Source organism: Rosenbergiella nectarea, assembly GCF_900111105.1.
Taxonomy (GTDB): Bacteria; Pseudomonadota; Gammaproteobacteria; order Enterobacterales; family Enterobacteriaceae; genus Rosenbergiella; species Rosenbergiella nectarea.
Genome location: NZ_FOGC01000001.1, coordinates 230,687 through 288,357, shown reverse-complemented (window position 1 = coordinate 288,357; position 57,671 = coordinate 230,687). Strand labels below are relative to the sequence as shown.

The following is a 57,671-nucleotide window of genomic DNA, read 5'->3' as shown; positions in this document are numbered from 1 at the left end:
CAGAACCGGGGATTTTCTTCTGCCGTGATGACACCATTTCCTGCGGAGTTTGTGCAGCTGATAACCGGGCTTCTATCAGCGCAACGCGTGAATGCCGGTGACGCATACGGGTATCGGATTTGATATCATGCAAAACGGCCAGCGCCGTCAGGCGTATTGTTTTATTGGTGTGTCGGCAGGCATCGGCAACAGCATCAAGCCAGCCAGGATCGAAGTACTCCGCGTCAAACAGCCCCAGCGGCTCATCATGCTGGGCATAGATATTACCGCGAATACGCCCGGATTTATCTCTGACACGTTTGCACAGACTCAGCCACCCGGTCAGACGCAGCATTAACAGTGCCCTGCTGACCGTCTCCCGGGAAGCTTTATCCGAATGAGGTAACGCCAGCTGGCACTGCAATTCGTCGTAGGTTGGAAAAACTGCGCCCTCATTCTGCTGGGCATATAGTCGAATCATTACCCAGGCCATCTTATCCAGCGGCGATAACCGACTATCCAGAAATAAACGCCGGGGAACGGCGTCATGCGCGTTCCCCAGAAAGAGTAATCCGCTCTGCTCATTACTCTGCTCGCCGGACTGCGTCTTTTGCTCAATCCGGTGTTGCATCTTCGCCAGCGTACGTTGGATAACATCATCGACGGGAACAATAGCCATCAGGCGGCACTCCATCCTTTGGTTAACGTCCAGACTGCGGTTAACGAAATATTCTGCTGCTCAGCAATTAACATCATGGCTTCCAGCGCATCCAGTGATTCCATGTTGTCAACGTTCGATGCCTTCCACTGCTGCCACACCGCCACTTCCTGCTCTTCTGTGGGGATCTGGCTGCGCCCCTGCTTGGTCACAACGCCAACTAGGCGTCGCCGGGAACTGACTTCCGTCGCCGTCAGGCCGAAAAAATGCTGCATCAGCTCGATAGAGCCACCCAGTGTTAACGCTCTGTCGATACGCTGTGTCCGGGTCTGCTCACGACGGGCCTGCGCCAGCAAGGTGTTCAGGTTGGTATGGTTGATGCGGAAGGTCAGAAGCGATACCTGTGTATTTACCAGATAATGCAGATCCTCAACGGTCAGGCTGTTTAGTTCTTGGATCTCTTCCAGAGTTAACCCCATTGCCTCACAACGTCGGATATTGCCCGACTTCAGTTCCATAACTATCTGCGTTAACAGTGCATTCATTGCGCACGCCCTCCATAAATAATCGCAATATCAACAGCCCATGCCAGAAAACAAAGCAGAATAACGATCCATGATGTGGCTTCAGCTTTCATCGTATCCTCCATATCCAACACGCCGCCGAAACTCAGCAATAGTCTGGCATTCAACGCACAGCCTGACGCCCGGAACAGCTCTGCGACGGGCCTCCGGGATCTCATGTCCACAGAGTTCGCATTCAGCAGACGATATCGCCGGTGATATCAACGAAGAGCGAATCCGCTCGACCTGGCTATCGACCATCAGTTGGGTCACTTCCTGCGCCTCATCAACCCAGTCAGCTTTCATGCTGCGCCCTCCCTGAATGTCTGACGTTGCAGTTCGCGCAACCGGCGCACTACCCTGATTAAACGCAAGAATTTCACCGCATACACATCATTGAGCAAGGGTTCATCAAAGGGACTGGACGCACCGAGAAGAAACCCGCTTAGTGTCGATAACGGGGTATAAGATCCACCACCGCACAATGCGGCCAGCAGCTCACCGTTCGCATTTGGCGGGAGAGAATAGCCTACGCCCAGGAGAGATTTATCTTCCTGAATAATAGATTCAATCCCCATCACCTCCGCCAGTTCGAACGCTAGACGAAACGCGATGTCCTGTAGATGTTCAACATCATCCTGTAACGCCGGGATATGCCAGATATCGGTGACCGGCTCCAGCCCGTTCGCGGCACAAGTGATGGTATTTGCAGGCGGTTCCAGAAGCGGATCGTCACCATCAGCAGGCTCTGGCTCAGCGCCCGGAAGAATGTCGGGTAAGTCAGGTGTTGAATCAAGGGAGATATTCCCATCATAAAGATCCAACTGTTCTTCATCAGGCTGTTGGGCAACATGCTCAGAGGAGTCGCCCCCGATAGTGACTGGCTTTTTCCTCGTTGATCCGGAATCAGTGGCAACAGAGGGTGACTCCGCAACCGGTGGTGGTGAAGGTTCATCATGGGTTTTGTCTGCATCCAGAATATGCCGGGGAAGCGGCTCCGGCTCGCCAAACAGTTTGCGGCGGTTTTGTTCCTGCGGATCAAGCTCAATCAACCAGCTATCGTAGGTCAGTTGCGGATCGGGCATTGCCTTCAGCAGGGCCGCAATCAGCTCTTCTTTAAGGACGTCGGCTGAGTAGTGTTCCGGGTCGTCAAAAACTCGACAAACACCGCCAAAGACATCATTAAATTCCTGTTCCGGAGGTAATGCGACATTCTGGCTGAAGGCTTGCCAGGCTTTTTCCGCCGCAGTTCGTAGCGCGATAAGCTGGGTTATCTGGGGCCGTCCCAGCCCCGAATTAAGCAGGTTGGGCATCCACGGCCAGAGGTATTCGATTGTTGCCACCATACGGCTGATATTCGAATGATGAACCGGATAACCCGCCTCTTTCAGCAGATCGGCCAGCTCTCGCTGGCTAACTTCTCGCCCCAGTTGTTCCTCATAAATAGCTCGCGCCTTCTCAATACCAAAGGCTTTCTCAATAAATGACAGCTCGCCACGCACATCATTCTCGGCCAGATGACCGATAACACACTGCAAACGTCCAGGCCACGGTTTCACGATGCACTGAACACGGCGAAAACGCTCATCGCCTGTTTCTGCATACAGTTCCGCTAGGATGGAATAGCGAGTATTGCCGCCGTCACTGAAAATATAAACATCCTCGGTGCTTTCCGGATCTCTGGTGACTTTTGGCACCGAATCCAGCCCCCGGGCACGGATCGACGCTTTGATATCTTCATATTTCGGATTGCGGGACGTTCGGGGGTTATCCGGATTGGGACGCAGTTGCTCCAGCGCCAGAACCATCGGTATTTCATTCACCGGCAGCACTACGGCAGGGCTTTCATTATTCGGGGTACGGCCCCGCTGAAGTAGCTTTTCGCCCAGTTGGCTGGGTTTCTTAGAAGTCATAGCGACCTCCTTTAAAATCCTCAAAACGGGTAATTTCCGCCTGATACTGTACTTTTACGGTGCCAATTGGGCCGTTACGCTGCTTGCCAAGAATAATTTCAGCCACGCCCGGTTCATGCGTATCGGCGTCATACACTTCATCCCGGTAGACGAACATAATCAGATCGGCATCCTGCTCCAGCGCCCCGGAGTCACGCAGATCGCCATTATTCGGACGCTTATCCGACCTACTTTCCAGCGACCGGTTAAGCTGTGACAGCGCCACCACCGGACAACCAATTTCTTTCGCCAGCGCTTTGAGTGAACGGGATATTTCCGCAATCTCCTGCGTCCGGTTCTCATGCCCCGGGCAGCACATCAGTTGCAGGTAATCCAGCAGAATCAGGGATGGATGACCGTATTTACGGATGTTTTTTCTTACCCGGGAGCGCAGGATCGCCGGTGTCATATAGCTGGAATCATCAATCACCAGCCGACCTTGCCAGTCTTCAAGCAGGACTTTCATGGCTGCACTGACCCGCACCCAGTCTTCATCCTGCATATCCCCATTGCGCAGGTGTTGCAGAGGAACACGCCCTAACATGGAGGTAAAGCGCATCAGTAGCTGCTCGGTAGGCATTTCCAGGCTGTAGACCTGCACTGCCATATCCGGACGCTCATTCAACGCTCCATCGCAAAATGCCAACCCTAGCGCCGTTTTCCCCATAGATGGGCGACCAGCCAGCAGAATCAGATCACTGGACTGGAAGCCGCTGGTCATCGTATTTAGATGAGCAAAGCCTGTAGGCGTACCGGTAATGAGATCTTCGCTGCCGCAACGCTGCTCTAGCCGGTTAAGGAAGGTTTTCAGTGAAGCAGGCAAATCAACATCCCCATCCGGGGATGGCTGTTCGGCAATGGCGAAGATACGGCGCTCAGCTTCGTCCAGTAATACCATCAGGTCACTTCTGGCATCACTGGCCTGCCTGACCAGATCGTGCCCCAGTTCCAGCAACTGGCGCTTCTGGCCATAGCTGGCAACATACTCAGCATAAGCAACGATGTTGGCCGCACTGGGCGTATTTTTGGAGAGTTCCGCGAGATAGGCAAAACCGCCACATTGTTCCAGCGTTCCTTGCTGCTCCATTGATTCGGCGAGCGTGATCAGATCGATGGGCTTGTTCTGAAGTAGCAGTGTCTGCATCGCAGAGAGAATCACGCCATGCGGCCGCGAATAAAAGAGGTCAGCAGAAATAATCGTTGCAATATCATCCCAGCGATCGTTATCAAGCATCAAACCGCCAAGGACTGCTTGTTCGGCGCTGATTGAATGCGGAGGCGATATCTGTTTGGTGTTATTCATGCTGGCCTCCGGTACTACGACATTCGACCAGAGCTGTGTTCAAACGGGCCAGCCAGGACAGGGAGGCAAGAAACAATGACCAGCCATTACGTTTGACATCAAGATAAACGGTGGAACCAGCGGAGTAACCGACCTCAAAGAAACGCCACTCCCGGGGAGAATCAATCTCCATATCCATGCTGAGATCAACAAGCTGGTTATCTGGCACCAGATTCCATACTTTGAGCTGGGACTCGCAACAATCCCACATTGCCATCAGTAATCCTGGTATTTTTTCCAGCGCGTCAGAGTAGGTTTCGGCTTCAAAAAAGACCCACTGCTCATCAACGGTTACCCGACCATCGCGAGTTAAGAGGCTATACGTCGCACGATAGAGTTTCATTCTTTATCCCCCTTCGGCTGATTTTGCAGTACCGCATCAAAACGGTCGCGCCATTCGGGGAACAACTCACAGGCCAGATCGTGCATGGTCTGCGCGGCTGGCAGACTCTTGCGATCGGTCTGGTATTCAAGGCGATGAGCGGGTTGCCCCCGCGTATGGCCTAGCTTGTAGACTTCAAGATCGTAGATTTGGGTTTCAAGTAGAGTGACGGGTGGAATATCCGCTTTGCTATACGTTCCATCAGCAATAATCGTGGTTAATGCATTCAGCGCTTCTTCGGCCAGCAGGGTGTAATCCATGCAGTTAACCAGAACTTTCATCGGTGGCAGCGTAAGGCCGAACCCACGATAAGGAAGGAGTTCTTCCATCAGTGTTACCGTTCCTCGTAGGAACTCCCGGACATCCGGCACCACCGGCTTCACCATCGCTACTGCCGTATGCGACGTTGCCAGCAGCACCAGTTCCAGCATGATGGAACGAGCGCCCTGTGAATCAATGATGATGACATCGTAAGCAGCAAACAACGGATGCTGGAGTAAGTTACGCAGACGAATGCGGCCATCCGGTGCGTGCATCATGGACGTCTTGAGCTGCTCATGGGGATCATTAGAGATAATCAGATCAAGGTTATCAATACAGGTCTGGGAAATCAGTTGCTCGGGATGGTTGAGATCTACGGTCTGCATCAGCATCTCGTAAAGACCGCATGGTGCCTCATAGCGTAAGGAATAGTAACTGGAGGCGGTTGGCTGGGCATAGTCGCCGTCAATCAGGAGGGTTTTGAGACCAGCGTCGGCACAGAAGCCAGCCAGGTTGGCGGAGTGAGTAGATTTACCTTCACCGCCTTTGGTAGAAATTACTGAAATTACATGCATATAAATCACCTGTGTACTATTTACAGGTAACAAACGTTCTACACGTGTTTAAATCAGGGATTGAAAATCCCCGTGTCCTTGGTTCGATTCCGAGTCCGGGCACCAACATTCCAAACCCTCGCTTTATGCGGGGGTTTTTGCTTTCTTCTCAATAATTTGTTGATTTGTCAGTAGTTACCTCCTCATTTTCTCCATCGGCCTCGCTTCCCGGTGGTACAGAAAGGTGGTACAAAATGGGCATTATGATACAACCGACAAAGAACCGATTCGGCGTTTACCACGTTCGTAAAGCCGTACCCAAACACCTGATTGGCATCCTCGATAAACGTGAAATCAAGTTCACTCTTGATACGAAAGACGTGAATGAGGCCAGAACGCGTGCGCCCGCCAAAATCATCCAAATCGACATGATACTCCGACTAGCTGAAAAACAGCTTGAAGCAGAGCAATCGTTAACCGATGCGGATATCGAGCTGATTGCTGGCGTATGGGCCTCAAAGACAATGCAGCGTGACGAACTAATCCGGGAGCGGTACGTTGTTGAAGAGCAGTACGATGGTAAAACGGGGTTAACTCACTCGCCAGAAAATGGGCTGATTCACGACTGGCTGGAAGACCGCCAACGTAAGCCCGGCTATAAGTCACAGACATGGCAGGAAGAACGTAACGTATCCATCGGCAAACTGATGGCCGTTGAGCTGGAGGAAGCTCTCGAATACACGCCTACCGTCCTAACTCCACTCTGGAGAGACCGTCTGGCCTGGCGACTAGCTGAACGCCGTTGCGATCTGACGAATGCTTATCTTCTGAGTTTTCGCCCCCGGCTGTACGCTAAAAGTAAAGGCTTGGATTCATTGCCTGATGAAAAGCCTCAAAGCCTCACCTTCGCGGACCTGTTCTCACGCTATAAAGATCACGTTCAGCGTCATGAGCCATTGCGTGCAGAAAGGCGAATTATCGCCTATACGACATCGGCTAACCGCTTCATCGAGTTTATCGGCCAGAGGGCTGTCAAAGACATCACCGTAACAGACCTCGCAGACTTTCGTTCTCTGATTGAAAAGCTCCCTTCCCGTCCATCGAAGGCTATTCGCCAAATGCCACTGCATAGGCAGGTCAATGCCGAAGGTAGGAAAATCAGTCCCACCCGTGTCGAGAACATTCTGAAGGAGTTGTCGTCGATCTTCAGGGTCGCGGTTGAGGATGGCAAGCTCGCCGAGAACCCCCTTACTAACTTGAAAAAACGCAAAGTCGTCGCTGGCCCGGCGGTTGTCAGGTCTTTCAGTCAGAATGAAATTCACCGTATCTTCTCCCTGCCCGTCTTTAACGGAGAAGCGACACCGCACGGTGCAATGGCGTACTGGATACCGATAATTCTTTATTACAGCGGAGCACGCGTTGAAGAGATCGCTCAGCTTCGTAGGGGCGATATCGTGGAAGAGGACGGAATTCCCTGCTTCAGGCTGGCGATGGGTGAAGGTCAGTCGATCAAGATGGGTAACTTGCGACAATTCCCGATACACAGCCACCTGATTGAGATGGGCTTCCTTGATTTCGTCCAATCTCAAACATACCAATTGTTTGTCGATAAGTCGGAAGTGAACGGGAAATATTCATACAACTACGCCCGTTGGTGGGGTAACTACATCCGTGAACATGCCCTGACCAGAGAGGGTATCAAACCGACCCACAGCTTCCGTCACTCACTCGTTACCCTGTTCCGCGATCTGAACATCCGTGAAGAAATCCAAGACAGTATTCTCGGACATAACGAAAACTCACCCGATAGGGCAAAGGCGAGCCACGGCTACGGAGAGAAGTCTGTCGAGGCCCAACGTAATGCTATTGAACAAATCCCCAGATTGAACCTTGAGCGGCTGGAAAAGCGTTTCCCAGCGGTATAAGGCAAATAATTTAACTGGAGATCATCAATATGAAGCTTCCCGATTCTGCTTTTCGCATCGTCGCTGGAATCCCTCAGGTTTCTGTCGCTTTTTTGAGAAAAAAAGTGCCTGCATCTAAACGCTTTAGCCAGTGGATGCAACGTACTCATGCAAAGCTAAGCAAAGCACCGCCCGAAATCCTTAAGTGTTGCTCTGACGAGTTTATTAGTGGGCAGTTCCCCACATCAACCGGCTGGCTTTACGCAGGTGACGCTCTCGCTTTACTGACTTACAGCATATACAGCAGCCGAAACACGCATCTTGTCGCAGCTATTGAGGAAAAATCGGGGATAGCTTTACCCGTTGCCACTCATGAAAGCACTTTTGCTGGTCAATTTTTTGATGCATTAAAACCTGTGTTAACAAACTTCTGGATACATACACATAAGTATTATGAGATTGAGCGTGAGAAAATTATTGGCCCCTACAGAGTTGATTCATACATTCTGGAAAAATTCTCAGCTAAGGGCGGTTCAACGATAACTCGCCAGTACGTTATCGAATTTGACGAGAAAGCCCATAAACTAGAAAGGTATCGCATTAACGACCTGAAGAGAGACCGCTGGTTTCGTAAAAACTGCCCAGACATTAAGCTAATCAGAGTAAGGCATGAAGAGCAGGAACTTTGGTTTGAGGCTTTAGATCAGCTCAAGCGACTGATAAGTTTGGAGGATTGTTACGCTCATTGCCTGAGAACAGCGTGCGAATCACTCCAAGCATCAGAGCTTGAGATTACCAGCCAGTCGTCCCATTCTGCCTATGGGCGTGATCATAATATCTGCTGGTTTATGATGAGGCGTCCAAAGCAGCGGTTGAGAGAACTAAAGGTACTGCTGGAGCGACTTAGAATTCCTTGCCAAGACGGCAGAACTCTCAGATTTAGGCGTGCTTTTCTCCGACGATAAGTCTTATAAGCAGTCACGTATCAAAAACGTTCCAACAATATCAGCGTCGTAACAACGATAATGGCATTTTGGAACGTTTAAACGTCAAATACGTCCCCCAACACACCCTCTTATAGTCTATCTATACCTATACATACTTTTATACTCAAATTCATCTATGAAATTGCATGTTGGCTTACAAGATGGTTTAGATGACAGCGAATAATCCAAATCCCTTCATCCAGTGAAATTGCAAAAAAAACACATGCCTCCCGTAAGGAAAACCCAATAAATCAACAATATCAGCCCCGGCGGTATAAGGAAGTTGAATTAATCACAACGGAGGTAAACATGCAGTGCAAGTCATTCCCTTTCCAATTCAAAAAAATCGCTTACAGAGGCTCTGAGAACGTCTATGAGGCACTCGCTAAAGTACATTCAACACTTCGCAACTCTGGTTTGGGGGGACGGAAGGAATGAGCTACTGGCGAATGTTGAAAAAAGCGCTATTCACAGCATTCAGTGCCTTTCTGGATGCAATCATAGAAGAAATGGCATCCGCTTATTCAAAGGCTGGGGCTGCTTAAGCTAAGCCTTTACTTCACTATCCACCTCAATTGCCCCCTGCCAACAAGCATGCCCTAAAGATCTGCCACCAGTACAACGATGGAATGCCCGTTCAGGTCATGCCACAGGGTTGTTTTGGGGTTTTGGCAGGTCTTTGCAGCATAGCATGGTCTATTGGCAGGCTTAAGGAGTCCAAATGGCAACTGTCGGCTACGCCCGCGTATCCACTACCGGGCAAAGTCTTGATACGCAGTTCGATGCATTGTCCGACTGCGAGAAGATATTCAGGGAGAAAATCAGCGGGGCTAAAGATGACCGACCCGAGTTGCAAGCCATGCTTGAATTTGTTCGTGAAGGCGACTTTGTGCAGGTTACGAAACTTGACCGGCTCGCCCGTAACACTCGCCATCTGCTGGAGATATCTGAATATCTCCACAGCAAAGGCGTGGCACTTAACATTCTCAACATCGGCATAAACACCGCTACCCCGACAGGTAAGCTTATGCTCACTATGATAGGTGCGATTGCTACGTTTGAACGCGAGATGATGTTGGAGCGTCAAGCTGAAGGTATCGCACTGGCAAAGCTCAAAGGAAAATACAAAGGCAGAAAGGCAACCGCTCGAAGCAAATCTCAAGAGGTTATCGAACTGATTGAGCAAGGCATGACTAAACCGGAAGTTTCCCGACAGCTGGGGATTGGTATAACTAGCATTTATCGAATCATACGGGCAAATCGCCCGGATTTACTGGAGATAAAACAGTGCAGTATCTAAAAGGATGTTTACTTCTCGCTCTTCTCTACAACGCCAATAGTTTTGCAGAAACCGTCAACGTGCTACTACGATGTGAAAATGGCGTCCACGCAATGATGAAAGATCATAAGTTATCGGTCGAAGGAATGTTCAACCTGCCGTTTGAGCATGTTGAAAGCAATACTAGTGAGCAGACAACATTAGTGTTTGCGGATGCTCACGTTGAAGCAAAAATACTACTTCGCCATGCCGATACAAAATTCTTTCTACAAGATAGCGATGGCCGTTGGATTCACTGCAAAGCTAACCGCATTACCCCCTAAAAGAACGATCAATTCAGCAAAGGAAAAATAGGAATGACCACTAGCATAAAAATGCTGGCGTTTTCGGCGTGCTTGACAATAGTTTCACTTGCAGTCTCGTTAAGTCGTAGCAACCTGCTTTGGGTTAGTGATATCAACTATAGCTTCCTATTGCAGGTTGCTCTGCCGCACCTGGGCATAGCGGTTAGCAGTGTCATCGGCGGTTTTGGAGGAGCATTGCTACTGAATAGAGCTAGGGATAAAAGCTTGTATGAGGTGGCACTACCTTTGAGTTTCGTAGCATTGGGACTACTTATCGGTGGCTTATTTATCATCAACGGTCCATACGTTTTGATGTACACATTGGTATGTCCGCCACTTATCGGCTTTGGTGCAATAAGGCTATCAGAACTCCTGCCATTCATTAGAAAACGGGGCATTAACCTAACATTGATTGTGTTACTGCTGCTCCCCAACATCGCACTGTTTTGCGTTGGTATGACCTCGACAGATTGGGTGATGGTTATCGACTTTGGCACAGGGTTTAGAGTGCTATTTGGTGCTTTGACTGGAGGACTAGCAGTTAACATTATGCAGAAGCCTAGATAGGGATCAAAGGCCGACTTGTAAACCATGTTACCTTCAGTTTCCCCTCGCCGTAATCACCACTTTCAAAGGCTCTACGAATAATCTGGAGCCGCCTCGCAAATCAATAAATACTGGGTATCCATACATATAAATATACTTGCCATAAAGCCCATGGCTGGTATCCTTCTGTCTATCGAAATAAGGATCATAAAACATGTACACTTCACTTGAACTTTGTGCTGGCGCTGGCGGGCAAGCACTCGGTTTACATCAAGCGGGCTTCAAGCACATAGCATTGATTGATAATGATGCTCCTGCATGTGCGACTCTTCGTCTGAACAATTCAGAACATTGTTTGGGATGGGGAGATATTGTTGAAGATGACTTGAATTCCTTTGCGGTAAAAGATGCCTCTAACTATGCAGGACTGATTGATTTAGTGGCTGGAGGTGTACCTTGTCCACCATTCTCAAAAGCGGGTAAACAGCTAGGACAGGATGACGAGCGAGACTTGTTCCCGGCAGCTCTTGAAATTGTATCAAAAACAAAGCCAAAAGCAGTATTAATTGAAAACGTGTCAGGCCTGCTCGATGCCAAATTTGCAGAATATCGTAAGTCGATAGACCAGCACTTCAACGAACTTGGTTATAAGACAACGTGGAATTTGTTGAATGCCAGTGATTATGGAGTTCCCCAGCTTCGTCCACGAGTCAATCTTGTTGCTCTACTACCAGAGTATTTTGATGAATTTAAATGGCCGCAACCAAGCCAAACGCCGGCACCAACAGTCGGTGAGGTCTTGTATGACTTAATGGCTGCTGATGGATGGGAGGGGGCAGATGAATGGAAAGATAAAGCGAACAGCATTGCACCAACATTGGTCGGTGGTTCAAAGAAACATGGCGGACCAGATCTCGGCCCCACAAGAGCAAAACGCCAGTGGCAAGCACTATATGTAAATGGGCACCTTATCGGCAATGCACCTCCTTCGAGAGGGTTTGCAGGGGTAAGAGATGGGTACGAAAATATGCCCCACCTTACAGTGAGAATGGCAGCTCGTATTCAAGGATTTCCAGACTGGTGGCAGTTCTCAGGTAAGAAAACTTCGTCCTATCGTCAGGTAGGAAATGCCTTCCCTCCACCGGTGGCAAAAGCCGTGGGTGAGCAAATCTATAAAGCTTTGTTAACTGTTGATCAGATGAAAGACACTTCAAAGGTAGCGTAACGCTGCCTTTTTTTATATTGTTATCCACAAAAAGAGGATGGCAATGTGAATTTTGAAGAATTTCGTATAATTGTTAATGCACGGCAAGCTGAATTAAAAGCAAAGGGGCTGCGTTCAAACATTAGCCCAGCTCAATGGGAAATGTTGAAGTTCCTTTTTAATCAAGGTGATACCTTCCCAAGAAATTGGGTCCCTCGTGAAACCTTACATAATCTTGTACAGCAAAGTGATTATCGTAGACGCCTGACCGAATTAGGTGATGAGATCGGTTTAAACATCGAACGGCAAGCAGGCAGTAATGCATACAGGTTAAGCTCACTTAATCTTAAAGTTGCAAACCCTCGGACTTACCTCACTAAGACACAAAAAGACTCACTCCTTTTCAATCATCATTACACTTGCCAGGTATGTTCACTGCAAGACTTTGGCAACAGCACCGGCACTTTGCAAGCAGACCATAAAATACCATTGGCACGCGGTGGTGGTCATAACTCGGATAACTGGCAGACACTTTGCCATGTGTGCAATGTTGGAAAACGTAATGCTTGCCAAGACTGCACAAGAGATTGCCTGCAATGCCCTTGGGCCTTCCCAGAACTCCACGGAATCAGAGTGATGATTTCCCTCACACCTGCCGATTTTCACAAGGACATTGCCCTAGGTGTGAATAAAGAGTATATCTCCGATTGGTTTGTTAATCTCGCTCGTAGCAAGTTTGATAAAGAGTAACAATAGTGGTTGGATGGTGGTACTGGACAATGGTACATTAGGAATTGAAGCGAATAACTAACTGCCTAACAATCATCAAGTTAGCAAGCTAGGAATCGTGTCCTTGGTTCGATTCCGAGTTCGGGCACCAAATTCATATCAACGGACCTCCACGGAGGTCCGTTTTTGTTTAGTTCCCCCTCTAGAATCAACGAATCTCCTCTAACTCAATTCCACCGAACTCAATCAATATCTACCCACATCAAGCCGCTAGTGCGGGTACAACTGAGGGTATAGTCTGATTCGATAATATTTATACCCCTTTATACTATCAGGAGACCTCTCCGTGGCACTCACTGACGCTAAAATCCGTGCAGCTAAACCGGATGAAAAACCATATAAACTTGCCGACTCCGGCAACATGTTTTTGCTCGTTCACCCGAATGGCTCCCGTTACTGGCGACTCCGCTATCGATTTCTGGGTAGGGAGAAAACTTTCGCTCTGGGTGTCTACCCCGAGGTTTCATTATCTGAAGCACGTGAAAAGCGTGATGAAGCCAGAAAGCTGATTGCAACAAGCGTTGATCCCTGCGAACAAAAACGGGTTAAGAAATCCGTATCAGATGTCGCTCATACTTTTGAAGCGATAGCTCGACAATGGCACGGCAACAATAAAAAGTGGTCTGAGTCACATAGCGAGAAAACCCTCAAAAGTCTTGAAACCCACGTATTTCCATTTATTGGCTCACGAGATATCACCACGCTGAAAACACCCGATCTTTTGGTTCCTGTTAAAGCGGCCGAAGCAAAAGAGATTTACGAAATTGCCTCCCGCCTGCAACAACGTATCACGGCAATCATGCGATATGCAGCCCAGTCAGGTATCATCAGCTCCAACCCGGCGATTAATATGGTTGGTGCATTAACAACCGTTAAAAGACAACACCGCCCTGCCCTTGCCCTTAACCGCACCACTGAGCTTATCACCCGCATTGACTCCTACAAAGGTCAGCTCATGACCAGACTAGCCACAAAACTAACGCTGCTGATTTTTATTCGCTCCAGTGAACTACGTTTTGCAAGGTGGTCTGAAATTGATTTTGAAAAATTAATGTGGACCATCCCTCCTGAACGCGAACCTCTCACTGGTGTTAAACACTCACACAGGGGATCTAAAATGCGTACCCCTCATCTTGTCCCTCTGTCCAGGCAGGCGCTGGATATTTTGCAGCAAATACGCAGTATCAGTGGCGAGCATACGTTGATCTTTACGGGTGACCATAATCCCTGGAAACCGATGAGTGAAAATACTGTCAATAACGCCCTGCGTCTCATGGGGTACGATACGAAAGTGGACGTTTGCGGTCACGGCTTCAGGGCAATGGCCTGCAGCTCATTGATTGAGTCAGGCCTATGGTCGAGGGATGCGGTTGAACGTCAGATGAGTCATCAGGTGCGGAACGGTGTACGGGCAGCTTAGATCCATAAAGCGGAATTTCTGGATGAGCGCAGGCTGATGCTGCAATGGTGGGCTGATTTTCTGGATGCAAATGGGAAGAAGTCAGTGAGCCCGTTTGATTTTGCAAAACTCCGGTCCGGGTAGCAGTTCGCACCAAAACCAATCAGGATAGTTAACGTTAAGCACCTCCATTTCGGAGGTGCTTAACAGAGGGAGTTTTTATTTTTTTGCCCTAAGATTGGATTCATAATTTGTTCAGTCATGTAGCCTCTTCTACAACGGATTAGAAAGGTCCGCTTAGTGCCAGAAGCGGACGTTCCGATTTTTCACAATGCTTCCTTAGCACGCCATTTTGCACTTAGATTACAAAAATGTTTTACCTGAATACAAAAAAATGAATTTTTTCCTGCATTGACATCAGACTGGCAGGGCACGATCTTTTACCACCGTTTTCATTATCAGCGTTGAAGTAAGCCGCTGCACTCCCGCCAGACCAGAAAGTTTTTCATCGTAAAGCCTCTGAAAAGCTGGCAGATCATGTGTGATCACATAAAGCAGATAATCCGGATCGCCAAACAAACGCTGCGCCTGAATAATTTGCGGTATTTCTTTTATTGCTGTCTCGAAGGAATTGACTGCCTGCCGATCTCCCTCGCGCAGAGTGACGAAAACTATGGCTGAAAAGTTTAGCCCGAATTTGGACGGATCGAGATTCGCCCGGTAGCCGCTGATCACACCTTCCTGTTCAAGCGCTCTGACACGACGCTGGCAGGATGACAGGCTGATCCCAACCCGTTCTGCCAAGTCAGTGAGCGAAATTCTCCCGTCCTGCTGGAGCTCCGCAAGAATATTGCAGTCTGCCCTATCCATTACTTAAAACCTCCCGTCTTTTTACGTTTATGAATTGAATATGAAAGCATATCCCGCATAAAAAGCGATATTATTTCTTTAATTTCAAACAAATATGCAGGTAAAGGTTTCTCTAAATGCAGGTATCAGACGTTTATAAAGGGTCGGTCAGAGATCGGGTCAACAAGGATAACTGCGCATGTCACTGAGTATGTTCGCCGCGTTCTGGGCTGTTTCCGCGCTTTTTGTTATCACGCCCGGTGCTGACTGGGCTTACGCCATTTCAGCTGGCATCAAGGGACGCCGTGTTGTACCAGCAGTTGCCGGTATGCTGAGCGGCCATCTTGTTGCAACACTCATAGTGGCAGCGGGAGTCGGCTCGGTCATTGCGGGAGCGCCGAGCGTGCTGACCGTTCTGACCGTGGCCGGGGCTGGCTATCTGCTCTTGCTCGGCATAGGCATGCTCCGCCACCCGTCCGCGCCGGCGGCTGGGCAGAGTGACGATGCCGGTTCGCGACTGAAGTGGGCGCTCAAGGGCTTTTGCATCAGCGGGCTTAATCCAAAGGTCTTTCTGCTGTTTCTGGCTCTGCTGCCACAGTTCACCGACGTCCACGCCGCCTGGCCGCTTTCGCTGCAGATGATAGCGCTGGGGCTGGTACATATGATCAGTTGCGGCGTGGTCTACCTGCTTGTGGGCTATGGCTCCGGCACGGTGCTTCGGACGCGCCCGCGCGCGGCGCAGAATGTCAGCCGGATTTCGGGCGGCCTTATGATTCTCATTGCAGTTCTGCTACTAGCAGATCAGTTTATCTGAGACGTAGCCCATTGGTATGCGGACTTACAGGCTGGCTGAATTATTGTCCCTAATATTCTTGATTAACATAACTATTTATCTGAGAACACCATGCCCTCAATCACTTTGTCTCACCTGAAAAACCTCAAGCAGCGCGGTGAAAAGATCACCATGCTTACCTGCTACGACGCCACGTTTGCCCACGAGCTGAGCACGGCGGGTGTTGAGATGCTCCTCATCGGCGATACGTTAGGGATGATTTTGCAGGGCCATGACAGCACCCTGCCGGTCAGACTGGAAGATATGGTTTATCACACGACCTGCGTAAAGCGTGGAAACAACGGTGGCTTCATCATCGCCGACCTTTCTTTCATGACCTGCTCCTCACCAGAGCAAGCCCTGCACAGCTCGGCGCAACTGATGCAGGCAGGTGCGCAGATGGTCAAGATTGAGGGCGGGGAGTGGTTGTGTGACACGGTGCATCAACTGACGCGCAACGGCATACCTGTGTGTGCTCACATCGGACTCACTCCGCAGTCGGTTAACGTCTTTGGTGGATTTAAGGTTCAGGGTCGTGACAGCAAGCAAGCAGAAGCGTTGATCGAAACCGCGAAAAAGTTTGAGCAGTCGGGTGCGGCGATGGTTCTGGTCGAGGCAGTACCTGCTTCGCTGGGAAAAGCGCTGAGCGAGGCGGTTTCAATACCGGTCATCGGCATCGGCGCCGGCCCGGACACCGACGGGCAGGTACTGGTTCTTCACGATATGCTTGGCCTGAGCATTACCGGCAAGGCACCAAAATTCGTGAAAAATTTCATGAGGGGAGAGGAAAACATCCAGGGCGCGGTTAAAAGCTACATTGCCGCTGTCAAAGGCGGTAGCTTCCCGGCACAGGAACACTGCTACTCTGAATGATTTATATCAAAAAGCCGCTTATTATTAGCGGCTTTTTTAACGCTGCTAAACCAACTCATCAAAAAATAATGTCCGCAGATCGCTCACAGCGGACCTTCGTGTCAGAAGCGGACGTAACTTTATAATTCCAAGAACATTGTTATCCAGATGATTTCATTAAAATGTGGTCTGTTCCTTAGTAAGTTGGTAAACATCATACTTGGATGAACTTTTCATCGGTTTAACCGCCCAATGAAAACGCACCCCTTTGCCAATCATGATAGCACTACGAATCTCGCGAGTTGGCTGAAACTCGTGATTCGACTTCTGGAATTCCATTTGCCTATTGCGCAATGGTGCCGCACCGTAAATGTCTCGAAACTCATGAATTAGCATCGCTTCGAATTCAGAATAAACCTTTGAGGCGTTTTTCGCCCGAGGGAAACAGTAACCAATGAGGAACTCATACTCGCCTTGCAGCTCCGCGAGATCCATCAGCCAGTTCTTATGCTGAGTAATGCGTTGTTCAAAGTTTCCTTCGCCGATGTAGACCGTGGGAGAAATGCCCCGTGGATACTCAATAGCGAACAGACCATTGAGCCTGATGACATACACACACCTTTTAAAGTCCTCCTGACTAACACCTCTGCTTTGCAATACTGAAAGGACATCTTTTTTCCAAGTCTGACGGCAGTTCCACTGCAGCCAGTCCTACTTAATTTGTACAACTGCCACTCACTCACTCCTTATCAGGGTTGTTATGCTCGCGTTGCATCGGCCAGTTGAATTTACGGCTTAGATTTATCTGGCAATAGTCAGAGAAGTTGCAAATGGATTACCAGGTGAATGCAAATGCTCATTTTTCACCCTGAATAAATATCCATGCTATATCGGCAAAAAAACTACTTTCATGAGCAGTTTTTTAAGCTATGTGGGGCGCCTAATCAGATTTCCGGCATAAGGTTTTGCCATCCGCACCCACAGATAGAGGTAGCCCGGCTCTGCGTCTTCACGGCTGAAATCCAGCTTCACCCGGTAACGCCCCAGCCGGTCCAGATGGGCGTAGGTGTCGTGCGGCTCGCGGCTTTCAATGCGCGCCGGCAGCGAGCCGTATATGACGGGGCGGGAAATGTCCGGCGGCCGGAAACAGAACTGTTCGCTGTACGGCATGCCCCACACCGACACCTGCAGGCGCGAATCACGTGATGCCCGGTAAGTGGTCAGCGTAATGAGCATCCCCTCTTTGAGCGCCGTCAGTGGGCTGTCCGGCGTTTCCAGCACCTGACCGGGGGAAAGGTGTGACGCATTGCTAAACAGGTGCAGGCGGACCGACTTATTCAGTTCGCGCTCATGGTGAAGCCGGGCATAAAATGCCCCGCTTTCGGTTTCAGGTTCTGAGGTGGTGTCATCCCCCGCGTCAAGGTACGGGCCGATATAACGGTAATGCTCACCCGTGGTGACGGCGTTAATACGGCATTTATACTCTCACACTTCAAAATTTCTAAAAGTTAACTAAAATAGAAAGATCGTTTGGTTCTCTCAGGATATCTATCAAAGAGCACCTTATCTTTTTTATAATCTCTATTTTTAATCTCAATAAATGCAACATCACCATTTTGATCATAAAGAACATGAAGACCTTCCTCGATATAATTCCCTTTTACATAAACATAATTAATCTCTTCACTAAGGCGGCCTTTCTCGATACCTGATTCATAGTATCTTCGGCATTGCATAGTCTTACCATCAAGCGAGCACACTCCAAATTTAGCAAATGTAAAGCCATACTTTTCAAATGTATAAATGGTGGTTACATCTCCTTTATAGAAGAAAAATTTATTTTCTAAACGTGGTGTGTCATCATAATCCAAATATAATTTATTGCCTTTATCACCATCTATATTTTCTGGAGGTATACCTTGACCAGTCCGACCAATTTCTGAAACATAAGTTCTACCTATCTCTTTCTGCCTTGAACACACTTTCTCATTTACAAATTCAATTCTTGTTATCCCGCGAATATATTCTTCATTCTCAGATTTATAAGACATACATGCACATGAATATTTTTTCGACATTAACCGCTGATCTTTCTTTTTCGTTTCAAACTCTTTGACACCATTCTTATCGTAAAATAAAAATGTATCACCTCCCTAGTTGATCAGTACTCCGCATGATTTTTTCAACGAGCTTGCTGCATAAGTTGGCAAAGAAATAACCACGAAAAAAAGTAAGATTAATTTTTTAAAATTCACCCCCCCAGGAAGACCATTAAAAACACTCCAACTCAGACAGTTATGGATTGTAAGTGCTAGTTAATCAATCAGGAAATTGTTCAAATATTTATGTTGTACATTGGATTTTTTCAGAGAATAGAGATTGATAATCCATAGCTTACACCTCATGAAAAAGTAAGATTAGGATCAATTACTGATGACTCACAATAAAATTGATGCGCTGATAATAAATTGCCATTTGAAATTATCATTTCATATTGATAAGCTCCCCACCCAACTCATCAAGTGTTTTATCACCCGAAAAAAGCTTTTTGCATTTACTGTCAATCACAGCATCATCTTTATCTTCTGGGAATACAACCTTCATTTTCTTTGCTACATCCCACACACCTGGAAATGAATCATCCGCACAATCCAAATCGTTCGGTGCAACATATTCTCCATTGACAGATATTTTCCCTAGATATATTGAACCACCAGGGTAAAACAAGCTATTTTCATCTGGCTCAGATGGGGAATTACTCCAAAAACCCTTGCCAGACAAAAGGTTTTCATTCCCATTAAACCTAGAGACTATCGCCTGATATGATCTAAAGTGAGCATCAATCACAACCAATGCTAGAACTAATTTTTTCTCAAAATTCACATCTATAACAGAAGAAATTGCATTGTTAAAGAATGGAATCGAATGAATGCTGATCGACTGCCCTTTACAATCTATAAGCTCCTTAACATCAAGATATTTATTTCCTGATGCTATAAGCACGCCTACATGGTCACTAGTTAGAGAAATACCTCCAGCACCAGAGAGTAAAGAATCATTCCAATTCTCTAATTTGCATGAGTAATCCGTATTTAATTTTTCATCGTGAACACTTACCGATCCAGCTTTATCCATATCAAAATGAATACTCATACCATCAATATCAATTTGGTTGTAATAGCCCGCCCAAGAACTAAAAGCAGTAGTGCCAAGCATCATAAACAAAAATAAATTGATTTCTAACTTCATCATCAATCACCTCTTTAGCTTTTTTAGTAGCTATTTTCCTTTCTGCAATCCCTTTATCTCCGCCATTTATACCTTTAGTTACTTTTAAAATAATGCTGTCATCATCAGATTTCCCAAATTTGTCCTCATCCATAATTTTGAGAACTTTAGATTTGAAACCGGCTATAAAAAAACCACCCGTATCAATACAGTTATATGCACTCTCTGTCACTTTCTGAGGGTTCTCTATTTTTGGTGGCTTTTTCTTCATGCCGGCTGCATTTTTTTCTTGTACTCCGGGTCATCCCACCAATATTTATCGAAGTCAGTTTTTGACAACCAACCTCGATATACCCAATAGCTTGAATATGTGTCAAGGCCAGTTAGCATTTTAAACCCTCTACCTCTGAATTTTTGTGTATCAACATCTCCACAGTTACCGTTAATCCAGCTATAGGAACCTCAGGGACTTTCTTTAGCGACCTGAGTTTCATTATTTTCTTAAAAAAGGCGATTATAACTCTACGCTAGTTGATGATTTCAGCATGCTTGACCTACTCCCTGACATATTAAAACAGCCAGAAAAAAAAGTTATTTTTATTCATATGATAGGATCTCACCCAGATCCTTGTAGGAGATTAATGGGGTATCCACAGCGTTTTATCTTTTCCGAAAAAGAACCTATTAATTGCTATGTGTCGTCTATCAATAAATTAGATGACTTTCTTCATCGCACTTACAATATATCGAAAGAAAATAAAAAGTCTTTTGTAATGATGTATTTTTCTGATCATGGAATGACTGTTGACAACAGTGATAGACCCGTAAGACACGGGAATACAGAAAAACAGAATTATCATGTGCCATTTTTTGTTCTGGCAGATGACTTAACAGAACACACACAAATTGACACGCCGATCAGTGCTTTTCAGTTTATAAATATATTCGGATACTATGCAGGAATTACCTCTCAACAGATTAATCCAATCAATGTATTGGATACAAAACCAAAAAACATTCAAGTGTTCAACGGTACAGAGATGGTAGATTATCAAGGCTTATCGAATAGCACGCCTTTATATTGATTTTTATAAGGCAATGATGGATTTTTATTCTTTCAGGAACCTCCCGAAAGGTAAACCATTATTGCCGCCTTCCCGTGCAGTAAGTCCATTTCAGAGAGTACTTCTCGCTGGCATAGCGTGAAACCCTCGTGGAATTAATGGAAAGGTATAACGAGGATCGTTTAGAAGTCAATTTTCGATTTCCAACTTAAAAAATAGTTAAAGTAAGTGTACAGAAATTGTCTGCGATCCCTCGCGCCCTTCTTTGATACGATGACTCAAGAGTACCACTCCCCAACATCTGCGTCTCGCTACCTTGCCCCTAGTAGGCCAGCCATCATCATTCGACTGGAAATTTGGCCACACACAGTGACCGACATCATAAATAACAACCGATTGCCGTAAAATTTCTAGCCTCACGCTATATTAACTTCTTACGATATTGTGTATTACTCACCGCCATCGAGTAAAGGCTAAACTTATAATGAGGTTTTTATGAAATTTGTCCTAGCCCCCGACTCCTTCAAAGAGAGCATGACAGCATTACACGTTGCAAACAGCATGGAGAGAGGTCTAAGACGTGTCTTTCCCGATTGCGAAATTGTAAAAGTTCCAATGGCAGATGGCGGTGAAGGCACGGTTCAATCTTTAGTCGATGCCACTGGCGGTAGAATTATCAATGTTGAGGTGATGGGCCCCCTCCAGACTAGCGTTCAAGCAGAATTCGGCCTGCTCGGTGATGGGAAAACAGCCGTCATAGAGATGGCATCAGCCAGTGGCATTGCGCACACTTCGTTGAAAAATCGTAACCCACTGTTCACCACCACTTACGGGACGGGTGAACTGATCAAGCACGCTCTCGACCTAGGGGTGTTGAAGATTATCATTGGCTTGGGCGGGAGTGCGACCAATGATGGTGGACAAGGGATGGCCTGTGCATTGGGCGTTAAATTTACGGATCCAAACGGCGATATGGTGGGTTTAGGGGGAGGACATTTACATACGATCGCCGATATCGATACGAGGGGTATCGACCCACGCATAGCCAAAACCGAATTTATTGTTGCCTGTGATGTGACCAATCCACTGATTGGTCCTGATGGCGCGTCGACTGTGTTTGGGCCACAAAAAGGGGCCACTCCTGAGATGGTAGAAATGCTAGACCGCAATCTTAATATTTATGCGGAAAAAATTAATGCCTGTTTAGGGATTTCAGTTGCAGCTGTTCCTGGTGCAGGTGCCGCGGGGGGTTTAGGTGCAGGTCTGTTAGCCTTCACATCGGCACAATTACAAAGAGGGATTGATATCGTTATCAACTTTACAGGGTTATCTGAGAAGATCATCGGTGCCGATGCGGTATTTACTGGGGAAGGCGGTATCGATTATCAGACAAAGTTTGGTAAGACGCCCTATGGAGTGGCCCAGGTGACAAAAAAAGTCTCTCCGCATATTCCTGTGATTGCCTTAGCCGGTGCTATAGGCGAAGGTATAGAGAGCCTTTATGATGAGAATTTTACTGCCATATTCGGTATTATGCGTCAAGCCTGTCCCCTCAATCAGGCCCTGAAAGAGGGAGAAAACAACGTCGCGTTTACGATAGAGAATATTGCTCGCCTATTCGCTCTCGGTATCAATAATACCTGACAAGGTAAATAGCGCTGAGGGGGGGCGATGTTATTCCGTGTGGGTTATGCAACCTATAGTGAACTTGACAATAGCGAGCAATATTACCTAATAACGGTTTAAAAAAGGGTGAAAGGTGCGCTCACGATAAATTTCACATCTCGTTCGTCTTGGAAAATATTCCCGTACCCTCCTCCCCAGCTAGGAATATCGGAATGATTTTCGTAACGAGTAAAATGTAATGAAAGCGTAGTTCCTTTAGCTCGCCCTTCTTGTACCGTATAACGTGCGTCAAGGCTGTAGGCTGACTCTTTCAAACGATTGCTCGGATTATAATAGGCATCGGGCGAAGACATCCTGCCAGGTTTGGCATCCCAAGCATAAACGTAGGAAGCGCCAACAGACCAACCGGGTAGATTCCAATTTTTCAGATCATACATGGTACCAATAAATAGCGCTTTCTCACCGTTCGCATTGAAATCAGAACGATTATCCCACCAGATATCCAAGCGACCGTTAGAAGTGGCATAAGTTGGGGTCATACGTTGTAAAAAATAGCCCTGCTGCCCTTCGGCCTTCACCCAAGTCCCTTCCAAACGCAGATCGAGCACGTCTGCAACCTTGTAGCCAAAGGTTAACGCCTGCAACCACGCGGTACCGTCATAAATATCGTTAACACCCCCTCGCTCTGCTTTATCCCGTGCCCCATAGAGCTGATAACTGGTGCGCAGGGGGGAAGACGCGATATCGAATTGATAGCTAGCTTTCGCAAAATATTGGTCGATATATCCTTCGGCCTGCCCTATCGCAGCTTCTAAAACAAGGCCATTTTTAACATCATATTTAGCGCCTACAGAGTGCAGATACTTCACCTTAGATTGCTTATCATTTTGGTAAAAATGATCCATTTTAAGGTGCCATGGCGACTTATACTCATTTGCCCAGAAATAAGAGAAACTCAGGGCCCCAGCCTCACCATAATCGATATTTGCCCCTGCTTCGGCGCCCTGATAGGTACCTGGCAACAAACTCCAATTAGGGGCCAATAACGTTTGACCGGCAGGTTGAATATAGCCGGCTTGTGCCCAAACTGGCCCATATTTAAACTTCGCGGCCGCCTTATAGAGATCTACACCACTTTTATCACCACTATAATCTTCATTATAAGCTTTGTTACTCGATGAAAAAGCGATTTCATTGGGGTGACCACTGTCAGAATTCTCTGCCATTTCTATTGCGGTAAAAGCAGCAATATCAATCCCAAAGAAACCGCCCGCATAGCCGGATTGAAAATCTAAATGACCATTCCACGTGGAATGTGAAAGATCCGTTTTATACTTCCTATTATCATTTACATCCTTACGAACACGTTCACGCTGCCAATAATAGATCCCTCCGGTTAATTCTGAATCGTCAATAAATCCTGCTGCGCTCACTTCCGATGAGATTATGCCCCCTGAAAAAATAGTGCCGCTTGATAAACATAAACATAACGTACGAGATAATCCTTTAAATGTACGCATAAATAGCACTCCTAATAGAGTAATAATTTTTAACTGCCTTTATATCCAGGCATACAAAATGAAACTGATCGTTGAGTGAATATCAAAACAAGGATTTAAAAGCAGCAATAAGTAAAAGTAAACTTAGCTAAATTGAGATCTCATTTTTTATTGCTTAGATCATTCTAAAATTAGTAAGGCGATAACCGCGTTTAGCCACCTCCTGCTGTAACGAAGAAGAGGTTAAAATCTCTAATTCCAGTAGTCGAGGATAACAGTAGGCGCTCTTTCTAATCGTGTTATCAACAAAGGCTGGGTGACACATCACTTCTAAGGACGACTCCCCTCGTTGCAGAGAATCATCGAGTATTTGTAAAAAAAGATCCTCAGAGATTGACTCACCATAGAATGCATTCGAGAACCCCTCACAACGACGAGTCTTACTCTGCTCTACCTCTCCCCGCTGTGCTCCTGGTCGATCGATACGTAGAGGAATACCTTCTTTACAGGCGAAATCTTCTACGATGGTGTAAATATCCGGGATCAGATGCACATGATGGTGGCTATCGATATGTGTCGGTGGGTAACCAAATAGCTCAATGAAACGCTGATATTGGCTAGTGAGTTCCTGAGTGATTTCGTGAAGAGGCAGTCGGCCTTCTTCGGCCATCTGCCACACCCACTTACCTAGCTGCCCCCCTCTAGTGAGGGTCGGCATTGCCGATAATGGCTCACCCAAGGTCAGTACAAAATGCATACCGACCCCAAGTTCAGGCATACGTCGACTTAACTCAGCAGCGTGGGCGATAGCCTCCCCATTAACCATTGCAGTGGTTGAGGTCACTATGCCATGTTGATGCGCCTCAATAATCCCGTAATTCTGCCCCTTACTCAGCCCAAAATCATCAGCATTGACAATTAATAAAGGCGCCATTTATTTCTCCCCTGATACATTGAGATCCTTAAGGGTGGCAGCAAAATTTGGTAACCACTTTTCATGGGCTAGAAGCATTTCACGAGCGAGCAGCTCAGCATCGTTATCGGAGTGAATGAGAGGACTAAGATTTAGCGCTAGCTGCACATCATTGAAATTACCACTGATTGCGGCTTGACTCGCCGCCACCTCGAAACCTTTTATAGTATAAATGAGCCCGAGTACTTGCTCATCGAAATGGGTGATACGTGGTGTAGGCTGTGCGCCGTCATGACCTAAAGTACAGGTTATCTCAATACACCAATCAGAAGGGATATTATCGATATGACCGGTATGAGGAATGTTAACGTAATGCTCGGTGTGCTTATTATTATGAATGGCGTTGATTACCTCGCAGGCCGCATCCGAATAATAAGCCCCGCCACGTAATTCTAATTCTTTTGGCTTTACATTGAGATCTGGATTCTTATAGAGCTCGAAAAGCTGCTGCTCAACTTTTTGAACCACTTGGGCACGGGTCCCTCCTTTATAGTATTCACCCATTTCAATCGCCAGCATCTCTTTAGGCTTGAAGTAATAAAGGAGATAAGAACAGGGTATTAAGCGTAATGACCGTATGAGTCCTTCGTTGAAAGCTAAGTCAGTAATATTTCTGACAGAGTTAGCGCTTAACGTCCCTGAAGCGATCCCCTCTAACAACTCATCAAAGCGCGACTCACCGTTCACCACAACATCACGGATAAACACCAGGTGGTTGAGCCCGAAGAGGTCAACCTTTAATTCATCTTGTGGTGTGAGCTGTAATACATCAGTAATGAACATCTTCATACCGATAGGAATATTACAGACACCGATAAAGCGTTTAAAATTGGTATGACGATAGATGGCTTCTGTCACCATTCCCGCGGGATTAGTGAAGTTGATAATCCAGGCATTTGGGCAGATTTCTTGCACATCGTTGACGATATCAAGAATAACAGGAATAGTACGTAACCCTTTAAATAATCCACCCGCCCCATTGGTCTCTTGGCCTAAATAGCCATGGCTAAGAGGAATACGTTCATCTTTTTCACGCGCTTTCAACTGCCCGACACGCAATTGGGTGGTAACAAAATCCGCTCCTTGTAACGCGGCACGACGATCCAAGGTCTTAAACACCTGCATCGGTACACCTGCTTTTTTTATCATCCTTTCGCACAATGCATGGATAATATCGAGCTTTTCTTGACCCTCCTCTACGTCAACTAACCAAAGTTCGGTGACAGGCAGTTCACGATAACGCTTCAGAAATCCTTCCAGTAATTCTGGGGTATAGCTGCTTCCGCCCCCGATGGTGACAATTTTTAATTTTGAACCCATTTTCTTCTCCTTATTTATCAATTTTTTTATGACTCTCTTGTGCTGAAAATATAACCTCCCTCAAAAATGCTTATTAACTGACTAATCATCACAACTATTTATCATTTTCCGATAATGACTCGGTGTAAAAGAAGTTAACTTTTTAAATGTCTTAATAAATAAACTTGGACTACTGTATCCAGATTCGTATGCAATATCAGTCACCGAGCAATTAGTGATCTCAAGCTGTTTTTTTGCAAAATTAATCCGGATATTATTTATAATTTGCATCGGTGTTTTACTATAATAACGCTGAGTTGCCCGGGTTAAGTATTCCTGACTTTTTCCTGAGATTTGTACCATACGTTCCAGCGCCGCATCGCCGAATTTCAGCTTATCGTGCATCGCTTCAACCGTATTTCTCAGCCAGAGTGGGACGCTATCTTTGATCGGTTCATCGCGGTAATGTCGCAAGCGATTGCTGATATAAAAACAGACTAACTCAATAAATTCATCAAACTGATTTTCACGAAAATGGTGCGAAGTGATAATCGACTCAATATAAGCAAGAAAGCTATTTTCTATGGCATATGCTCGCGATGCAGCGAAGTCTATGGGAAGCAGCGGTAAAAAATGTTTATCAAAAAAACGTTTACTAATCCCAACATTAAGAATACGCGTCGCCCCGGCTATATAGAAACTTTGATGCTGTGAGCCTACTGGAATAAAGACAAAATCCCCACGTTCTAAAAGCACCCGTTGCCCATCAATCTCTTGATAATAACGTCCCGTTAGAACGAGTGTGAACTCGTAATAATCATGTTGATGAAGTCCACTCACGCTCTCCGTTTTAGTGTAAATAAAGACATGAAAATTGTGTCCATTGAAAAGCTGATGCTCTCGAGCTGTAGGGATCGTTGTCATGATCATTTTCGATTACCTAATCGAGGGTGAACGAGTTCATGTTTTCATACAGTTCAATCATTTCAGTAATGAGTTCACGAGCCAGCATTGCGTTCATTAAATGGTCCTGAGCATGAACTAATACCAGGCTTACTTTCACTTTTCCTTCCCCTGCATCGCTTTCAATCAACTGAGTTTGTACACGATGTGCTTCGCTCAACGCTTGCCGGGAATTCTCCATCATCTCTTTTGCGACGATAAACTTTCCTTGTTTCGCTTCTTTTAACGCTGCATAAGCAAGGCTCCGTGCCTGACCGGCATTAATAATTAACCCCATAACAATTTCTTCAAGATCATTAACGTCTGTGTTGTCAGGTTCTACCGCATTCAAATCAAACATAATCTTTCCTCATCACTTTGGAGCGAACAACAGTCGGCGTCCTATCGGTATTAAAATTTTAAAGAGCTCGCGATATCTTCTTCGGTTTCTTCTTGTTCAAGGGCGGCTTGTGCTTTGTTAGAAATCATCACAAAGGGCAGATAAACCAGCGTTGCAAACCCTAAGTTAACGATGGCTAATAGAAAGGCAGCCACACTCCCATTAGTATTGAAGAAGGCGCTTAAACCGGTCGGCATCGTCCAAGGTGCTATATTGGTCATCGGAGGGATAATGCCAAAGTAGTAGGCTGTCACAGTAATACCCGCTAACAGCGGTGAGATCAGGATAAAAGGAATAAACATAATCGGGTTCATAATAATCGGTAAGCCAAAAAGGATTGGCTCGTTTATCTGAAATATCCCTGAAGGTAATGCTAATTTAGCCATCTGGCGGTGATCCGCACGACGTGAGGCAATAAAAATAGCGAGAATCAACCCCAGTGTTGCCCCGGATCCCCCTAAAAAAATGTAGGAGTCCAGCATGGGTTTAGCCCAAAGATGAAAGGTTTTACCTGCTTCGAGCGCTGCTTCGACAGAACCGTATTGCTGATAAGTGGCGACATTTTCTAAGGCCCAAGGGGTCATAATTGCACTATCCAGCGCCGATAGTGCGAGCGCACCGTGAACACCAAAAAACCATAAAAGCGGGACCAGTAAGACATAGGCCCAACCGACTACAGCCCCCAGCGATGCCAGCGGAGTAGAAATCATGTCCATAATAATCTGATGAAAATTAGTTCCCAAGTGGGTTAACCCAAAAGAAATTATTCCCATTATCGATAAAATAATAAACCCTGGAATAACGGCAGAAAAAGAACGCGAAACAGAGGTGGGAACACTCTCCGGTAACCGTATCACCCAATTACGCCGCACAATAAAAGTAAACATCTCAGCCACGACTATCCCAATAATCATTCCCGAGATAACGTTAGCACCACCTAACCAGTTAGCGCCCACCGCGTAAGCTTCCCCTACGCTATACGGCGTAGCAGTCATAAAGGCCGCTATTGCCAGTAATCCTGCCGCCATTGTGTCGACTTTACGTTCTTCCGCTAAAGCTGCCCCAATAAAAAAGGGAGCCATTAACGACATAATACCTAACGTGCCATTGTAAACACTGCCGCCAATGGCCTTAACACTCTCTAATATTTCAATGGTAGTCGGTTCTAACCGTATCCCGAGTGAATAAAAAAAGGAGCCCTCCCCAAAACTAAGAAACACGTTATTAATTAGTACAAACATAGCCCCAGCAAGGGTGAGTGGCATTAATTTAATAAACCCATTTTTGATGGCATTAATATGGGGTTGCCGACCTATCTTCACAGCGAAAGGAAGCAGTATCGTTTCAAGACAATTGATGATCTTACTCATAACTCACACCCTTAAAAAATACTTTTATCGTTTTATAGTTAATGGTCGACTAGGGGAAATTAATTTAAATAGATAACTATAATTAACCATATTATTATTTTTAATATTTTATGAGGTTTTTTATGCAATTTGCTGCAACGATTTCTTTATCAATCCTACAGCCACTTTTAATACACCCAACCCATCGACTTTTCCATAGAGAATTGAATCGATAACTTCAATAGGCTTTTCGGGAAATGTCGTTTTAAATTCAGGTAACATGTAGGCGATTTGAGGTCCTAACAAAATGATATCAGCTTGTTCACCTTTTTCTGCCAAGAGGGTTTCTGGGAAGGCCTCAATAATAACGGGAACATTATATTTGTTGGCTTGCTCACGCATTTTGGTGACAAGCAGTGAGGTAGACATACCAGCAGAGCAAAAAAGAAAGATAAATTTATTTTCCATAATTGTAGCCTCGTTTTAAGGTATTTGATTATTTGCAATAGCTGAATAGAATCAACAATAACATTTCAATACATTATATTAGATCAACCCAAATCAAAATAATCGAGCACTGATAAAATAGTCTCTCATTGACCTATCAAGTGTATTAAGGATAATATTACATGAAATTTAATATCATCCAAACATTACAAATCCATAATTAATACCACTATTTTGTAAATTAGTGGGTTATTATGCTAACTTTAGGGTCATTATTGGATATTAATGCATAAGCAGATTTTGTGACGTGGGTTGTAAGATATAAATATTACAGGCCGCCCTCTCCCCTCTATTACTGAAAAAATTACAGCTATTATTAAAAAATATCACCTCAATCGATTAAATAAATCGTTCATTAGGGTTCTATTAAAATAGTTAAGTTTTTTTAATTTTTTATTTCTCACCAAACACTACTACGTGCTTGAAGAGAAACGTTGTATCGTCTTTTATTTATCGAGGAGAGTAGTAGAGGGATTTAATGCATCGTACCACCAGTAATTTGCTCATCAAATTCGACTCTTAAGGCAGTACGAATAGCAATTTCCAGTCCTTGCTTAACGGTTTCCGCCGCCATACTGGCGCTACCTGGATGCTTCGCGGCTTGCTGAGGTAGGTAAGGAATATGCATAAAACCCGCTTTAACCTCAGGTTTGTCGCCTAAAGCATGCAGTAAGCCATACATAACATGATTACATACATAGGTTCCGGCAGTCTGGGAGACCGAGGCGGGTATTCCCTCTTGTTGCAGTGCGTTAACTATCGCTTTAATAGGGAGCGTGCTAAACCATGCTGCAGGGCCATTCTCGACCACTGGTTTATCAATAGGTTGATAGCCCTGATTGTCGGGGATCCGCGCATCGTCGATATTGATTGCGATACGCTCGAGTGAGATATCCGTTCGTCCTCCTGCTTGCCCTACGGCGATAACCAAAGTAGGGGAATAGCGAGCGATCGCCGCCAATAATACCTGTAGCGATTCGCCAAACACGCACGGGAGCTGAACACAAACAATACACTCCTCTGCATCAGTCACGCCCTCAAGACGGGATACGACTTCCCACGAAGGATTAATCGACTCATCACCAAAGGGTTCAAATCCGGTTAATAGGACGGTTTTCATCAAGACTCCTTTATAAAAACATCAGGTAATAGAGCAGAATGATATTAATCCCCAACAATATGACCCCCGTTGGGATCTGCGCTTTAATCACAGCATTTTTATCAGGCAAGCCCAATAAGGCGGCAGGGACAATATTAAAATTGGCAGCCATCGGTGTCATTAAGGTACCGCAGTAACCGGAAAACATCCCAATTGCCGCCATCACGGCCGGATTTCCCCCCTGTTGTAACACTAGAATAGGGATCCCGACACCCGCAGTCACGATTGGGAATGCAGCAAAAGCATTACCCATAATCATCGTTAATAATGCCATGCCCATTACATAAACTATTACGGCTACCAGTCTGTTATCGACAGCTAAATACTGCTCGGTTAGCCAAGAAAGGCTATTGCCCACGCCAGCAGCTGTAAAGAGTAAGCCGAGCATGGCCAATATTTGCGGTAATAAAAAAGCGCAGCCTACCGAATCGAGCAAACGCCGGGCTTCTTGAAGTGGCTGGGAAATCCTCTCCCCCGTAAGTGTCAATGCCAAAATTAAGGCGAAGAGCATCCCAAAGGTCATGGAAAAGAGCGTCACTAAGGTTGCATGATTACCCGCCCCAAACAACTGCTGCTGGATCGGTGGATTGAAAGTGAAAAAGGCGACGCCGATGACGGTGACTAGTGGTATAGCCAACGCCGGAATAAAAAGGCGGCTTGCCAGACGTTTTGCGCTAGCTTCTCGTTGTTGCGGAGTACGTTGTGAGTAGTGACCTAACCTTACCCCGCCAAATCCGGCTAATAAGGCCATGCCGACCACCGCAATACCTACGCAGATATTTACTAGACGGTGGTCACCAACGAGTTGATAACTCCAATCACCAATAAAAAAGAGTAGCCCGTAAATACCCCAGAACAAGCCGGTGGTCACTCGTCGCGGGTTATACTTATCTCGCCACGACATCACCGCGATGATTAATAATGTTGCCCCCGCCAGCCAATAGAGCATCTCTTGCTTAACTATCATTGCACACCTCCTTGGTGATCCCTCGCGGTATTCGCCAACTCACGGCGCAAGTGGTGATCAAGTCGTGCAAGGCGAACGCTGTGAACGATAAAGGCAAAACAGGCAGTCGGTATTCCCCATAACGCAATATGCAAGGGTTCAGTTTGTAGTCCAGCAGACTCAACCATAAAGTTATGCATGAAAAGTACGGCTCCGAATGCGACAAAGATATCTTCGCCAAAGAAGAGTCCGACATTATCTGTTGCAGCGGCCATCGCTTGGATTCGGTAACGTACGGCTGGAGGTAAAGGTCCGTAATTCTTTTCAGCGCTGCCTTCAGCCATAGGCGCTAGTAATGGACGCACCATTTGTGGATGGCCCCCTAAGCTAGTTAGTCCTAGTGCGGCAGTTAATTCGCGAATAAGCAAGTATACCATCAGCAAACGGCCGGTAGTGGAACGCTCTATTTTGGTAATCCACTTTTGTGCGGCTTCTTTCAAACCATTGCGTTCGAGCAGTCCAATGACCGCCAAGGGTAACAATAAAATAAAGGGTAAGTTTCGTGTACTGAGAAATCCGGCGCCCATTTTCTCAAGAATAGTCAGTAACGGCATTTGCGCGGCTAAGCCCGTAACAATACCGGCACAGATAACTACCAGTACAGGATTAAAGCGTAGGATAAAACCTAGCACGATCACGGCTATCCCTATTAATGGCCACAAGCTGATACTCTCTGTCATACCGAACGGCCCTCACTGTTAATATCGTTATCGTTATCGTTAAGCGACAACCTGAATGTTGCGCGCTGCAAATTCCTGCCGTAATCGGCGGGCAAAAGCCAGGGCGTGCTTCCCATCACCATGCAGACACAAGGTTTGTGCGGTGACGTTAACCCGCTCCCCCGTGATGGCTTGCACCTCACCCGACTCAATCATTAGCAAACTCTGTGCCAAAGCCTGCTCTTCATCGTCGATCATCGCCCCTATTTGCGCGCGGGGAACCAGCGTTCCATCCGCTTGGTAGCCGCGATCAGCGAAGACTTCTTGACGCGTTGATAAGCCATGATATTCTGCTGCACGGATCAGTTCGCTCCCTGCCAATCCCACGAGAATTAGCGCCGGGTCCAACGCAAAAACCGCTTTAGCAATAGCATCGGCCATTAGGGGATCGCGGGCGGCTTGGTTATAGAGCATGCCGTGCGGTTTTACATGATGCAGCAGCACCCCATGTGCCTGAGTCATCGCCCTTAAGGCCCCCACCTGATAGAGCGTTTGGGCGTAAAGAGTTTCAGGGGGCAGCGTCATGGCAGTGCGACCAAAATTTTCACGGTCTGGAAAACTAGGATGGGCACCGACGGCAACCTTGTTACGTATTGCCTCACGTACACTGGCCAGCATGGTGTCTGCGTCCCCGGCATGGTATCCACACGCAATATTCGCGGAGGATACTAACGTTAATAATTCAGCGTCGTGAGGGCTTCCTTCTCCTAAATCTGCATTCAAATCAATGTGTCGCATTTTGCTTCCTCGGTTTTTCTATTCTTAATGATTTACCATAAAGAGTCGTCCCACGCCTTAAAGAATTTCGACGTATGTTGTAAGACGGTGCTCCCTGTAACGAGGTAGACTCTGCTAATATTCAAAGGCTCTCACATATCTGGTAACACAATTTGTTAACAGCGAAAACAGTGATCACTGCGAGGTTTTAGCGTCCCCGCGACTGCTAGGTTATCACTCATCCTTTTGCTATTACGCGTTCCGGGGTCACCATGTCCAACACTCTACAGAAACTTAGTCAACGCCGGTGGTGGTATTTAATGCCGATCATTTTTATCACTTATAGCCTCGCCTACTTAGATCGAGCCAATTATGGTTTTGCGGCAGCCTCCGGTATTGAGCAAGACCTCAATATTTCTAAAAGCACTTCTTCGCTGATTGGTGCCCTATTTTTCTTGGCCTACTTTTCTTTTAGGTTCCGGGGTCAATTTATGCGGTAAAACGCAGTGTAAGGAAGTTAATTTTCATTTGCTTATTGCTCTGGGGACTCTGCGCCATGGCTACTGGCCTAGTCAGCAATATTCCTGCGTTAATGGTTATTCGTTTTACCTTGGGCATTGTTGAGGCCGCGGTCATGCCTTCGATGCTAATTTACATCAGCACCTGGTTTACTAAAGAGGAGCGCTCGCGGGCCAATACCTTCTTGGTACTCGGTAACTCAGTTACCGTACTGTGGATGTCGGTGTTATCCGGCTATTTGATCCATGCCTTTGGATGGCGTGAAATGTTTATTATTGAGGGGATCCCTGCAGTATTGTGGGCTGGCATATGGTGGCTTGTAGTGCGGGATAAACCTTCTGAAGTGGACTGGTTATCGCAAAAAGAGAAACATGATCTGCAACTGGCCATGGAGAAAGAACAACAGGCGATCGCACCCGTGCGGAATTATGGCGAAGCCCTGCGCTCCTCTACTTTCGTGCTGCTTTCGTCGGCCCATGCATTATGGAGTATCGGCGTGTATGGTTTTATGATATGGCTACCTTCAATCATTAAGCCCGCCTCATCAATGGATATTGTTTCGGTAGGCTGGCTATCGGCACCGCCTTATTTAGCCGCTATTTGTTCGATGTTGGGGGTCTTCTGGCTATCCGATAAAGTACAGAACCGTAAGTTATTTATCTGGCCACTGTTAGCGATCGCTGGCCTGGCCTTCACTGACTCGTTTTTTGTCGGTATTAGTCATTTCTGGTTATCCTATAGTTTGCTCACCGTGGCAGCGGCCTGCACGTATGCGCCGTATGGACCGTTTTTTGCGTTGATCCCAGAATTGATGCCGAAGAATGTTTCAGGCGTAGCAATTGGCTTGATTAATAGCTTTGGAGCGTTAGGGGCATTCTTGGGGGCTTATCTCGTCGGTTTCTTAAATGGCTTGACCGGTAGTCCCAATGCCTCTTACTGCTTTATGGCGATAGCACTGCTCACCTCGGTAATCTGTATTTATAAAGTAAAAACAACGACTAGTACGTCTTCGGTTTCAACCAAGATTTTTATCCGTAAAGCCTTATAACACTTCCCCCCACGAGCATAACCGCTCGCGGGGGCGAGTTATAATCTATTAGAAGGTAATTTTTACCCCCCCAGTTACCGCCCAATCATTGGTACCTTCACGTTGTAAACGTTGTTGATATTGGGCTTGTGTCGTCAAGGTGACATGCTGAGTAAGTTTCAAGTCGGCACCACTCTTCACTAAAAGATGATCCCCACCTCTTCCACTATTGAAGGTCGTTTTATCCCCTCCCCCCCTTATGGTCGTTTGGGCATTTTTACGCGTCGTGATCCGCCAGCCTAATTCATGGGTGAACGCTAATTTTGGGACGGAATCGGTATTCACTTTCCATTGATAACGCAGAGTCGGTTGAATATCGGGGGCATTGTGCGGCGCATAGCAGACTTTTGCCCCATCACTATCCGTAAATTTCTTAATCGACAAGTGCTGATACTCCACGGCAAGTAACGGCATTAAACGCTGATTTTCCCATTGCCAAGCCTTTCCTAATTCTACACCTGCGTGAAGCAGCGTGGCGTGTGGCGAAGCGACATTACCCCGTAAATCGGTAGTCACAGCCCCTTTAATGCGGGTATAACCAAGTTGGGTCGTTAACTGCCAGCCTTGCTCATTCTGCCAGCGGGTAAGGCCTGTAATCCCTTGGGTAGAGAAATAGCTTCGGCTTAAGCCATCGACGGCTTGAGGTTTCATCGATAAATTTCCCCGGTGCGCAACGATACTAGCGGAAATACGCTGAGGACTGTCAGGGTCGGAGAGCCAACGCCCCCCCATTAACCAACCTTGATATTTCGACGTAAAGTTATAGCCATAATCACTAAATCCCCCCTTGGCATGAAAATGATCCCCACCGTCATAACCGCTAATAAAAAAATGACTATGATTATCGTTCACGGTATCTGCAATGAGCCCCGTTAACGTGCGATTAAAATTGAGCATCATCGCGGGTAGAGAGAGGTAAGCAGGTACCTGCGGCGTTACCGCGCGACGTACAGGTTCAGGTTGGGGCGCCGGTGTGGGTTCAGGAACGGGGGCCGGAACGGGATCGGGGCTAGGGGCTGGCTCCGGTGTCGGCTCTGGAGCTGGCTCCGGTGTCGGCTCTGGAGTTGGCTGCGGTGTCGGCTCCGGGGTTGGCTGCGGTGTCGGCTCCGGGGTTGGTTCCGGTGTCGGCTCCGGGGTTGGCTCAACCGGAGTACTAATCCCATTAGCATCTAGCATGATGTTTTGTAATCGATAATCCCAATACTGATTACCATTCCCCGTGACCTTTCGTTCATCGCTCGAGGAGTGCCCTGGGGCAAAAGCGTAGAGTCCATAGGCAAATGCCCCACGAGCTATATAAGAACCCGCTAGTTTGACGCTGTCGGCGGTACTCTGCCCGCCCACTTGGACGAGTGACAGCCCCTCTTGATTATCCGCAGCGCCGTTCTGATTAGTATCGCTATCTTGCCAGGTTCCCAATGGATTGACCGTGACGTTGAGCGGCTTATCCGCGGCTGTAACGAGGTCCCCATCAATCAATATTCGATCGGTCGTTGCTTGAGTGAAGCCCGAGTGCAGAATAGCGTTACCACCTTTTATTAACTGGAGCTGTCCAATTCGTAGTTGAGAGGCTTGCTGACCTTGTTCAGAGGGAGATAATGTTGCCACATCGTACATCGTCAGTGAATTAACTGTACCACTTCCCGATAATACCGTGCCGCTCTCCATCACCATATCTGTCGAGAGGTGGCCATCCAGTTTTATTGCCCCCTCTTTAACTATAACGCCTTGAGTATTAGTAAGGTTTCCAGATAGCGTTAATTTACCCTCACCCCTTTTTTCAACGAGTCCCTCCCCTGAAATATCTGCTGAGATCGAGGATTCAAGCGCTCCCAATTGACTATTATGAGGTGAAATATCAGCTATTAATTGACTGCTCGATTCAGCAAGCGTGATATGGCCCGCCAATGAGGCGCGGTCCCACAGAGACAACGTTGCATCGCCTGCAACCTGAGTCGAGGCATTGACATTAGCGTGTTAGCTAATCCTCAGCTGCGACTGAGGCGCAACATTAATCTGCGTAAAGTCGTAATCCTTCTCATCCCAATCATTCGAAAAATAGACGCCACCAGCATGTAAAACCTGCTCACCGCCTAAAGTGACTCGGCCTTTATCAATATCGAGTTGGTGGGCAATCGCCCCACCTCGCAAAGTCCACTCCCCTTGCTGATTATCTGGCGTATAAGCTAATGACAGTTGTGATTGAGAGGCTTGTTCACCAAAAGAGCCAACGAATTGGGTGTTATTCCCGGTTACCGTCACAACCGCTGCACGAGACATATCGCGGTTAACGATATGGGCACCACTATCGTTGTGGTTAATATTGGTAAAAGAGAGATCATTACCCTGAACATCTAGGGTGCCGCCCCGATAACCGAAGCGAATATTGTCAGGAGTAACCTGATTCGCATTATTAAGTTGAACCGTTGGTCTACCACTCATTATGGTCACTGTGGAAAAGGCTTGTGACGCTCCACTGCTATCAGGCTGTTGGTCGAGTATAACCAGCCCATCACCTACATTTAATGCCCCCTGATTGACACCTACCCCTTGTATCTCGAGTGTCCCGGCGCCAATTTTATGTAAAGCATCATTTTGCAGTCCGTTCACTTTCCATAATACACTTTTCCCTTCATCAACCTCGATCCCTCCGCCAACCCACGTCGCTTGCTTTCCCTGCTCTGATTCGACGGTATAGTTACCGGAAAACTGAAGTTTCCCCGCCCCCATATTCACAGAATCAGTCAGCAACAGGGTATTTCCCTCGCCACTAAAAGTAAGATCTTTAGTTGCATCCAACTCCGACTGAGAGGCCAACGAAGGGGCCAAGTCACGGTATTTTTGGTTAAGGCCCTGCCAGCTCCAACTGTGATCAGTTTGGGTTATCGCTTCCGGTCGCCAATAGAGCACCCCGTCACTGGCATTATCGGTTACTGGCACAGAGCTATTCATAGCTAACACTCTATCCAGATAACCATCCGGGATATACTCTTCACCACTGACCCGATTATAGATACCACCGTTGCTAATCGCAGCATGGTGAACCCCTGCTAACCGCCATATTTTATCTACCGTATCGTAGACAAAAACAGGACTGCCACTGTCTCCCGGACGGGTCGCGTTACTAAAAGGTGAAGAGTTGGGATCATCCGGGCCGACATTTTTCCAACGCAGGGTGCCGTTCGGAAACGAAACCGTTGCATTAGCCATAGTTCCCCCCGTTTTCCAACGATACGCATCGGTGATCGACGTTTCTGATTTTTGATCGTCACTAACTTGAAGTTGGTAACCTGCCCCCACCCGTGTATACCAAGTGTACCGGTTGCGATCTCCTTGGCGTATTGTGCTTTTATCGACCGTGGCGACAGGCGCGGCATCGGTCACGACTTTATTTAAACGAGGTAAATTAAAATCAACGCTTGAAACGGTGCTGGCATTACGGTTGATCAGATAATAAGAGGGGGCAAACTTCGCTTTATTCCCGAACTTTATCGCGCCATCAATAGAGTAACTGTTGTGGCGGACACTGGCCATGTAGGAAGATCCTACTAAAGTGATATTGCCTTTATCTGCCACCATACCAAAGTCAGGAATAGGAAATGCTAAGTAGTCGTCTAATTGCCCATCTTTTCGATAAACTGGGACGTGGGTGGCGCCCACTTTATATTTACCGAGGTTTTCACCAAAGTCTCGGTAGTCTTGTACAGCAATATCATGACGCATAACGGATGCGGAAGAATAAGCGGTATAGAGTGCTGAACAAATAAGAGCAGCTAATTGTTTTTTTCTTATCAAGAGTATAAATCCCAGTGGTAAATATAAGTATTATTCACGTCAGTACCCTGCGTTTACCTCTTAGACTTATGAATTCTTAGCGCCACATTTATTAGCGATCATAAAGTTATGAATTGATCGCTAAGAAAGGCCATTGACTTAGATAACGTCATCTATTTTGGGAAAATTTAGCCGGTACTCACAATATGAGAAGCGACTATTTTGAGTGATAGTGATGAAGTATTTTTTGATTAATAACATTAAAATTTTAAAAATACCTGCTTATTGTTCAATTGATTTTTTAAAAATGAGAACCGTTATACAAAAAAAGATAAAAAACCCTCCCTTTATAAGATTACTATTAAATTTTAATTGGTTAATTCACTGTCGGTCCCTCAGCCGGTAATTAGGCTATGTATACATACGGTTGAACTTTACCCCAGCAAAATAGAGAAAATTTCAGATTATCAGTAAAAAGCTGATTGTCATCGTAATCATGCGCCTTGGTCCATTGTATAAAATCCTTGAATGGGTGTTACTGATGAAAATTCATTATCTCGTGACAAGTTTAGAGACGGGCGGCGCTGAGTTCGCTATCCCCGATATTGTGACGACCTTAAAAAATCTGGGACACGATGTCTCGATTATTGCCTGCGAACCCCGCGATAGGGGTGCTGTCCCTCGTCTTGTTGCGGCAGGATTAAGCTATCGTTTACTGGCATCACGCCGTCGCTTCCTCCCGATTATCTTAGCCAGTTATCTATCGATAATCCGTCAGGATCGGCCAGATATTATCTGGACCTCATTAAGTTTTGGTAATTTAGTCGGTCAGTGTGCAGGCAAACTCTTAAATATTCCCGTTGTGAGTTTTAAACACAGTGCTAGCGTGCGTCGTTATACCTACCGTTTACGCAATAGCTCCGCCTTGTGGATTGGCGACTCACAGACTGTTGTGGATTATCTTCAGCAACAGATGGGAATTCCAGCCGATAAAGTAATGGCATGGCCTTTATTTCAATACGACCAACACGCCCCTCAAGCTCGCTATTGGGATGGCGAATCTCGATTACAGATTGGCAGTGTTGGGCGCCTACATGAAGTCAAACAATATGCGGCGTTGATCGATGCATTAGGTACGTTTTTGGCGCGCTATCCCACTTTACGTAATCGCTTACAGCTAACGATTTTGGGCGATGGTCCCGAACGGGAGCGGTTAGAAGATAAAGTCATTCAATGGAATCTACAGGATATTGTCTTACTGCCCGGCTTTTCTGATCAGGTTCACTCCTTTATGGCTGGGCTGCATCTTTACGTCCAACCTTCACGCTATGAAGGGATGTGTTTAGCATTACATGAAGCGATGAATGTCGGTCTTCCGGTCATGGCGACACCCGTTGGTGAGATGCGTGATGCGGTACAAGCAGGTAAAACCGGTTTTGTCCTTGCGGGCGAACTGGACGTGGCCTTGGCCTCAGCACTGCAACAAATATTTGCTACGCCTAGCGTATTACAAGAGTATGGTAGGCAAGCTCGTCGCTATGTAGCCACTAAATTTAGCCATCAGCAATTTGTGCAGGCTGCTGAGCAGATTGTGGCGAGACTACCAACCACAACACATTAGCCTAGATAGGATATGATGAGCCTATTACAGACCGAAATTTGGCGAGTCGGCGTAATCAATGCGTCGATTCAAGATGTCGCTCAGGCCGCTTCACTGGCGCACTTTCCCATTACATGGATAGGGGCCGACAAATCTCTCTGCTTCTTAGCCGATCCGTTTGGCCTATGGCGGGAGGGTAAACTATATCTCTTTGCTGAAGCCTATGATTATCGTACCAGGTGGGGTCATATCGAGGCCTTTGTATTGGATAAAGACTTCACTGTATTGGAAAAACGAGTCGTGCTTAAAGAAGATTGGCACCTCTCGTACCCTTATGTGTTTGAGGCGGAGGGTGAGATATGGATGCTACCTGAAGGATATAAATCGGGCCGCTTAACCCTTTATAAAGCGGTAGAGTTTCCTTGGCGCTGGCAAGCTGAGCCGCGTTTTTCCTTTCCCGACGCTGCGATTGATGCCACCCCTTACTTCCATGACGGGCGTTGGTGGATGTTTTATACCCCTCCCGCCCCCAAAGCGGCACGCACCAATACGTTAAAACTGGCAACGGCTGATCACCTCTTTGGGCCATGGAACGACGTGTCCGTCCAAACGCTCCGCGAAGATATCCATGGCGCGAGAATGGGCGGCACGCCTTTTATCCTCGACGGGAAGCTTGTTCTACCGACACAAGACTGTAGCCGGACTTATGGCGGAGCCTTACAACTGCTCAGTTTGCCCGACCCGAGCTTAGCGCATCCCTCTCTTTGCCAAGCTAGACGTATCGAAGCACCAAGCAGCCATGCTCCCTTTAATAACGGATTACATACCTTGGCACAAGCTGGGCCGGTAACGTTGATTGATACTAAACGCACGATTACAGGCTCCCCCCATCGTTTGGCCATTGAGCTTATTCGCTTAGGGAAACGGGGGGAAAAAAAGTAAACACTTAACCGAATGATGGCGCTATCTTGGCAAGTCGAGATCAGCGTCCAATGAGATAACCCTATTTATAGATAACTTTTGCTAATTTTTTTACTTCACACTGGCCCGAAAAATCGCCACACTGGTGATCTATCTCACATAAATAAGGCTAACTAATGCAAATTTTATTAATAGGGGGGAGCCCAGCCCAACGGTCACGGACTCAAATTCTATTAGACCATTCGGCAGATTGGTTAAGCCATCGTGGTGCTCAAACCTTAACTTGGCGTGCGACCGATATTCCGGCTGAAGTCTTACTTCATGCCCAGTTCTCGCATCCCTCTATCGCTCAATTACGAGAGGATGTCGCGCAAGCCGATGGGATTATCATCGCTTCTCCCGTCTATAAAGCCGCCTATACTGGGGTGCTGAAGGCGATGATCGATCTCTTACCAGAACGCGGGTTCGAACATAAAGTTGTTTTACCATTGATGACGGCAGGTAGCGCTAATCACTTGTTAGCACTCGATTTTAGCTTGAAGCCTCTCGTCGCGGCGTTGAAAGCGGAAGAGATTATCAGTGGCGTTTACGCCAGCGATCAACAAATTCACTATCCTGATGCCGATCACCCGGCAAGGATTGATGAGGACGTTAAACGCCGTTTACAGGATAACCTTGAAGCTTTTTATCAAGCCTTGCAACGTCGCCCATCACAACAGCAGGCAGTTGCCTAATCCTAATCTTGCTTTCTAGAACAATGCACTAGGAAGGAAGAATATTAATGAGTCCGATTCACAAGGCCTAGCAAGGATTGCTGAGTATTATTGCTAGCTAATCAGGTAAAGTAGCCTCCTACTCTTCACTGACAAACGGCGACTCATGAGACCACCCTATCATCGTCCAGTCTCGACTGAGGGACTGCCTTTTATTCTTATCCTCAGCGCTTTAATGGCGTTTACGTCGCTCTCCGTGGATATTTATCTTCCCGCGATGCCAATGATGAGTGCAAGCCTGCACGGGAATACTGAATTAACGATTACTGGCTTTTTGATCGGTTTTTGTCTCGCTCAATTGGTGTGGGGGACACTATGCTGGTTACCCGAAACCTTACCCCCGCAGCGGCGGGTGCAGGCATCTTTACTGCAAGTCTTTGGTAATTACCGCGACCTACTGGGCCATCGCCAGTTTATGCGCTTTACTCTAGCCCTGACCTTTTACTATGTGTCTGCCTATACTTTTATCACGGCCTCACCCTTTGTTTACATCAATTATTTTCATGTTTCTCCACAACATTTCGGCTATTTTTTCGCGGTCAATATCCTAGGCGTGATGGGTATGAACATGATCAATCGACGCCTAGTACACCGTTTTGCCTTAGAGCGATTATTAAAAATAGCCGTAACCTTGTCAGCCAGTGCGATGGGGCTGTTAGCGGTAACGACTTATCTGTCGGTGGGCGGCCTAGGCCTAATGATGGGGTTAGTCTTTATTTTCTTCGCCATGAATGGGGTCATCGCTTCGGTGACTACGGCTGCGGCACTGGATACCGTACCACAAGTCACGGGGGCCGCTTCGGCACTCATGGGGTCCCTGCAATACGGCAGCGGTATTCTCTCTTCTGCCTTGTTGGCGCTCTTCAACAGTGGCACCCCGTTTACCATGGCTCTGATGATGGCGAGCTTTACGCTAGCCAGTTTTGTCATGAGTTATTTAGCAAAAGAGTGACAAGCAGACTGGGCCCTTGAAGGGCCCAGTCTACGGTCTACTCTTCACCTTCTTTGGGCTTTCCAGGAAAACGTCGACGGATCACCACGAAGAAAATCGGTACAGAATAGATAGCAAGTAAGGTTGCCGCGATCATCCCACCTATCACGCCAGTCCCCACGGCATTTTGCGCACCCGAGCCTGCACCCGACCCGAGTGCCAGCGGTAACACCCCGAGAATAAAGGCCATGGAAGTCATCAAAATTGGCCTTAACCGCATACGTACTGCCGAGAGCGCCGCCTCGATCAGCCCTTTATCGGCAAGTTCGATCTCATCCTTAGCAAACTCGACAATCAAGATGGCATTCTTAGCCGACAGACCAATAGTCGTCAGGAAGCCCACGACAAAATAGACGCCTGAAGTGCCCAATGAGAGCATCGCTTGGCCTGACTGCCACACACCAACCCCTACCGCCCCTGCCGCGTAATCGCCGCCGCCCGCCACGATAGGAATAGCCGAAGAGAAGCCCCAGCGCTGCTGGTATTCTTCTCGTAAGTAGCCACTTACTTGGGGGCCTTCAAGCAGAAGGGGAACCTGTTGCAGTGTTAAACCGCAAGCGTCGAGTAACGTCTCATCCCACTGACGGGTCGCCACATTCAGCCAAAGAGTTCCTGAGGCATCCGACATGTCGGTGGCATAACAGCCGGAGAGTTTCCAACGCAGGTAGTCTTTCGGTAATAAAACTTGGGCGATTTGACGAAAAATATCCGGTTCATGTTCAGCGATCCAGAGCATTTTCGGGGCAGTCATCCCCGTCATGACCTGATTCCCGGTGATGCGCTCAATGGTAGGGGCTCGCTGATTAAGCAGTGTACACTGTGATGCACAGCGCCCATCGTTCCACAATATTGCTGGCCGTAGAGGCTGCCCATCGCTATCGACTAATACTGCCCCATGCATCTGCCCTGTCACCCCAATAGCCTTGACTGCCTGCAGTGGTACACGCTTGGCGAGCTGGTCGAGCGCTTGCTCGGTCGCTTGCCACCACTGTTCCGGCGCTTGTTCTGACCAGAGAGGGTGAGGATGGTCGCAGGTTAATGAGACAGATTGACTGGATTGGACCTTAAATTGTTCATCCATCAATACCACTTTAACGCCAGAAGTTCCTAAATCGATACCAAGATACATGGGCCATTCTCCTGACTAAGGCAGCTTCCACCCTAAGCATTATTGATAAATAATTCTACTGATTTAGATCGAGAACGTGACATTGGAAGTGGTGCTGTGAGGAACAAATAATCTGGTTATGACGAGTGATCATTACCGCTTCGATCTCTGGATGATGGGCAAGCCAGGCGAGGCTCTGTTCAACCCCCATGCCGTACAACAACGTGCTGTAGACATCACCGATCAACGAGGACTCACTAACCACCGTTACGCTCAGCAAGTCGTTATCCAAGGGGTATCCCGTCCGGCTATCCAGAATATGGTGATAGCAGCGCTGTTGATGGAGGAAGTATCGCTCGTAAATCCCTGAGGTCACCACCGATCGTCCACTTACCGCCAAGCGAGCACTCAGAGTGTGTGGAGAGCTAAAAGGCTTACGTAAGCCAATCTGCCAAGGATGATCTACGGGCCGTGAGAGGGTATGAATATTCCCACCTAAATTGATCAACGCATAGGGTTCTTGCTGTGACTGTAAATATTGGCAGACTTTATCGGCAATATAGCCTTTGGCGATTGCCCCTAAATCAATTTCCATCCCAGGTTTGCGTAGAAAAATAGAGTGGGTGTCGGGATCCAGCTGAATATCGTGTGGGTCGACCAACGCCAAGGCCTTATCGATCTGGCGGCTAGGCGGGGGACACTGCCCACTAAAGCCAATACGCCAAGCTTTGACCAACGGGCCGATCGCTAAATTGAACAAGCTTCCCGGCAAGAGGCTGACTTGCCGAGCGAGTGATACAAGTTGGAAAATAGCATTAGGTACCACGACAGGGTGCCGACCGGCGGCACGGTTAACCGTCATCAACAATGAATCCGCTCGATTAACCGTTAGCAGCGCCTCTTGCTGCTTAATAAGTTGAAAAACTTCACGCGCACGCTGCGGGTTTTCTTGGGAGAGCGATAAGCGAATCGGCGACCCCATCATTACCGCCTGATAATCTGCCATACCGCCTCCCTTATTACGAAGTTAAACCGTTTTAACCCAATTAGCCGCCTGCTCACCGGCTAATAACCCGAAGATAATGATATCGGCCACCGCATTACCCCCTATACGATTAGCCCCATGGATCCCCCCGACCACTTCTCCAGCGGCCCAGATCCCCTGTAACGGATGATTGTGAGTATCCAACACTTGTGCCTGAGTCGAAATGGCAATACCGCCCATAGTATGGTGGACACCGGGGGCTATCTTAATCGCATAAAAAGGTCCCTTATCCAACGGATGCCGTAATGCCGTTGTACGTCCAAACTGAAGATCTTGTTGCTGACGGACGGCTTGGTTGAAGGTGTCAAGGGTCTGTGTCAACACACTTGGATCCATGCCGATCTGTGTCGCGAGATCGTCGATACTCTCACCTTGGACCACAAAACCTTTCGCGATGTATTCATCTGCGGCTTTGTTTTGCGATCTGACTTGCTCGTCAAAGACGATCCACGCACTCTTCTCCGCTAAGCCAATGATCTGCGCAGAGACCTTGTCACGGGTTTCCATTTCGTTACAGAAACGAACGCCGGCTTGTGAGACCAATATCGCCCCACCGCCACGAATCGATTCAGAGATAAGATAGGCACTTTTTTGCTCGACGGTAGGGTGTATTTGAATTTCCGCCATATCGACGGTCGCCGCACCGAGGTTTTGCAATAAGGTAATACCACTACCCGTGGCACCTTTATGATTTGTGGTGACAAATCCTGTTAATTCAGGACGATAATGTTCAACCATTTTAGTGTTGGCGCTAAAACCGCCAGTGGCGACGATGACCGCTTTGGTCTGCAAGACGCGGCTTTCACCATACTCATCGATAACCCTCACCCCAGAGACTTTCCCTTGATGAAACTCAATATTATCGGCCTTAGTGTCGAGCAGGACTTCGATATGACGCTGAGTAAGGTTTTTCACTAAACCACTAATTAAAAACCCCCCCACCGCAGAACGATCGGCAGGACGGTGGGTTCGGTCAATACTCATCCCACCGGTGATCGTAATATCGCTCAACACGATGTCCTGTTGAGCGAGCCAATTTATGGCGTCCGGCGCCCTTTCGACAAATTGCTGCAGTAAATCGGGATTATTTTTAAATTTTCCGCCCTTTAAGGTTTCTTCATAGAAGCAGGCTTTAGTATCCTCAATCCCTTTTTTCTGTTGATAAAAAGTTTGTGCCGCATTCATCCCTACGGAGGCTTTGAGGGTATTTCCCCCTATCGTCGGCATACGCTCAACCACCACGACTTTCGCCCCCAAATCGTGGGCGTTGATGGCGGCCGCTAATCCCGCACCGCCGCTACCAATCACAATCACGTCGTAGTGTTCTAAACTGGCTGGGTCGACCCCACAATCTTCTGCCCAATGTTTAGTAGAGGTAGAGAGGGCGCGAGATACCGCTTTTTTGAGCGCCTCGCTCTGGGTAGTTGCCCCAGCAATCGCATCAACATAAGGACTATTTGCCACTAACATCCGGGTGCGTAGCTGTTCAAAGGTCTGGGTAAAGTCGACATCCAAACTACTGTCCGGTTGCAAGCGAATATCCGTGATCCGATCGGTATCGAGCTGAACATCAATGATCAGTTTGAGCGCTTCTGCTTCCACTTTTTCATGGTAGACCCCGGCTTTAAACTTCTTACCGACATTTTGGACATCGCGGATCATTGCATCGACCAAGGAGAAGTACCACAGTGGTTCAGGAATAGAGAGTGCTTCGCGTTGCGTACTCTCCATCTCCAACGTTAAGGTCTGACCTGAATGGAGACGCTGGCACCAATCCGGATAAACAATACAGGCTTTACCCACCGCTAAAAGATCGTAGCCCGCAGCGAGGGCTTGATCGACATCCGATCGATTAACAATACCGCCTACACCGATCACCGGGACTTTTGCCAAGCTTGAGGAGGGCGAGATCGCTTGCCGATATCGGGTGATCAGCGGCGTATGATCCGTCAGATCAATAATCGATGATCGCGACCAATGTCCTACCGAGAAATGAACATAGTCAAGACCGCGTTGGGCCAGTTTTTCGAGAAGATAAAGGCTATCTTGGAAGGTAATCCCCGGTTTTTCCATCTCTTCGGGAGAAAAGCGGTAACCGATAATAAAATCATTGGCTTCTGCACGATCAGCCATCTGATGGGCAATATCAAGGACGGCTAACGGAAAACGGCTGCGCTTTTCTCGATCGCCCCCCCAATGATCTTCCCGTCGATTAGAATGCGGGGAAAAAAATTGCTGGATTAAATAAGTGTTTGCCCCGTGGATTTCTACCCCATCGAAACCGGCTTTAATCGCCCGGTTGACTGCATCACCAAACTTAGTGATCAGTACGTCGATCTCTTGGCAACTGAGTTCACGGGGAGTTGTTGCCCCTTCACGAGCCGCCGCCACAGCGCTCGGCGCAACCGGGGTTTTACCACCGATCAACTCAGGTTCAACCATCCGTCCACCGTGGTAGATCTGTAAGATCGCGAGCGCATCCTGTTGTTTAATGGCGCTCGCAATGCGGGCCAGGCCGGGGATCTTTTTATCGCTATCAATACCCAATGCTCCCGGAAAAGCCGGTCCCAGAGGCTCGATAAAACAGCACTCGACAATCACGGCACCCAGTCCTTGGGCACGTTTACCGTAATACTCGACTAAGTCTTGCGGAACACTCCCGTCGTAAAACCCACTGCAGGTTGTCATAGGGGCCATAAGAAGTCTGTTTTTGACGGTTTTACCTTTTGGGAAACACAATGCGGTATTCAAGACGTTATTAAGATCCATTAGCGCTCCAGAGGCTATCATTGCATGGCTAGAGAGAGATATTTCTCTCACTATAAGCCGATGTGATTTCCCCTCCCCTTCGTCTAGATCAAAGAACGGTTATAAATTGAGAAATGAGTACGTATTGGAAATAAGTTAAATACAAATTTAAACACCCCTTAACAAATATTTAACCATATGATTTTTAAATCATTTCTACAAAATGACGCCAAATTTGTTTAGGATCAAAAAATTAATAAACTTTATGCGAGCTTGCCAGGCACCCCTTTATCTTTTGATAGAAATCAACACCTCACTGCGTAAAAAATCGATGATGGTGAAGATAAATTCGACTGCATTCTCTCCTCCATCGATAGATTACTGAGTGATTATTCATGATTAAGGACAGTGAACAAAACGTTTCTCCTGCTCCCCCCCCGACATCAGGGCGAGCAAAAAAAACCATTATTTTTCTTCTTCCCGCCTTGATAGCTTTACTCTTATTAGTTACTCCAGTGCCAGAGGGATTATCCCCCCATGCTTGGCACTTTTTTGCTATCTTCGCTGCGGTGATTGTTGGCTTGATCTTTGAGCCGCTACCGGGTGCTGTGATTGGCCTAACGGGGATCGTGGTGGTCGCGATCTTCAATCAATGGCTATTGTTTAGCCCTGAACAATTGGCCGATCCACAATTTAAGACCGCAAATCAAGCCTTTAAATGGGCGGTAAGCGGCTTTAGTAACTCAACAGTCTGGTTAATTTTTGGCGCATTTATGTTTGCCGCAGGCTATGATAAAACCAACTTAGGTCGACGCTTAGCCTTGATTCTAGTAAAGTTTCTCGGCCGTCGCAGTTTAACCTTAGGCTATGCGATTACCTTCGCCGACCTATTATTAGCGCCGTTCACTCCCTCTAATACGGCACGTAGCGGCGGAACCATCTATCCAATTATCGCGAATCTCCCTCCGCTTTATGGCTCGAAACCCAATGACCCGAGCGCCCGTAAGATCGGCTCTTATTTAATGTGGGTCGCCATCACGGCAGCCTGTATCACCAGCTCAATGTTTTTATCTGCGCTGGCACCCAATCTGCTTGCGTTAGCGCTAGTGAAGAGCGTGGTCGGTATTGATATTACGTGGGGGAAATGGTTTTTAGCTTTTCTTCCCGTGGGGATTTTACTGATTGTCACCATGCCGCTCCTGGCTTATTGGCTATACCCTCCGCAAGTCAAAGTTAATGAGCAGGTGCCGAAGTGGGCAGCCAGCGAATTAAAGAAACTCGGTAGGATGTCGCGTAATGAAATTTTACTGCTGTGCTTTGTCTGCTGTGCTTTACTGATGTGGATCTTTGCTGCCGCATGGATAGAACCGGCGATGGCGGCATTATTGGTCGTGGTGTTGATGTTATGGACGGGGGTACTTTCTTGGAACGATATCACCAGCAATAAACCGGCCTGGAATACCTTTGCATGGTTTGCCACATTGGTAGCCTTGGCTGATGGCTTAGCGAGAGTCGGCTTTATTCGCTGGTTAGGTCAAGAGGCAGGACTGATGTTAACCGGAATTAGCCCAACCGTTGCAACGGTTATGCTCTTTTTAGCCTTCTACTTACTCCACTATCTCTTTGCCAGCTCAACCGCGCATACCACTGCACTGCTTCCCGCTATACTCACTATAGGTGCCGCGATCCCTGGTATCGATATGCCGATTTTCTGTTTGTTACTCGTGACCTCTCTAGGCATTATGGGGATCATCACCCCCTATGGTACCGGACCGAGTCCTATTTATTATGGTAGCGGCTATTTACCGACCAAAGACTACTGGCGACTAGGTTCGATCTTCGGTGTGATTTTCTTACTCGCCTTACTGTTTATTGGTTATCCTTGGATGAAGATGATTTTCTAAAACTCTGAAACACCATCTCGTCATACCCGTAAAAAAAAGAGAGGCATCCTTGGATGCCTCTTTCTTGTTTTACGCTTTTAAACTCGCGCCGTGCGTACGAATCACTTCTTGATACCAGTAAAAACTTTTCTTCCGTGTTCTTGCCAAGGTGCCAGACCCATCGTCTTGACGATCCACGTAAATAAATCCATAGCGTTTACTGATCTCGCCTTTTGAAGCACTGATAAGATCAATTGGCCCCCAGGAGGTATAGCCAAGTACATCGACACCGTCTTCCATTGCTTCGCGTACCTGGACAAGATGGTCATTCATATAGCTAATGCGATAGTCATCTTGGATTTGTCCCTGCTCATCAGGCTGATCTTTAGCACCCAATCCATTTTCCACGATAAAGAGAGGCTTTTGATAACGATCCCACAACTCATTGAGTAATGTACGTAATCCTACTGGATCGATCTGCCATCCCCATTCAGACGCTTGGAGATGGGGGTTCGGCACCATGTTAAGAATGTTGCCGCGGATTTTCTTACTCAATGCTTTATCGGCGGTGACGCAACCCGACATGTAATAGCTGAATGAGATAAAGTCGACCGTTTGTTTGAGAATGTGTTTATCCTCTTCCGTAATCACGACATCAATGCCTTTATCGCGGAAGTAGCGCAGCATATAGCCTGGGTACGTCCCCCGGCATTGTACGTCGCCAAAGAACAGCCATTTACGATTTTCTTGTAGGGTTTCAAATACATCGTTGGGTTGGCAAGTCAGTGGATAGACCAGCCCTCCCAGCAGCATATTGCCAATTTTTGCGTCCGGAATCAGCAGATGGCAGGCGCGAACGACTAAGGCACTGGCCACTAACTGGTGATGGATAGCTTTGTAGACATCACTTTCACTGCAGCCGTCTTGCAGTCCCACACCGGTCAGCGGCCCATGTAGGGACATATTGATTTCGTTGAAGGTCAGCCACCATTTCACTTTCTCAGCGTAACGCTTAAACACCACCTTGGCGTAACGCTCAAAAAACGTGATCACTTCCCGGTTTGACCAACCGCCATATTCCGTAACCAAATGCCAAGGCATTTCATAATGCGAGAGAGTGACCATCGCTTTAATACCGTGTTTTGCCAGCTCATCAAACAATTTATCGTAATAAGCCAGACCCGCTTCACAAGGGGTCAGTTCGTCGCCTTTCGGGAAAATCCGTGTCCAAGCAATGGAGACACGAAGTATGCCAAACCCCATCTCACTAAAGAGCGCAATATCCTCTGGATAACGATGATAAAAATCGATTGCGGTATCTTTCAGGCTAAAAGTATGACCTTTACGGTCGCTCACATCGCCAAAGATGCCCTTAGGTTGGACATCTGAGGTCGAGAGTCCTTTACCTCCTTCTTGCCAAGCACCTTCTACTTGATTCGCCGCCACGGCTCCGCCCCACAGAAAATCGGTTGGAAACTGTTTCATTGTCATCTCCTTAACTTAGGCTGTAATAATTAATAAAGGCTGTTGCACGATTACTTCGCTGTCTGCTACACACTCCACGGCACTAAAATCATCGCTATTAGTGACCAAGATCGGGGTAACCAAAGAGAGCCCAGCATCAGTAATAGCTTGGCAGTCAAAGGTCAGGAGTAACTCTCCTGCAGTGATAGGATCGCCCTCCGCCACATGCAGGGTGAACGGCTCACCTGCCAACTTAACGGTATCAATACCGACATGAATCAATACCTCGACCCCCTGTTCACTGCGTAATCCCAGCGCATGTTTAGTCACAAAAAGTGATTCAACCGTGCCAGAAAAGGGAGCACGGACTTCCCCCTTATTAGGTAGAATAGCGATACCTTGACCAAGCAACCCTCTGGCAAAGGTAGGATCGGGAATATCGGCCATCGCTATGACCTGCCCAGTCATTGGGGTAAGAAGCACCAGGGTCTTCGCTGTAGGAATATTACCGGAATGCGGCGATGGCTTAGTATCAGGTGCCGCTGGGTGTACCGATGCCCCGGTTACGGAGGCAATGCTAAGCAACTGGGTATGACGGCCCCAGACATAAGTTCCTAAGCAACTCACACTAAGCGCGACCGCAGTACCGATAAATGCTCCCCATACTGTGCTATCGATACCAGTAGGGGGGATAATTTGAATAAGTGTAAATATACCCGCGATCCCAAAAGAGAAAGAAGAAGTGCCGGCAACGCCGACGATGGCTCCCCCAATTGATCCAGCAATACATCCGATCATAAAGGGTCGGCGGAGTGGCAGGGTTACCCCATAGATCGCAGGTTCAGTCACCCCGAAGATCCCAGCAGAAAATGACGATCCTGCTAAGGCTTTTTGACGAGGATCTTTGCTATAAAGGAAGACGCCAAGAACAGCGCCAACTTGTCCCATCACCGCCGGCAAGAGCAATGGCATCATCGAATCTTGTCCGAACACCGCAAGATTATTAAAGATCAGCGGGACTAATCCCCAGTGAAGGCCAAAAATTACGCAAATCTGCCATACCGCCCCCAATGCTGCGCCGGCTAACCAAGGTGCGAAGCGATAAATCACTTCATAGCCTTCCGCCAGCAGATGGCTTAGCCAAGTGGCCAAAGGGCCAATCCCTAAGAAGGTTAAGGGAACGACAGTCGCTAAACAAATAACCGGCGTAAAAAAACTGCGAACCGCCAGAGGCAATAGCGGTTTGATGCGTTTTTCGAGCGCACAGCTTACCCACGACGCTAAAATAATCGGGATGACCGAAGAGCTGTAATTGATAAAAACGATCGGGATCCCGAGAAAATGTTCTGTTAATTGCCCAGTTTGGCCCGCTTCAAATGCTTTGATCATTAAGGGATGGGTAAGCGCCCCACCAATCACCATGGTGATAAATGGGCTACCGCCAAATTTTTGCCCTGCGGTATAGCCTATAAATAACGGAAAGAAGAAAAAGAGTGCATCACTGGCTGCAAACCAGATTTGATAGGTCCCACCTTCGGTGGTTAACACCCCACATGCCACTGCTAACGTAAGCAGCCCTTTCATGATCCCGGATGCAGCCATCACACCAATGAAGGGGGTAAAGATCCCTGATACGATGTCGATCAATCGCGCTAAGAGCGTCGATTTTTTCTCAGCGGTGTCTAGTTTTGCCTCGTTCGGATCCTTAGCACCTAACCCAATGTTTGAAACTGACATAATTGCTTGATAGACATCTCCCACCTGATTACCAATCACCACCTGGAATTGTCCACCACTGTTCACCACAGCAATCACTTCGTCCAGACTCTTGAGACGTTCTGTGTCGGCGAGTGTTGGTTGTACTAATTTAAAGCGTAGGCGTGTTGCGCAGTGAACGAGACTCGTAATATTCTCCTTACCGCCCACGCCTTCAATAATCTTTTCCGCGAGTGATTGATAATCCATTTGCCCTCCAGTGATCGGTGATAACGTTTAATTCCCTTTAAAAACGAAAAAACCCAGGACCCGCCGTGTTCAGACGAGACCCAGGTTTTGCCTACCTAAGTAGTAACAATCCTGTCAATTTACTGTGATAACTCTGCTTCTTTACGTAACTTCTCTATATGTAGCGTTAAAAATAATAACTCTTCTGGTTGAATTTGATGCTGATAATGCTGCGACAGATGTTTACCGACTAACTCAGCCGCTGACCACGCTAGCTGATACTGATTATGAACAGTTTCTGTTAATTCACTCTCTTCACTATTAACCTGTGTGTGCGTCAAACAACGCTGCGCAAAGAACTTTAAGTGCGTGACAAACCGGTGGTAACTAAAACTTTTATCGTCATAATTAATACATAAATGGTATTTCACCAGATTTAACATTTCTTGCATTAGGCGAGTCACTTGGGTGACTTCTTGCATGTCACCTTTCAGCTGGGCGGTGACAAAATGTAGCGTGATAAAACCGGCTTCATCTAACTGCAGCGTAACCCCTAGTCTTCGTTCGATAATTTGTAACGCCACCACCGCTACTTGGTACTCGTTCGGATAAAGATGTTGAGTTTCCCATAACAGACGATTATGCAGGACGATACCATTACGTTTTCGCTCTAATGCGCCGAAGCAGTGATCGGCCAGTGAGATAAATAAGCTCTCTTGCAAGGAACCCAGCTGCTGGCGAGCGTAAGTGACGATACGATCACAGGTCAGTAACACATTGAGGGGGATCTGTTGAATGAGATCGGCAAAATGATCAAACAGTGGATTATTCTGTCGCGCAAAAATCTTCTCAATTTTACTGTGATCGATGCTGTCGCCACAACGTTTCTGATAGGCGATACCGCGACCCATAATAATCTGCTCATCCTTTGAGCCTTGTTGAACAACCACAACGTTGTTGTTCAATATTTTGACGATCTTCATCTCACCCCTTCACCCTATTTCAGGCAATTTGTCAGACTCGCCAGTGTGCCTCAAGATGATTATCGGTAAAACGTGAGATAGATCGCCAGAATCCCCTCTTTTAAGTGAATGCCTTGTCTTAAGACAATAAAAGACCTGAACGCTGTAAAGCGTAAAGCAGATGCTCGGCTAAAGGATGTTGTGCGGGAATATGGGGGTGGTTAAAGGTGCGCTGCCGAGTCATATTCAGTCGCTGCATCAAGCGTTCAGACCGATAATTATGCACAGAAGTGAAGGCAACGACTTGCTGTAAGCTGAGATTTTCGAAAGCGAATTGCAATACTCTCTCGGCGGCTTCTGTTGCCAAGCCTTGGGACCAGAAGGACGATGAGAAACGCCAGCCAATTTCAACGCAAGGCGAGAAGGTGAATTTATCAGGTTGCTCATGCAGGCCGCAGAAACCAATAAATTGGGCAGTCGATTTTAGCTCCACCGCCCAAAAACCCCAGCCTTTACGCTGAATGATAAGCCGAAAGGTTTTGGCCAGCTCATCGCTCTGCGTGGCGTCGAGAGGGTTCATAAAAAAACGCATTACCTCCGGATCTTGATTCATTTCCCGAAAAGGGATCAGATCGGAAGTCTGCCACTGCCGTAATCGCAAACGTTCTGTTTCAAGTTCCATTAGCATCCCCTTAACATCGATCGTCTTCTAAGTGTAGAAAATGAATGAATCAAAGATAATCAATACCTTAAAATTCAGAAAATTCATACTACTGGCTTAACGTTTACGATTGAAGTTCACCTCAAAGGTATAGGCAATCTTATTAAAAGTCCGTTGCGTAATAAGCGACAGATTTAAGAAGCGCATCGAGATGCGGTGAGTCAGTTCAGGGTGGTCCACTAAAGGCTCGTCGAGGGGAGCTAGAGAGATCACCTCAACATTAACTTTATATTGGCCGTACTCTCCTAAGTTCAGATCAACCTTCTTGAAGATTGCCCCTTGTTTAAACGCTAGATTTGGGATTCCTCGGCTGAAAAGCCCGATTCCCCCCGTAGAGAAATTGTCGACAAAAAAACGATGTAACTCAACATGGCCTGGCAGGTGAATAGCAATCGAAAAGGCTTCTCTCAACGGCACGGGAACACGTAAATTGAGACGGCGTTGAATATAGGAGAAGGTGGGAACAAGTTCCCCTAGCCATTGCTGCTGCCCCTGTTGTTCGACAATCACCATATTGGTGATGCTAAAGATAATTTTAGCCTCACTTCCCTCAGCCACTAGTGTCAACGGCGAGGTTAAGAGGGGACCACCATGAGGAAGCAATCGGATACGACTCCCTTCCATTCTCACCAAGGTAAAGTTTTGGTTATCGTCATCTAAAGCAGCTAACACTAAGGTCTGTTGCTGCTTTTGAAATGTTCGCAATATTGACGCGAGTTCAAATCTGTCTTCGCGTAATGAAGACGATTCAGATTCTGAATTCATCATAAATGGCATCCTTTAAAGCAAACATACGGCCTAATGTGACGTAATCAAGCACTTATCTAGGAAAGGGGTTAGCAATCAACCGATTAATTGTTCATTTTTTCAAATATTAGCATGGCTTTACCCTACAATCGACGAGTATCCCCAATCGCCCCACGCCCACTGTCTAATTATTCATCTGTTAGTCAATAATTGATAAATAGTTCAATAGCATGCTCATAATATGTGATCTCAATCACATTATAATTTTTTTATAGTGCCGCAAAAGCACACCTTTAAGGGTAAAATCTCTGCCGACAAACAGGATATGCACTTTTTTACTGACCGTTACGATCTTGTGGGACCCATTTTTCGCGTTTTACATCCTCGATGAGCAAATAATAATGAAATATAAATCACTGATAGCCGCCACAGTATTAGCCTCAACCGCTGCAACATCCGCTTGGGCAGATGACTCTTCCGAATACCTTTCTGATTGGTGGCACCAAAGTGTCAACGTTGTCGGCAGTTACCACACACGTTTTGGTCCTCATCCAAATAACGATATCTATTTAGAATATGAGGCCTTTGCGCATAAAGATTGGTTCGATTTTTACGGTTACGTCGACGTACCTAAATTTTTTGGCGTAGGTAACGCAAACGATGTCGGAATTTGGGATAAGGGTAAAGGCTCGCCATTATTCATGGAAATCGAACCGCGTTTCTCGATTGATAAGCTTACCAATACTGACCTCAGTATCGGTCCTATCAAACAGTGGTATTTCGCGAATAACTATATCTACGATATGGGACCTAACGATAAAAATCGTCAAAATACGTGGTATATGGGGTTAGGGACTGATATTGACACCGGCACTAAACTCTCACTGTCCTTAAACGTCTATGCCAAGTACCAGTGGGAAAACTACGGTGCGGCCAACGAAGATAGCTGGGATGGTTATCGCTTCAAAGTGAAGTATATGTACCCGATTACCACCCTGTGGGGGGGTAACTTAGCGTATATTGGTTTCACCAATTTTGATTGGGGGTCTGACCTCGGGAATAACAGCACCGTGCGGACGAAAAACTCCATCGCTTCTAGCCATATCTTGGCCCTGAGCTACGCGCATTGGCATTACTCTTTCGTGGCCCGTTATTTCCATAACGGCGGCCAATGGGAAGGCAGTGCGGATCTGGGTGGCTCGCGCACCAATAATACTGGCTGGGGGTATTACCTGGTCGCGGGATACAGTTTCTAATTTCAGAATCCGATTGGAAAGCTACCCTTTTTAGGGTGGCTTTTTTTTATCTTAATCCTGCACAAATTTCTGATCCTGGCTGTTAACTTGCTTTATGCTGGATAGACGTGGGGCTCATCCCACTTAATAAAAAAAAATAATATCCTCAATGCAAACAGAATGTGAATGGAAACCTGCTAATGAGTGTTGATAATACTGCATCACCGCCCACCTCGCTTGCCGCACGAATTGATGCGCTGCCCGCTACGCGTCCTTTGTGGATCTTTATTAGCCTGTTGGCGCTCGGCGGTTTTTTTGAACTGTTTGATCTGTTTGAAACGGGTTATATCAGTAGCGGTCTAGTCGCGGATCATATTTTTCATGTTGGGCAAGCCGGGCTTTTAGGGATCTCTGATCAGGCCGCTTTTGCCTCGGTAACCTTTCTTGGTCTATTTGTTGGCGCAAGTCTGCTCGCTCCCTTCGCCGACCGTTATGGAAGACGGTTAACCTTTATTTTCGCGCTAGGCTGGTACGGTTTTTTCTCGCTGCTTATGGCATTTCAGCAAAGTAGCGAAGGTATTTTACTGTGTCGTTTTTTGGTCGGGATAGGGCTTGGCGTTGAGCTAGTGACAATTGACACTTATCTCGCAGAGTGGACCCCTACCCGCCTGCGAAGCAAAGCGTTTGCCTTCGCTTTCTTTGTACAATTTCTATCAGTACCTGCCGTTGCCCTGCTTTCATGGTGGCTGATCCCTCAACAATGGCTTGGCTTAGCTGGCTGGCGCTGGGTGATTATTATCGGCGCGCTGTGCTCACTGATTATTTGGCTTATCAGACGACAACTTCCTGAATCGCCGCGTTGGCTGATGGAGAAAAATCAGGTCCACGCTGCCCACCTTATCATGATGGATATGGAGAAGCGCTGTGGCGCTCCGATTAATACCGCCCTGCCTCTTCCGTCTTCTCAGCGCAAAGCGAGAGGTAAA

At 47.0% G+C, this 57,671-nt stretch carries 49 protein-coding genes and 6 pseudogenes (2 of these 55 running past the window's edge); 21 read left to right on the top strand and 34 right to left on the bottom strand.

The features are described 5' to 3' along the window. From BMX14_RS01385 to BMX14_RS01355, 7 genes are all read right to left on the bottom strand, one after another. Positions 1-658 carry the 5' portion of an STY4528 family pathogenicity island replication protein gene (locus tag BMX14_RS01385; protein ID WP_092671656.1) on the bottom strand. It extends 542 nt beyond the left edge of the window, so only the first 658 of its 1,200 coding nucleotides appear in the window; it begins with the start codon at positions 656-658; the stop codon falls past the left edge of the window. Next, entirely contained in the window at positions 658-1,182 is a 525-nt protein-coding gene (locus BMX14_RS01380; RefSeq protein WP_092671653.1) for a DUF2857 domain-containing protein, read from the bottom strand. Before BMX14_RS01380 ends, BMX14_RS01385 begins: the two co-directional genes overlap by 1 nt. Before the next feature lie 81 nt (positions 1,183-1,263). Then, positions 1,264-1,461 carry a TraR/DksA C4-type zinc finger protein gene (locus tag BMX14_RS01375; RefSeq protein ID WP_230527234.1) on the bottom strand — a complete coding sequence of 66 codons (198 nt, stop codon included), beginning with the start codon at positions 1,459-1,461 and terminating at the stop codon, positions 1,264-1,266. Between the two features lie 41 nt (positions 1,462-1,502). Continuing rightward, a complete protein-coding gene (locus BMX14_RS01370; protein WP_092671650.1) occupies positions 1,503-3,113 on the bottom strand; it encodes a ParB family protein in 1,611 nt (536 codons plus the stop codon). Continuing rightward, positions 3,103-4,455: an SPI-7-type island replicative DNA helicase gene (dnaB-PI, locus tag BMX14_RS01365; protein ID WP_092671647.1), complete on the bottom strand. Its 1,353-nt coding sequence runs from the start codon at positions 4,453-4,455 to the stop codon at positions 3,103-3,105. Before dnaB-PI ends, BMX14_RS01370 begins: the two co-directional genes overlap by 11 nt. Beyond that, positions 4,448-4,837, bottom strand: coding sequence for a hypothetical protein (locus BMX14_RS01360; protein WP_092671644.1), 390 nt, complete (start codon positions 4,835-4,837; stop codon positions 4,448-4,450). Before BMX14_RS01360 ends, dnaB-PI begins: the two co-directional genes overlap by 8 nt. Next, positions 4,834-5,712 (bottom strand): ParA family protein, encoded by an 879-nt coding sequence (locus BMX14_RS01355; protein ID WP_092671641.1) that lies wholly within the window; start codon positions 5,710-5,712, stop codon positions 4,834-4,836. The genes BMX14_RS01360 and BMX14_RS01355 overlap by 4 nt, the downstream gene beginning before the upstream one ends. Before the next feature lie 233 nt (positions 5,713-5,945). Here BMX14_RS01355 and BMX14_RS17135 point away from each other — a divergent pair. The 9 genes and pseudogenes from BMX14_RS17135 to BMX14_RS01315 all read left to right on the top strand — a co-directional run. Beyond that, positions 5,946-6,107: pseudogene (locus tag BMX14_RS17135) on the top strand (DUF6538 domain-containing protein); the annotation flags it as partial. Positions 6,108-6,119: 12 nt separating this feature from the next. Next, positions 6,120-7,616, top strand: a complete 1,497-nt coding sequence (locus BMX14_RS01350; protein ID WP_143056372.1) for a site-specific integrase — start codon at positions 6,120-6,122, stop codon at positions 7,614-7,616. Positions 7,617-7,645: 29 nt separating this feature from the next. Next, complete coding sequence (locus tag BMX14_RS01345; protein ID WP_092671635.1) at positions 7,646-8,560, top strand: hypothetical protein; 915 nt, start codon at positions 7,646-7,648, stop codon at positions 8,558-8,560. A 742-nt stretch (positions 8,561-9,302) separates the two neighbouring features. Further along, positions 9,303-9,881: a recombinase family protein gene (locus BMX14_RS01340; protein ID WP_092671632.1), complete on the top strand. Its 579-nt coding sequence runs from the start codon at positions 9,303-9,305 to the stop codon at positions 9,879-9,881. Further along, positions 9,869-10,183 (top strand): hypothetical protein, encoded by a 315-nt coding sequence (locus tag BMX14_RS01335; RefSeq protein ID WP_092671629.1) that lies wholly within the window; start codon positions 9,869-9,871, stop codon positions 10,181-10,183. The genes BMX14_RS01340 and BMX14_RS01335 overlap by 13 nt, the downstream gene beginning before the upstream one ends. A 33-nt stretch (positions 10,184-10,216) precedes the next feature. Next, positions 10,217-10,771, top strand: coding sequence for a hypothetical protein (locus tag BMX14_RS01330; RefSeq protein ID WP_092671626.1), 555 nt, complete (start codon positions 10,217-10,219; stop codon positions 10,769-10,771). 193 nt (positions 10,772-10,964) lie between these two features. Then, the gene (locus BMX14_RS01325) at positions 10,965-11,975 is read left to right on the top strand and encodes a DNA cytosine methyltransferase (protein ID WP_092671623.1); all 1,011 of its coding nucleotides are present in this window, start codon (positions 10,965-10,967) and stop codon (positions 11,973-11,975) included. A 45-nt stretch (positions 11,976-12,020) separates the two neighbouring features. Beyond that, entirely contained in the window at positions 12,021-12,704 is a 684-nt protein-coding gene (locus BMX14_RS01320) for an HNH endonuclease (protein WP_092671620.1), read from the top strand. Between the two features lie 325 nt (positions 12,705-13,029). After that, positions 13,030-14,286: pseudogene (locus BMX14_RS01315) on the top strand (tyrosine-type recombinase/integrase). 273 nt (positions 14,287-14,559) lie between these two features. Here BMX14_RS01315 and BMX14_RS01310 read toward each other — a convergent pair. After that, on the bottom strand, positions 14,560-15,012 hold the full coding sequence (locus BMX14_RS01310) for an Lrp/AsnC family transcriptional regulator (protein ID WP_092671618.1): 453 nt from the start codon (positions 15,010-15,012) through the stop codon (positions 14,560-14,562). Positions 15,013-15,190: 178 nt separating this feature from the next. On the opposite strand from BMX14_RS01310, the gene BMX14_RS01305 reads away from it, so the two are divergent. Together BMX14_RS01305 and panB are read left to right on the top strand one after the other, a co-directional pair. Further along, positions 15,191-15,805: a LysE family translocator gene (locus tag BMX14_RS01305; RefSeq protein WP_092671615.1), complete on the top strand. Its 615-nt coding sequence runs from the start codon at positions 15,191-15,193 to the stop codon at positions 15,803-15,805. A gap of 90 nt (positions 15,806-15,895) precedes the next feature. Beyond that, on the top strand, positions 15,896-16,696 hold the full coding sequence (gene panB / locus BMX14_RS01300; RefSeq protein WP_092671612.1) for a 3-methyl-2-oxobutanoate hydroxymethyltransferase: 801 nt from the start codon (positions 15,896-15,898) through the stop codon (positions 16,694-16,696). 156 nt (positions 16,697-16,852) lie between these two features. Here panB and BMX14_RS01295 read toward each other — a convergent pair whose 3' ends face one another. The 5 genes and pseudogenes from BMX14_RS01295 to BMX14_RS17095 all read right to left on the bottom strand — a co-directional run. Next, a complete protein-coding gene (locus BMX14_RS01295; RefSeq protein ID WP_177173064.1) occupies positions 16,853-17,290 on the bottom strand; it encodes a hypothetical protein in 438 nt (145 codons plus the stop codon). A gap of 333 nt (positions 17,291-17,623) precedes the next feature. Next, a pseudogene (locus BMX14_RS01290) lies at positions 17,624-18,148 on the bottom strand (type VI secretion system Vgr family protein); the annotation flags it as partial. A 35-nt stretch (positions 18,149-18,183) separates the two neighbouring features. After that, positions 18,184-18,726, bottom strand: a complete 543-nt coding sequence (locus tag BMX14_RS01285; protein WP_092671609.1) for a hypothetical protein — start codon at positions 18,724-18,726, stop codon at positions 18,184-18,186. 433 nt (positions 18,727-19,159) lie between these two features. Beyond that, positions 19,160-19,927 (bottom strand): hypothetical protein, encoded by a 768-nt coding sequence (locus tag BMX14_RS01280; RefSeq protein WP_092671606.1) that lies wholly within the window; start codon positions 19,925-19,927, stop codon positions 19,160-19,162. Beyond that, positions 19,869-20,365 (bottom strand): annotated as a pseudogene (locus tag BMX14_RS17095) (M23 family peptidase); the annotation flags it as partial. The pseudogene BMX14_RS17095 and the gene BMX14_RS01280, both read right to left, overlap by 59 nt. 77 nt (positions 20,366-20,442) lie before the next feature. Between BMX14_RS17095 and BMX14_RS01265 the strand changes: the two are divergent. Beyond that, positions 20,443-20,988: pseudogene (locus BMX14_RS01265) on the top strand (sulfatase-like hydrolase/transferase); the annotation flags it as partial. Between the two features lie 474 nt (positions 20,989-21,462). Beyond that, entirely contained in the window at positions 21,463-22,611 is a 1,149-nt protein-coding gene (locus tag BMX14_RS01260) for a glycerate kinase family protein (RefSeq protein WP_092671597.1), read from the top strand. A 98-nt stretch (positions 22,612-22,709) separates the two neighbouring features. On the opposite strand, the gene chiP is transcribed toward BMX14_RS01260, so the two are convergent. The 11 genes from chiP to pxpA all read right to left on the bottom strand — a co-directional run bounded on the left by chiP (position 22,710) and on the right by pxpA (position 33,184). Continuing rightward, positions 22,710-24,113, bottom strand: a complete 1,404-nt coding sequence (gene chiP, locus BMX14_RS01255) for a chitoporin ChiP (protein ID WP_092671594.1) — start codon at positions 24,111-24,113, stop codon at positions 22,710-22,712. A 154-nt stretch (positions 24,114-24,267) separates the two neighbouring features. Continuing rightward, on the bottom strand, positions 24,268-25,026 hold the full coding sequence (chbG, locus tag BMX14_RS01250) for a chitin disaccharide deacetylase (RefSeq protein ID WP_092671591.1): 759 nt from the start codon (positions 25,024-25,026) through the stop codon (positions 24,268-24,270). Beyond that, a complete protein-coding gene (locus BMX14_RS01245) occupies positions 25,027-26,385 on the bottom strand; it encodes a 6-phospho-beta-glucosidase (protein WP_092671588.1) in 1,359 nt (452 codons plus the stop codon). An 81-nt stretch (positions 26,386-26,466) separates the two neighbouring features. After that, a complete protein-coding gene (gene chbR / locus BMX14_RS01240; RefSeq protein WP_092671585.1) occupies positions 26,467-27,294 on the bottom strand; it encodes a transcriptional regulator ChbR in 828 nt (275 codons plus the stop codon). A gap of 10 nt (positions 27,295-27,304) precedes the next feature. Then, the gene (gene chbA / locus BMX14_RS01235; protein WP_092671582.1) at positions 27,305-27,667 is read right to left on the bottom strand and encodes a PTS N,N'-diacetylchitobiose transporter subunit IIA; all 363 of its coding nucleotides are present in this window, start codon (positions 27,665-27,667) and stop codon (positions 27,305-27,307) included. Between the two features lie 50 nt (positions 27,668-27,717). Then, a complete protein-coding gene (gene chbC / locus BMX14_RS01230; RefSeq protein ID WP_092671579.1) occupies positions 27,718-29,076 on the bottom strand; it encodes a PTS N,N'-diacetylchitobiose transporter subunit IIC in 1,359 nt (452 codons plus the stop codon). Between the two features lie 120 nt (positions 29,077-29,196). Next, a complete protein-coding gene (locus tag BMX14_RS01225; protein ID WP_092671576.1) occupies positions 29,197-29,523 on the bottom strand; it encodes a PTS sugar transporter subunit IIB in 327 nt (108 codons plus the stop codon). 514 nt (positions 29,524-30,037) lie between these two features. Then, positions 30,038-30,682, bottom strand: coding sequence for a pyroglutamyl-peptidase I (gene pcp / locus BMX14_RS01220; RefSeq protein ID WP_092671573.1), 645 nt, complete (start codon positions 30,680-30,682; stop codon positions 30,038-30,040). Between the two features lie 10 nt (positions 30,683-30,692). Further along, positions 30,693-31,688: a DUF979 domain-containing protein gene (locus BMX14_RS01215; protein ID WP_092671570.1), complete on the bottom strand. Its 996-nt coding sequence runs from the start codon at positions 31,686-31,688 to the stop codon at positions 30,693-30,695. Beyond that, complete coding sequence (locus BMX14_RS01210; RefSeq protein WP_092671567.1) at positions 31,685-32,407, bottom strand: DUF969 domain-containing protein; 723 nt, start codon at positions 32,405-32,407, stop codon at positions 31,685-31,687. The genes BMX14_RS01215 and BMX14_RS01210 overlap by 4 nt, the downstream gene beginning before the upstream one ends. Positions 32,408-32,446: 39 nt before the next feature. Then, a complete protein-coding gene (gene pxpA / locus BMX14_RS01205; protein ID WP_092671564.1) occupies positions 32,447-33,184 on the bottom strand; it encodes a 5-oxoprolinase subunit PxpA in 738 nt (245 codons plus the stop codon). Positions 33,185-33,435: 251 nt separating this feature from the next. Between pxpA and BMX14_RS01200 the strand changes: the two are divergent. Next, positions 33,436-34,730 (top strand): annotated as a pseudogene (locus BMX14_RS01200) (MFS transporter). A gap of 48 nt (positions 34,731-34,778) precedes the next feature. On the opposite strand, the gene BMX14_RS01195 reads toward BMX14_RS01200, so the two are convergent. Then, positions 34,779-36,701 carry an autotransporter domain-containing protein gene (locus tag BMX14_RS01195; protein WP_092671561.1) on the bottom strand — a complete coding sequence of 641 codons (1,923 nt, stop codon included), beginning with the start codon at positions 36,699-36,701 and terminating at the stop codon, positions 34,779-34,781. A gap of 45 nt (positions 36,702-36,746) precedes the next feature. Continuing rightward, positions 36,747-38,564 carry a S6 family peptidase gene (locus tag BMX14_RS01190; RefSeq protein WP_092671558.1) on the bottom strand — a complete coding sequence of 606 codons (1,818 nt, stop codon included), beginning with the start codon at positions 38,562-38,564 and terminating at the stop codon, positions 36,747-36,749. Positions 38,565-39,084: 520 nt separating this feature from the next. Between BMX14_RS01190 and BMX14_RS01185 the strand changes: the two genes are divergently transcribed. The 4 genes from BMX14_RS01185 (at position 39,085) to BMX14_RS01170 (ending at position 42,789) form a co-directional block, all read left to right on the top strand. Further along, the gene (locus BMX14_RS01185) at positions 39,085-40,164 is read left to right on the top strand and encodes a glycosyltransferase family 4 protein (protein WP_092671555.1); all 1,080 of its coding nucleotides are present in this window, start codon (positions 39,085-39,087) and stop codon (positions 40,162-40,164) included. A 12-nt stretch (positions 40,165-40,176) separates the two neighbouring features. Beyond that, entirely contained in the window at positions 40,177-41,085 is a 909-nt protein-coding gene (locus tag BMX14_RS01180) for a glucosamine inositolphosphorylceramide transferase family protein (RefSeq protein WP_230527215.1), read from the top strand. 155 nt (positions 41,086-41,240) lie between these two features. Then, positions 41,241-41,798 carry an NADPH-dependent FMN reductase gene (ssuE, locus tag BMX14_RS01175; protein WP_092671549.1) on the top strand — a complete coding sequence of 186 codons (558 nt, stop codon included), beginning with the start codon at positions 41,241-41,243 and terminating at the stop codon, positions 41,796-41,798. Positions 41,799-41,943: 145 nt separating this feature from the next. Beyond that, positions 41,944-42,789: an MFS transporter gene (locus BMX14_RS01170; RefSeq protein WP_092671546.1), complete on the top strand. Its 846-nt coding sequence runs from the start codon at positions 41,944-41,946 to the stop codon at positions 42,787-42,789. Between the two features lie 37 nt (positions 42,790-42,826). On the opposite strand, the gene BMX14_RS17090 is transcribed toward BMX14_RS01170, so the two are convergent. From BMX14_RS17090 to BMX14_RS01155, 3 genes are read right to left on the bottom strand one after another with little or no spacing between them, the layout of a single operon-like run. Further along, a complete protein-coding gene (locus BMX14_RS17090; protein ID WP_092671543.1) occupies positions 42,827-43,957 on the bottom strand; it encodes an efflux RND transporter permease subunit in 1,131 nt (376 codons plus the stop codon). Positions 43,958-44,012: 55 nt separating this feature from the next. Next, a complete protein-coding gene (locus BMX14_RS01160) occupies positions 44,013-44,942 on the bottom strand; it encodes an FAD:protein FMN transferase (RefSeq protein ID WP_092671540.1) in 930 nt (309 codons plus the stop codon). 21 nt (positions 44,943-44,963) lie between these two features. Further along, the gene (locus BMX14_RS01155) at positions 44,964-47,750 is read right to left on the bottom strand and encodes a flavocytochrome c (protein WP_092671537.1); all 2,787 of its coding nucleotides are present in this window, start codon (positions 47,748-47,750) and stop codon (positions 44,964-44,966) included. 374 nt (positions 47,751-48,124) lie between these two features. Between BMX14_RS01155 and BMX14_RS01150 the strand changes: the two genes are divergently transcribed. Then, positions 48,125-49,633 carry an anion permease gene (locus BMX14_RS01150; RefSeq protein ID WP_092671534.1) on the top strand — a complete coding sequence of 503 codons (1,509 nt, stop codon included), beginning with the start codon at positions 48,125-48,127 and terminating at the stop codon, positions 49,631-49,633. A gap of 69 nt (positions 49,634-49,702) precedes the next feature. On the opposite strand, the gene BMX14_RS01145 is transcribed toward BMX14_RS01150, so the two are convergent. The 5 genes from BMX14_RS01145 to BMX14_RS01125 all read right to left on the bottom strand — a co-directional run bounded on the left by BMX14_RS01145 (position 49,703) and on the right by BMX14_RS01125 (position 55,471). Further along, a complete protein-coding gene (locus tag BMX14_RS01145) occupies positions 49,703-51,097 on the bottom strand; it encodes a glycoside hydrolase family 1 protein (protein WP_092671531.1) in 1,395 nt (464 codons plus the stop codon). Between the two features lie 15 nt (positions 51,098-51,112). Continuing rightward, complete coding sequence (bglF, locus tag BMX14_RS01140) at positions 51,113-53,041, bottom strand: PTS beta-glucoside transporter subunit IIABC (protein WP_092671528.1); 1,929 nt, start codon at positions 53,039-53,041, stop codon at positions 51,113-51,115. Positions 53,042-53,160: 119 nt separating this feature from the next. Continuing rightward, positions 53,161-54,003, bottom strand: a complete 843-nt coding sequence (gene licT, locus BMX14_RS01135; RefSeq protein ID WP_092671524.1) for a BglG family transcription antiterminator LicT — start codon at positions 54,001-54,003, stop codon at positions 53,161-53,163. 118 nt (positions 54,004-54,121) lie between these two features. After that, entirely contained in the window at positions 54,122-54,670 is a 549-nt protein-coding gene (locus tag BMX14_RS01130; protein WP_092671521.1) for a GNAT family N-acetyltransferase, read from the bottom strand. 90 nt (positions 54,671-54,760) lie between these two features. Then, a complete protein-coding gene (locus BMX14_RS01125; RefSeq protein WP_092671518.1) occupies positions 54,761-55,471 on the bottom strand; it encodes a PilZ domain-containing protein in 711 nt (236 codons plus the stop codon). Positions 55,472-55,851: 380 nt separating this feature from the next. Here BMX14_RS01125 and BMX14_RS01120 point away from each other — a divergent pair, with 380 nt between their 5' ends. Together BMX14_RS01120 and BMX14_RS01115 are read left to right on the top strand one after the other, a co-directional pair. After that, on the top strand, positions 55,852-56,706 hold the full coding sequence (locus tag BMX14_RS01120) for a nucleoside-specific channel-forming protein Tsx (RefSeq protein WP_092671515.1): 855 nt from the start codon (positions 55,852-55,854) through the stop codon (positions 56,704-56,706). Positions 56,707-56,885: 179 nt separating this feature from the next. After that, positions 56,886-57,671 carry the 5' portion of an MFS transporter gene (locus BMX14_RS01115; protein WP_092671512.1) on the top strand. Its footprint extends 594 nt past the window's final position, so the window shows 786 of its 1,380 coding nt (coding positions 1-786); the start codon lies at positions 56,886-56,888; the stop codon falls past the right edge of the window.

Bases quoted from the DNA above. Each gene is read 5' to 3' on its own strand.
- BMX14_RS01380 (WP_092671653.1), bottom strand. From the start codon at position 1,182: ATGAATGCACTGTTAACGCAGATAGTTATGGAACTGAAGTCGGGCAAT.
- BMX14_RS01375 (WP_230527234.1), bottom strand. From the start codon at position 1,461: ATGGTCGATAGCCAGGTCGAGCGGATTCGCTCTTCGTTGATATCACCG.
- BMX14_RS01370 (WP_092671650.1), bottom strand. From the start codon at position 3,113: ATGACTTCTAAGAAACCCAGCCAACTGGGCGAAAAGCTACTTCAGCGG.
- dnaB-PI (WP_092671647.1), bottom strand. From the start codon at position 4,455: ATGAATAACACCAAACAGATATCGCCTCCGCATTCAATCAGCGCCGAA.
- BMX14_RS01360 (WP_092671644.1), bottom strand. From the start codon at position 4,837: ATGAAACTCTATCGTGCGACGTATAGCCTCTTAACTCGCGATGGTCGG.
- BMX14_RS01355 (WP_092671641.1), bottom strand. From the start codon at position 5,712: ATGCATGTAATTTCAGTAATTTCTACCAAAGGCGGTGAAGGTAAATCT.
- BMX14_RS01350 (WP_143056372.1), top strand. From the start codon at position 6,120: ATGATACTCCGACTAGCTGAAAAACAGCTTGAAGCAGAGCAATCGTTA.
- BMX14_RS01345 (WP_092671635.1), top strand. From the start codon at position 7,646: ATGAAGCTTCCCGATTCTGCTTTTCGCATCGTCGCTGGAATCCCTCAG.
- BMX14_RS01340 (WP_092671632.1), top strand. From the start codon at position 9,303: ATGGCAACTGTCGGCTACGCCCGCGTATCCACTACCGGGCAAAGTCTT.
- BMX14_RS01330 (WP_092671626.1), top strand. From the start codon at position 10,217: ATGACCACTAGCATAAAAATGCTGGCGTTTTCGGCGTGCTTGACAATA.
- BMX14_RS01325 (WP_092671623.1), top strand. From the start codon at position 10,965: ATGTACACTTCACTTGAACTTTGTGCTGGCGCTGGCGGGCAAGCACTC.
- BMX14_RS01310 (WP_092671618.1), bottom strand. From the start codon at position 15,012: ATGGATAGGGCAGACTGCAATATTCTTGCGGAGCTCCAGCAGGACGGG.
- BMX14_RS01305 (WP_092671615.1), top strand. From the start codon at position 15,191: ATGTCACTGAGTATGTTCGCCGCGTTCTGGGCTGTTTCCGCGCTTTTT.
- panB (WP_092671612.1), top strand. From the start codon at position 15,896: ATGCCCTCAATCACTTTGTCTCACCTGAAAAACCTCAAGCAGCGCGGT.
- BMX14_RS01285 (WP_092671609.1), bottom strand. From the start codon at position 18,726: ATGTCTTATAAATCTGAGAATGAAGAATATATTCGCGGGATAACAAGA.
- BMX14_RS01280 (WP_092671606.1), bottom strand. From the start codon at position 19,927: ATGATGAAGTTAGAAATCAATTTATTTTTGTTTATGATGCTTGGCACT.
- BMX14_RS01260 (WP_092671597.1), top strand. From the start codon at position 21,463: ATGAAATTTGTCCTAGCCCCCGACTCCTTCAAAGAGAGCATGACAGCA.
- chiP (WP_092671594.1), bottom strand. From the start codon at position 24,113: ATGCGTACATTTAAAGGATTATCTCGTACGTTATGTTTATGTTTATCA.
- chbG (WP_092671591.1), bottom strand. From the start codon at position 25,026: ATGGCGCCTTTATTAATTGTCAATGCTGATGATTTTGGGCTGAGTAAG.
- BMX14_RS01245 (WP_092671588.1), bottom strand. From the start codon at position 26,385: ATGGGTTCAAAATTAAAAATTGTCACCATCGGGGGCGGAAGCAGCTAT.
- chbR (WP_092671585.1), bottom strand. From the start codon at position 27,294: ATGATCATGACAACGATCCCTACAGCTCGAGAGCATCAGCTTTTCAAT.
- chbA (WP_092671582.1), bottom strand. From the start codon at position 27,667: ATGTTTGATTTGAATGCGGTAGAACCTGACAACACAGACGTTAATGAT.
- chbC (WP_092671579.1), bottom strand. From the start codon at position 29,076: ATGAGTAAGATCATCAATTGTCTTGAAACGATACTGCTTCCTTTCGCT.
- BMX14_RS01225 (WP_092671576.1), bottom strand. From the start codon at position 29,523: ATGGAAAATAAATTTATCTTTCTTTTTTGCTCTGCTGGTATGTCTACC.
- pcp (WP_092671573.1), bottom strand. From the start codon at position 30,682: ATGAAAACCGTCCTATTAACCGGATTTGAACCCTTTGGTGATGAGTCG.
- BMX14_RS01215 (WP_092671570.1), bottom strand. From the start codon at position 31,688: ATGATAGTTAAGCAAGAGATGCTCTATTGGCTGGCGGGGGCAACATTA.
- BMX14_RS01210 (WP_092671567.1), bottom strand. From the start codon at position 32,407: ATGACAGAGAGTATCAGCTTGTGGCCATTAATAGGGATAGCCGTGATC.
- pxpA (WP_092671564.1), bottom strand. From the start codon at position 33,184: ATGCGACACATTGATTTGAATGCAGATTTAGGAGAAGGAAGCCCTCAC.
- BMX14_RS01185 (WP_092671555.1), top strand. From the start codon at position 39,085: ATGAAAATTCATTATCTCGTGACAAGTTTAGAGACGGGCGGCGCTGAG.
- BMX14_RS01180 (WP_230527215.1), top strand. From the start codon at position 40,177: ATGATGAGCCTATTACAGACCGAAATTTGGCGAGTCGGCGTAATCAAT.
- ssuE (WP_092671549.1), top strand. From the start codon at position 41,241: ATGCAAATTTTATTAATAGGGGGGAGCCCAGCCCAACGGTCACGGACT.
- BMX14_RS01170 (WP_092671546.1), top strand. From the start codon at position 41,944: ATGAGACCACCCTATCATCGTCCAGTCTCGACTGAGGGACTGCCTTTT.
- BMX14_RS17090 (WP_092671543.1), bottom strand. From the start codon at position 43,957: ATGTATCTTGGTATCGATTTAGGAACTTCTGGCGTTAAAGTGGTATTG.
- BMX14_RS01160 (WP_092671540.1), bottom strand. From the start codon at position 44,942: ATGGCAGATTATCAGGCGGTAATGATGGGGTCGCCGATTCGCTTATCG.
- BMX14_RS01155 (WP_092671537.1), bottom strand. From the start codon at position 47,750: ATGGATCTTAATAACGTCTTGAATACCGCATTGTGTTTCCCAAAAGGT.
- BMX14_RS01150 (WP_092671534.1), top strand. From the start codon at position 48,125: ATGATTAAGGACAGTGAACAAAACGTTTCTCCTGCTCCCCCCCCGACA.
- BMX14_RS01145 (WP_092671531.1), bottom strand. From the start codon at position 51,097: ATGAAACAGTTTCCAACCGATTTTCTGTGGGGCGGAGCCGTGGCGGCG.
- bglF (WP_092671528.1), bottom strand. From the start codon at position 53,041: ATGGATTATCAATCACTCGCGGAAAAGATTATTGAAGGCGTGGGCGGT.
- licT (WP_092671524.1), bottom strand. From the start codon at position 54,003: ATGAAGATCGTCAAAATATTGAACAACAACGTTGTGGTTGTTCAACAA.
- BMX14_RS01130 (WP_092671521.1), bottom strand. From the start codon at position 54,670: ATGCTAATGGAACTTGAAACAGAACGTTTGCGATTACGGCAGTGGCAG.
- BMX14_RS01125 (WP_092671518.1), bottom strand. From the start codon at position 55,471: ATGATGAATTCAGAATCTGAATCGTCTTCATTACGCGAAGACAGATTT.
- BMX14_RS01120 (WP_092671515.1), top strand. From the start codon at position 55,852: ATGAAATATAAATCACTGATAGCCGCCACAGTATTAGCCTCAACCGCT.